At 33.1% G+C, this 57,671-nt stretch carries 54 protein-coding genes and 1 pseudogene (1 of these 55 cut by a window edge); 29 read left to right on the top strand and 26 right to left on the bottom strand.

The features are described 5' to 3' along the window. Window positions 1-411, bottom strand: the 5' portion of a protein-coding gene (locus tag ACWGOQ_RS11815) for a hypothetical protein (protein WP_452057994.1). It extends 165 nt beyond the left edge of the window; 411 of the gene's 576 nt are visible here — the first part of the coding sequence; the start codon lies at window positions 409-411; its stop codon lies off the left edge, out of view. 21 nt (window positions 412-432) lie between these two features. Continuing rightward, entirely contained in the window at window positions 433-2,298 is a 1,866-nt protein-coding gene (locus ACWGOQ_RS11810) for an ABC-F family ATP-binding cassette domain-containing protein (RefSeq protein ID WP_452057995.1), read from the bottom strand. Between the two features lie 140 nt (window positions 2,299-2,438). Here ACWGOQ_RS11810 and ACWGOQ_RS11805 point away from each other — a divergent pair, with 140 nt between their 5' ends. Together ACWGOQ_RS11805 and ACWGOQ_RS11800 are read left to right on the top strand one after the other, a co-directional pair. Continuing rightward, window positions 2,439-3,281: a hypothetical protein gene (locus ACWGOQ_RS11805; protein ID WP_452057996.1), complete on the top strand. Its 843-nt coding sequence runs from the start codon at window positions 2,439-2,441 to the stop codon at window positions 3,279-3,281. Then, window positions 3,272-3,889: a C-type lectin-like domain-containing protein gene (locus ACWGOQ_RS11800; RefSeq protein ID WP_452057997.1), complete on the top strand. Its 618-nt coding sequence runs from the start codon at window positions 3,272-3,274 to the stop codon at window positions 3,887-3,889. Before ACWGOQ_RS11805 ends, ACWGOQ_RS11800 begins: the two co-directional genes overlap by 10 nt. A 53-nt stretch (window positions 3,890-3,942) precedes the next feature. On the opposite strand, the gene lnt is transcribed toward ACWGOQ_RS11800, so the two are convergent. After that, entirely contained in the window at window positions 3,943-5,529 is a 1,587-nt protein-coding gene (lnt, locus tag ACWGOQ_RS11795; protein WP_452057998.1) for an apolipoprotein N-acyltransferase, read from the bottom strand. A gap of 90 nt (window positions 5,530-5,619) precedes the next feature. Then, window positions 5,620-6,708: a putative type IX sorting system protein PorV2 gene (locus tag ACWGOQ_RS11790; protein WP_452057999.1), complete on the bottom strand. Its 1,089-nt coding sequence runs from the start codon at window positions 6,706-6,708 to the stop codon at window positions 5,620-5,622. A 128-nt stretch (window positions 6,709-6,836) separates the two neighbouring features. Here ACWGOQ_RS11790 and ACWGOQ_RS11785 point away from each other — a divergent pair, with 128 nt between their 5' ends. Genes ACWGOQ_RS11785 through ACWGOQ_RS11770 form a run of 4 tightly spaced genes read left to right on the top strand, consistent with a single transcriptional unit; the run spans window position 6,837 to window position 11,586 of the window. Continuing rightward, entirely contained in the window at window positions 6,837-7,583 is a 747-nt protein-coding gene (locus ACWGOQ_RS11785) for a CDP-alcohol phosphatidyltransferase family protein (protein ID WP_452058000.1), read from the top strand. 8 nt (window positions 7,584-7,591) lie between these two features. Next, complete coding sequence (locus ACWGOQ_RS11780; protein WP_452058001.1) at window positions 7,592-8,140, top strand: hypothetical protein; 549 nt, start codon at window positions 7,592-7,594, stop codon at window positions 8,138-8,140. Between the two features lie 12 nt (window positions 8,141-8,152). Next, window positions 8,153-10,624: a DUF3160 domain-containing protein gene (locus tag ACWGOQ_RS11775; RefSeq protein WP_452058002.1), complete on the top strand. Its 2,472-nt coding sequence runs from the start codon at window positions 8,153-8,155 to the stop codon at window positions 10,622-10,624. Further along, window positions 10,618-11,586, top strand: coding sequence for a CapA family protein (locus ACWGOQ_RS11770; protein ID WP_452058003.1), 969 nt, complete (start codon window positions 10,618-10,620; stop codon window positions 11,584-11,586). Before ACWGOQ_RS11775 ends, ACWGOQ_RS11770 begins: the two co-directional genes overlap by 7 nt. A gap of 12 nt (window positions 11,587-11,598) precedes the next feature. On the opposite strand, the gene lptB is transcribed toward ACWGOQ_RS11770, so the two are convergent. The 4 genes from lptB to ACWGOQ_RS11750 are packed head-to-tail and all read right to left on the bottom strand — an operon-like array spanning window position 11,599 to window position 14,571. Beyond that, window positions 11,599-12,339, bottom strand: a complete 741-nt coding sequence (lptB, locus tag ACWGOQ_RS11765; RefSeq protein WP_452058004.1) for an LPS export ABC transporter ATP-binding protein — start codon at window positions 12,337-12,339, stop codon at window positions 11,599-11,601. 59 nt (window positions 12,340-12,398) lie between these two features. Beyond that, complete coding sequence (locus ACWGOQ_RS11760) at window positions 12,399-12,773, bottom strand: carboxymuconolactone decarboxylase family protein (protein WP_452058005.1); 375 nt, start codon at window positions 12,771-12,773, stop codon at window positions 12,399-12,401. After that, the gene (tatC, locus tag ACWGOQ_RS11755) at window positions 12,770-13,606 is read right to left on the bottom strand and encodes a twin-arginine translocase subunit TatC (protein WP_452058006.1); all 837 of its coding nucleotides are present in this window, start codon (window positions 13,604-13,606) and stop codon (window positions 12,770-12,772) included. Before tatC ends, ACWGOQ_RS11760 begins: the two co-directional genes overlap by 4 nt. Continuing rightward, window positions 13,606-14,571 (bottom strand): KpsF/GutQ family sugar-phosphate isomerase, encoded by a 966-nt coding sequence (locus ACWGOQ_RS11750; RefSeq protein WP_452058007.1) that lies wholly within the window; start codon window positions 14,569-14,571, stop codon window positions 13,606-13,608. Before ACWGOQ_RS11750 ends, tatC begins: the two co-directional genes overlap by 1 nt. Window positions 14,572-14,800: 229 nt before the next feature. Between ACWGOQ_RS11750 and ACWGOQ_RS11745 the strand changes: the two genes are divergently transcribed. Continuing rightward, window positions 14,801-17,008 carry a RecQ family ATP-dependent DNA helicase gene (locus tag ACWGOQ_RS11745; RefSeq protein WP_452058008.1) on the top strand — a complete coding sequence of 736 codons (2,208 nt, stop codon included), beginning with the start codon at window positions 14,801-14,803 and terminating at the stop codon, window positions 17,006-17,008. Window positions 17,009-17,088: 80 nt separating this feature from the next. Here ACWGOQ_RS11745 and ACWGOQ_RS11740 read toward each other — a convergent pair whose 3' ends face one another. The 3 genes from ACWGOQ_RS11740 to ACWGOQ_RS11730 form a co-directional block, all read right to left on the bottom strand. After that, window positions 17,089-18,294: a hypothetical protein gene (locus ACWGOQ_RS11740; protein ID WP_452058009.1), complete on the bottom strand. Its 1,206-nt coding sequence runs from the start codon at window positions 18,292-18,294 to the stop codon at window positions 17,089-17,091. 311 nt (window positions 18,295-18,605) lie between these two features. Next, window positions 18,606-18,791, bottom strand: a complete 186-nt coding sequence (locus ACWGOQ_RS11735; protein WP_452058010.1) for a hypothetical protein — start codon at window positions 18,789-18,791, stop codon at window positions 18,606-18,608. A gap of 277 nt (window positions 18,792-19,068) precedes the next feature. Further along, on the bottom strand, window positions 19,069-19,809 hold the full coding sequence (locus ACWGOQ_RS11730) for a LytR/AlgR family response regulator transcription factor (protein WP_452058011.1): 741 nt from the start codon (window positions 19,807-19,809) through the stop codon (window positions 19,069-19,071). Between the two features lie 95 nt (window positions 19,810-19,904). Here ACWGOQ_RS11730 and ACWGOQ_RS11725 point away from each other — a divergent pair, with 95 nt between their 5' ends. After that, a complete protein-coding gene (locus ACWGOQ_RS11725; RefSeq protein ID WP_452058012.1) occupies window positions 19,905-21,782 on the top strand; it encodes a histidine kinase in 1,878 nt (625 codons plus the stop codon). Here the strand turns inward: ACWGOQ_RS11725 and ACWGOQ_RS11720 are convergent. Further along, complete coding sequence (locus tag ACWGOQ_RS11720; RefSeq protein WP_452058013.1) at window positions 21,779-22,822, bottom strand: CHAT domain-containing protein; 1,044 nt, start codon at window positions 22,820-22,822, stop codon at window positions 21,779-21,781. The genes ACWGOQ_RS11725 and ACWGOQ_RS11720 overlap by 4 nt on opposite strands. Continuing rightward, window positions 22,809-24,464, bottom strand: coding sequence for a tetratricopeptide repeat protein (locus ACWGOQ_RS11715; RefSeq protein ID WP_452058014.1), 1,656 nt, complete (start codon window positions 24,462-24,464; stop codon window positions 22,809-22,811). Before ACWGOQ_RS11715 ends, ACWGOQ_RS11720 begins: the two co-directional genes overlap by 14 nt. 436 nt (window positions 24,465-24,900) lie before the next feature. On the opposite strand from ACWGOQ_RS11715, the gene ACWGOQ_RS11710 reads away from it, so the two are divergent. The 5 genes from ACWGOQ_RS11710 (at window position 24,901) to ACWGOQ_RS11690 (ending at window position 29,049) form a co-directional block, all read left to right on the top strand. Continuing rightward, entirely contained in the window at window positions 24,901-25,467 is a 567-nt protein-coding gene (locus ACWGOQ_RS11710) for an RNA polymerase sigma factor (protein ID WP_452058015.1), read from the top strand. Next, complete coding sequence (locus tag ACWGOQ_RS11705) at window positions 25,464-26,261, top strand: hypothetical protein (RefSeq protein WP_452058016.1); 798 nt, start codon at window positions 25,464-25,466, stop codon at window positions 26,259-26,261. Before ACWGOQ_RS11710 ends, ACWGOQ_RS11705 begins: the two co-directional genes overlap by 4 nt. 284 nt (window positions 26,262-26,545) lie before the next feature. Beyond that, entirely contained in the window at window positions 26,546-27,478 is a 933-nt protein-coding gene (locus ACWGOQ_RS11700) for a peptidylprolyl isomerase (protein WP_452058017.1), read from the top strand. 244 nt (window positions 27,479-27,722) lie between these two features. Continuing rightward, a complete protein-coding gene (locus ACWGOQ_RS11695; protein ID WP_452058018.1) occupies window positions 27,723-28,523 on the top strand; it encodes a hypothetical protein in 801 nt (266 codons plus the stop codon). A 10-nt stretch (window positions 28,524-28,533) separates the two neighbouring features. After that, entirely contained in the window at window positions 28,534-29,049 is a 516-nt protein-coding gene (locus ACWGOQ_RS11690) for a YfiT family bacillithiol transferase (RefSeq protein WP_452058019.1), read from the top strand. 26 nt (window positions 29,050-29,075) lie between these two features. On the opposite strand, the gene ACWGOQ_RS11685 is transcribed toward ACWGOQ_RS11690, so the two are convergent. Continuing rightward, complete coding sequence (locus ACWGOQ_RS11685) at window positions 29,076-29,633, bottom strand: thioredoxin family protein (RefSeq protein ID WP_452058020.1); 558 nt, start codon at window positions 29,631-29,633, stop codon at window positions 29,076-29,078. Window positions 29,634-29,725: 92 nt separating this feature from the next. On the opposite strand from ACWGOQ_RS11685, the gene ACWGOQ_RS11680 reads away from it, so the two are divergent. Beyond that, window positions 29,726-30,190, top strand: coding sequence for an Mpo1 family 2-hydroxy fatty acid dioxygenase (locus ACWGOQ_RS11680; protein WP_452058021.1), 465 nt, complete (start codon window positions 29,726-29,728; stop codon window positions 30,188-30,190). 174 nt (window positions 30,191-30,364) lie between these two features. Here the strand turns inward: ACWGOQ_RS11680 and ACWGOQ_RS11675 are convergent, their stop codons facing one another. The 3 genes from ACWGOQ_RS11675 to ACWGOQ_RS11665 form a co-directional block, all read right to left on the bottom strand. Next, a complete protein-coding gene (locus ACWGOQ_RS11675; protein ID WP_452058022.1) occupies window positions 30,365-32,878 on the bottom strand; it encodes a M14 family metallopeptidase in 2,514 nt (837 codons plus the stop codon). A gap of 104 nt (window positions 32,879-32,982) precedes the next feature. Continuing rightward, window positions 32,983-33,378, bottom strand: coding sequence for a PUR family DNA/RNA-binding protein (locus ACWGOQ_RS11670; protein ID WP_452058023.1), 396 nt, complete (start codon window positions 33,376-33,378; stop codon window positions 32,983-32,985). Window positions 33,379-33,456: 78 nt separating this feature from the next. Next, window positions 33,457-35,214 carry an ABC transporter ATP-binding protein gene (locus tag ACWGOQ_RS11665; protein ID WP_452058024.1) on the bottom strand — a complete coding sequence of 586 codons (1,758 nt, stop codon included), beginning with the start codon at window positions 35,212-35,214 and terminating at the stop codon, window positions 33,457-33,459. Between the two features lie 140 nt (window positions 35,215-35,354). On the opposite strand from ACWGOQ_RS11665, the gene ACWGOQ_RS11660 reads away from it, so the two are divergent. From ACWGOQ_RS11660 to yajC, 4 genes are all read left to right on the top strand, one after another. After that, the gene (locus ACWGOQ_RS11660) at window positions 35,355-36,449 is read left to right on the top strand and encodes a Glu/Leu/Phe/Val family dehydrogenase (RefSeq protein WP_452058025.1); all 1,095 of its coding nucleotides are present in this window, start codon (window positions 35,355-35,357) and stop codon (window positions 36,447-36,449) included. A gap of 166 nt (window positions 36,450-36,615) precedes the next feature. Further along, on the top strand, window positions 36,616-37,527 hold the full coding sequence (nusB, locus tag ACWGOQ_RS11655) for a transcription antitermination factor NusB (protein WP_452058026.1): 912 nt from the start codon (window positions 36,616-36,618) through the stop codon (window positions 37,525-37,527). 49 nt (window positions 37,528-37,576) lie between these two features. Continuing rightward, the gene (locus ACWGOQ_RS11650; protein ID WP_452058027.1) at window positions 37,577-38,056 is read left to right on the top strand and encodes a DUF1573 domain-containing protein; all 480 of its coding nucleotides are present in this window, start codon (window positions 37,577-37,579) and stop codon (window positions 38,054-38,056) included. A gap of 6 nt (window positions 38,057-38,062) precedes the next feature. Further along, on the top strand, window positions 38,063-38,365 hold the full coding sequence (yajC, locus tag ACWGOQ_RS11645) for a preprotein translocase subunit YajC (RefSeq protein ID WP_452058028.1): 303 nt from the start codon (window positions 38,063-38,065) through the stop codon (window positions 38,363-38,365). A gap of 168 nt (window positions 38,366-38,533) precedes the next feature. Here the strand turns inward: yajC and ACWGOQ_RS11640 are convergent, their stop codons facing one another. Together ACWGOQ_RS11640 and ACWGOQ_RS11635 are read right to left on the bottom strand one after the other, a co-directional pair. Continuing rightward, window positions 38,534-38,668: a hypothetical protein gene (locus ACWGOQ_RS11640; RefSeq protein WP_452058029.1), complete on the bottom strand. Its 135-nt coding sequence runs from the start codon at window positions 38,666-38,668 to the stop codon at window positions 38,534-38,536. A 15-nt stretch (window positions 38,669-38,683) separates the two neighbouring features. Further along, the gene (locus tag ACWGOQ_RS11635) at window positions 38,684-39,256 is read right to left on the bottom strand and encodes a mechanosensitive ion channel family protein (protein WP_452058030.1); all 573 of its coding nucleotides are present in this window, start codon (window positions 39,254-39,256) and stop codon (window positions 38,684-38,686) included. A 613-nt stretch (window positions 39,257-39,869) separates the two neighbouring features. On the opposite strand from ACWGOQ_RS11635, the gene ACWGOQ_RS11630 reads away from it, so the two are divergent. Then, window positions 39,870-40,988 carry a glycosyltransferase family 4 protein gene (locus ACWGOQ_RS11630; RefSeq protein ID WP_452058031.1) on the top strand — a complete coding sequence of 373 codons (1,119 nt, stop codon included), beginning with the start codon at window positions 39,870-39,872 and terminating at the stop codon, window positions 40,986-40,988. A 100-nt stretch (window positions 40,989-41,088) separates the two neighbouring features. Here ACWGOQ_RS11630 and ACWGOQ_RS11625 read toward each other — a convergent pair whose 3' ends face one another. The 3 genes from ACWGOQ_RS11625 to pepT all read right to left on the bottom strand — a co-directional run bounded on the left by ACWGOQ_RS11625 (window position 41,089) and on the right by pepT (window position 45,693). Then, window positions 41,089-42,354: a glycosyltransferase family 4 protein gene (locus tag ACWGOQ_RS11625; RefSeq protein ID WP_452058032.1), complete on the bottom strand. Its 1,266-nt coding sequence runs from the start codon at window positions 42,352-42,354 to the stop codon at window positions 41,089-41,091. An 11-nt stretch (window positions 42,355-42,365) separates the two neighbouring features. Beyond that, window positions 42,366-44,198 (bottom strand): ABC transporter ATP-binding protein, encoded by a 1,833-nt coding sequence (locus ACWGOQ_RS11620; RefSeq protein ID WP_452058033.1) that lies wholly within the window; start codon window positions 44,196-44,198, stop codon window positions 42,366-42,368. A 259-nt stretch (window positions 44,199-44,457) separates the two neighbouring features. After that, window positions 44,458-45,693, bottom strand: coding sequence for a peptidase T (gene pepT, locus ACWGOQ_RS11615; protein WP_452058034.1), 1,236 nt, complete (start codon window positions 45,691-45,693; stop codon window positions 44,458-44,460). 105 nt (window positions 45,694-45,798) lie between these two features. Between pepT and ACWGOQ_RS11610 the strand changes: the two genes are divergently transcribed. From ACWGOQ_RS11610 to ACWGOQ_RS11565, 10 genes are all read left to right on the top strand, one after another. Next, window positions 45,799-46,836, top strand: a complete 1,038-nt coding sequence (locus tag ACWGOQ_RS11610) for a quinone-dependent dihydroorotate dehydrogenase (RefSeq protein ID WP_452058035.1) — start codon at window positions 45,799-45,801, stop codon at window positions 46,834-46,836. A 15-nt stretch (window positions 46,837-46,851) separates the two neighbouring features. Then, window positions 46,852-47,478: a LysE family translocator gene (locus tag ACWGOQ_RS11605; RefSeq protein ID WP_452058036.1), complete on the top strand. Its 627-nt coding sequence runs from the start codon at window positions 46,852-46,854 to the stop codon at window positions 47,476-47,478. 49 nt (window positions 47,479-47,527) lie between these two features. Continuing rightward, complete coding sequence (locus tag ACWGOQ_RS11600; RefSeq protein ID WP_452058037.1) at window positions 47,528-48,394, top strand: hydroxymethylglutaryl-CoA lyase; 867 nt, start codon at window positions 47,528-47,530, stop codon at window positions 48,392-48,394. Window positions 48,395-48,412: 18 nt separating this feature from the next. Then, window positions 48,413-48,871, top strand: a complete 459-nt coding sequence (locus tag ACWGOQ_RS11595) for a heme-binding domain-containing protein (RefSeq protein WP_452058038.1) — start codon at window positions 48,413-48,415, stop codon at window positions 48,869-48,871. Between the two features lie 222 nt (window positions 48,872-49,093). Continuing rightward, window positions 49,094-50,320, top strand: a complete 1,227-nt coding sequence (locus tag ACWGOQ_RS11590; protein ID WP_452058380.1) for a DUF4856 domain-containing protein — start codon at window positions 49,094-49,096, stop codon at window positions 50,318-50,320. A 106-nt stretch (window positions 50,321-50,426) separates the two neighbouring features. Beyond that, window positions 50,427-51,539, top strand: a complete 1,113-nt coding sequence (locus ACWGOQ_RS11585) for an imelysin family protein (RefSeq protein ID WP_452058039.1) — start codon at window positions 50,427-50,429, stop codon at window positions 51,537-51,539. A gap of 18 nt (window positions 51,540-51,557) precedes the next feature. Then, window positions 51,558-52,919, top strand: a complete 1,362-nt coding sequence (locus tag ACWGOQ_RS11580; RefSeq protein ID WP_452058040.1) for an HTTM domain-containing protein — start codon at window positions 51,558-51,560, stop codon at window positions 52,917-52,919. After that, on the top strand, window positions 52,900-55,371 hold the full coding sequence (locus ACWGOQ_RS11575; protein ID WP_452058041.1) for a TonB-dependent receptor domain-containing protein: 2,472 nt from the start codon (window positions 52,900-52,902) through the stop codon (window positions 55,369-55,371). Before ACWGOQ_RS11580 ends, ACWGOQ_RS11575 begins: the two co-directional genes overlap by 20 nt. Window positions 55,372-55,465: 94 nt before the next feature. Beyond that, a complete protein-coding gene (locus ACWGOQ_RS11570; RefSeq protein ID WP_452058042.1) occupies window positions 55,466-55,978 on the top strand; it encodes a PAS domain-containing protein in 513 nt (170 codons plus the stop codon). 192 nt (window positions 55,979-56,170) lie between these two features. Further along, complete coding sequence (locus ACWGOQ_RS11565; protein WP_452058043.1) at window positions 56,171-56,503, top strand: hypothetical protein; 333 nt, start codon at window positions 56,171-56,173, stop codon at window positions 56,501-56,503. A gap of 117 nt (window positions 56,504-56,620) precedes the next feature. Here ACWGOQ_RS11565 and ACWGOQ_RS11560 read toward each other — a convergent pair whose 3' ends face one another. The 4 genes and pseudogenes from ACWGOQ_RS11560 to ACWGOQ_RS11545 all read right to left on the bottom strand — a co-directional run bounded on the left by ACWGOQ_RS11560 (window position 56,621) and on the right by ACWGOQ_RS11545 (window position 57,654). Continuing rightward, window positions 56,621-56,869 carry an AprA-related methyltransferase gene (locus tag ACWGOQ_RS11560; protein ID WP_452058044.1) on the bottom strand — a complete coding sequence of 83 codons (249 nt, stop codon included), beginning with the start codon at window positions 56,867-56,869 and terminating at the stop codon, window positions 56,621-56,623. A gap of 110 nt (window positions 56,870-56,979) precedes the next feature. Beyond that, complete coding sequence (locus tag ACWGOQ_RS11555; protein WP_452058381.1) at window positions 56,980-57,153, bottom strand: AprA-related methyltransferase; 174 nt, start codon at window positions 57,151-57,153, stop codon at window positions 56,980-56,982. Continuing rightward, window positions 57,142-57,267 (bottom strand): annotated as a pseudogene (locus tag ACWGOQ_RS11550) (hypothetical protein); the annotation flags it as partial. The pseudogene ACWGOQ_RS11550 and the gene ACWGOQ_RS11555, both read right to left, overlap by 12 nt. A 123-nt stretch (window positions 57,268-57,390) precedes the next feature. Beyond that, entirely contained in the window at window positions 57,391-57,654 is a 264-nt protein-coding gene (locus ACWGOQ_RS11545; protein ID WP_452058045.1) for a DUF1456 family protein, read from the bottom strand. Between the last annotated feature and the right edge of the window lie 17 nt (window positions 57,655-57,671).

Here is a 57,671-nt window from a genome sequence, read left to right as displayed (position 1 = left end):
ATCATTCTGAACTAGAGAAAATATAGTTTCTAGTAGTTTATCATCATTCTTGAATTTGATAATATTAATATAAAAGAAATCGAACGGATTTTGATTTTCGATTGTATAATACACTGAAATCATTGGGTTGTCAACTGATAAAATTCGTTTTATGAAATCAGAAGAATTGTGCATGATCAATAGCTGCGTATGATCAAGATACGGTAGCAATCTGTTTAGAAGTTTTGCGTTTTTTAAACTAATTACAGTTTTGTTTTTGGTATAAATGGATGTAATTAAATGGTAAGAAGCTCGCTGTTTTCGATTGTAAAAACAAGTAGTCACCAGATTATAAACAAAAGGAGAATGTACTCCATGCTGATTGGTGGATTTTAATAAAAAGCGTAAATATGATATGATTTTAAATAGCATTTTCTGATAAACAGATATTCGTTATTCCATTTTCTCAGATAGTTCTAGCCAGCGCATTTCTTTTTCTTCGATATCGTCAATGATCTTTTTTAGTTTAGCAGATTCTTCGTTGATTTTGTCTCCTTCTAATGCGCCACTGTTAAAAAGTGCTTCAACTTCTTTTTTCTGAATTTCTAATTTTTTCAGATCACGTTCAATACGATTATACTCTTTTTGTTCATTATAAGATAGCGTAGCGTTGGGATCTTTTTTCCAGGAATTTTTTGTCTTTGATTCTGTGTCTTGAACCTTTGCTTTCTCTGGTTCGCGACTGTTTTCGTAAGAACGATAATCAGAATAATTACCCGGAAAATCTTCAATCAAACCATTTCCTTTAAATACGAATAAATGATCCACTATTTTATCCATAAAATAACGGTCGTGCGATACAACAAGTAAACAACCCGGGAAGTCTAGTAAAAAGTTTTCCAAAACATTTAAGGTAACAATATCCAGATCGTTTGTAGGTTCATCGAGTATCAAAAAATTAGGGTTTTGAATCAAAACAGTACATAAGTATAAACGTTTTCTTTCGCCACCACTTAGTTTTTCAACAAAATCATATTGTTTTTTTCGGTCAAAAAGAAAGCGTTCTAGTAATTGCTGTGCAGAAATTTGTCTTCCCTTTTTTAAAGGAATGTAATCACCAAACTCCCTGATAACTTCAATAACTTTTTGTCCTTCTTTAATTGTGATTCCCCGCTGTGTATAATATCCAAATTTTACGGTATCACCAACTACTATTTTTCCTTGATCCGGTTGGATAGCTCCGGTAATCATGTTTAGAAATGTAGATTTTCCGGTTCCATTTTTACCAATAATGCCTATACGTTCTCCTTTTTTGAATACATATTCATATTTGTCAAATAGTGCAAGGTTTTCAAAGCTTTTTGAAACTTTATGGATTTCCAGAATTTTACTTCCTAGACGTTCCATATTGATTTCTAATTGTATTTCGTGATCATTTCTTCGTTGGTGTGCACGTTCTTTTATTTCAAAGAAATCATCGATTCGCGATTTTGATTTTGTGGTACGTGCTTTGGGCTGTCTTCGCATCCAATCCAATTCCTTTTTATAGAGTTGTTTGGCCTTCCCTGTTTCAATTTCTTCATTAGCAATTCTAGCTTCCTTATTCTGAAGATAATAAGCGTAGTTACCCTTGTAGTTATATAGTTTACCGTTTTCTAACTCTACAATTTCATTACATACATTTTCCAGAAAATAACGATCGTGGGTTACCATGAATAAAGTGAAGTTCTCTTTTGCAAAGTATTCTTCAAGCCATTCGATCATTTCAAGATCCAGATGATTGGTAGGTTCATCGAGATAAAGAAGTTCTGGTCTGCTTAATAAAATATTGGCTAATGCCAGTCTTTTTTTCTGTCCTCCTGAAAGTTGACTTACTTTTTTATCTAGCTTTTCAAGCTTCAGTTTAAAAAGAATTTGTTTGTATTGTGTCTCAAAATCCCAGGCATTTAAAATGTCCATTTGCTCAAAAGCCTTTTGATATGCCTCGGTATCGTCAGGGTTTTGTAATGCTTTTTCGTAGGTATTGATTACGCGAAGCGTTTCATTGTCTGCCGCAAAAATAGTTTGTTCTATCGTTAGGTTAGGATCCAGATTAGGTTCTTGAGGTAAGAAAGCGACTTTAAGGTTTTTTCTATAAACTACCTGTCCTTCATCAGGATCTTCATCTCCCGCAATGATATTGAGCAAAGATGTTTTGCCGGTTCCATTTTTTGCGACAAAACCTATTTTCTGACCTTCGTTAATGCCGAAAGAAATGTTTTTGAACAGGATGCGTTCTCCAAAGGATTTGGCTATGTTTTCTACTGATACGTAATTCACTTATTAATTTTAAAATTGACGCAAAGATAAATAGAAATAGATTCTATTAAAGGTTTTACCAATGCTATAATCTTTCTTTTCAAAAGAATTAAACATTTTTTGTATATTTCATTTTCCTAAGTTCAACTGTAATTATATCAATGATTAAATTTTTACTTACGATTAGTATTTTTTTATATACACATTTTCTAATAGCTCAAGAGACTTATCGTGATGAATTTGGTGTGGTTTCATATACCAATAATGATGGAACTTCTAACTGGGCTGGAAATTGGGTAGAGGTTGAGCCTTTTGATGTTAATGATAATCCGGCTGGAGGGTTTATTGCTATTTTAGGAAATCAATTAGACTTTAATTGGATTTGGACAGAAACTATTACAAGAAGTGTTAACATTGCTGGAGCCACATTAGCAACCTTGTCCTTTGATTGGGAGACTATATCTTTAGATGCAAATGAAGAGTTATCAATTCAGGTATCTGATGATGGAACTACATTTACCACATTAGCAAGTTTTGGAGGTACACAAACAGGATCTTTTAGTCAAAATATATCTCTTTACATTTCAGCTAATACTACGATAAGATTTGTTAATACCAATGCTAATTGGACAGATTCTGGTGACATTGTGATTATAGATAATGTACAAATTGAAGCTACTTTTCCAGATGATCCTCCGGTGGTAGCAGTTACGGGAGATAGATATTTTTGCGCTAATGCTTCAAATTCTGTCCCAATAGTAGAAACAATTTCCATTACAGATCCAGACGATGCAAATTTAGAACAACTTACAATTCAAATTTCTACAGGATATCAAAATGGATCAGATTTATTGACATTAACGGGTATCCATCCTAATATTACGGATAGTTGGGATGTTACAGAAGGAAGATTGATATTAACCGGTCCAGCTACATTAGCCGAGTTTGAAGCTGCAGTTTTAGCTACGTTTTTTCGTCTACACCTCCGGTTGTTATGGGTGTAAGAGAGTTTTCTATAGTTTTAGGATCTCCTTTGTTCTTACCAGAAACTGGACATTATTATGAGTTTGTTCCTTCTTTAGGAATCCAATGGGATGATGCACGAGATGAAGCGCAGTTAAGAACATTTTTCGGACTTCAGGGTTATATGGCTACACTAACCAGCACTATTGAGGCAACTTTCGCTGGAGATCAAATTACAGGGACAGGTTGGATAGGAGCTAGTGATAATTTTGGTACGGGAGAAGGTGAGTGGAGGTGGGAAACAGGTCCAGAAGCTGGAACTGTATTCTGGAACGGAGATGAAAATGGAACCGTAGCGCCCGGTGAATTTGCGTTTTGGAACAATAATGAACCTAATGACAACCCGGATGATGCAATACCAGGTCAAGAGAATTATGCACATATAACGGACGATAGTATTGGTATTCAGAATTCTTGGAATGATTTGCCTATCGGAGGTGGAACAGGTGCATATGTTGCACAAGGATATATTGTGGAGTATGGAGGATTACCTGGTGATCCAGTGCTGCAAATATCAGGGGTAACAAGATTGAGAATTAGTTGTACCGTTATTACCAATCGTAATAAAACGTATAGAGTAAATCATTAAAAGTTAAGAATAGTACTTTTCTTCTTTGGTGTTTAGAAAATCAAATTTACTTTTTAAGAAGTAAATTTCTTTCTTCTCCTAGTTACTGAAAACAGGAAAATAAAAATCATAAGAAAAATTGCAACTCTAGCCAGATAATCTCCGGCTTTTACATAAAAAGTAATTTTATCATTCGTTTTTAGTATTCCTTTTAAAGCTCCTTGTTCTTCGTAATCAATAGATGAAACTATATTTCCGGTCTGATCGATGATAGCAGAAATTCCTGTATTAGCACTTCTGGCAATACTTCGGCGAGTTTCTATCGCTCTAAGTTTTGCATATGCAAGATGCTGTTTATGACCTTGGGTAACTCCCCACCAGGCGTCATTCGTGATGATTGCAAGAAAATCTGCATCATTTCTTACATAACCTGTTACAAATTCACCATATACACTTTCGTAGCATATAATAGGTCCTGCACCAATATTATCTTTTGTAAAAAAAACCTCACGATCTGGTTGTGTTGTCTTTTTGGCGACTGTACCACCTAAATCGATCATAGCATCACCAACGATGGGTTTAAAAACACTCTGATAAGGAAAATTCTCAACACCAACCACTAATTTACTTTTATGATAAAGTTCATCGGTACCATCTGGTCTTACTAAAAATGCCGAGTTATAGTCATTGTAAAAAACACCACTCTTATGTTCATTAGTTTGCGAATGTACTTTTGAGGGATCTTTAAAAACATCTAGTAACGAAATGCCTGATAAGAAATTAGCGTTGGGATACCCATTCAAAATATTACTAGCTGTTTTTTTAGCAATAGAACTCTGAAAATTTTTCAACCTATTGTTATCTGCAAAAACGGTTTCTGGCGCTATGATAAAGTCTGTTTTGTCCGTAATCTCTGTTGCTGTCAGTGAACTTAATAAAGCGCCAACTCGGTCATCAGTAGTATTGTATTTCTCTGTGTACGGGTTTATATTTGGTTGCAGAATTACGACCTCTATATCTTGACCTTCCTCTTTATAAGTTTTCAGGATAACTAATGAAATTAAAATCGGAATACTAATAATCAGCCCATTTCTAATCGCTGACCGATATAGGATTGATTTGTCTTTGTGTTTATTAAAAAGTAATATACTTCTGAATATTCCGATATTTACAACCCATATCCATAGGGTTCCTCCAAAGGTTCCAGTATATTCATACCACTGCACCCAGGAAGTGAAGTTGGCAAATCCATTGCCTAAATTAAGCCAGGGCCAGGAAAACTGCCATTGTAAGTGTAGGTATTCAAAACTCATCCATATACAGACTAAAAAAACGGCACTGATGGTAAAGGATACTCTTTTGGCAATTGTATGATATATAAGAAATACCAATGCCATTAATAAACTGTTTACTATCTCGGCAAACCACATGCCAAATGGAGTAGAGTTGTATATCCACCAGGTAGTAATCATATTCCAGACAAAAAATGTAAGGAATGATAATCCGAATACCAGGCTTTTATGGTATTGGTAATGGCGTATTTTATGTTCCGTGACTAATAGCGGAATGAAACCAAAAAAAAGAAATAAAGGGAAGCCATATGTAGGCCAGCCGATTGCAAGTAATAAACCCGATACTATGACAAGTAAAATATTCTTCATAAAGAGTGATCTGTCTTAATAACGAAAATAGTTCTATTTCGTTACAAAACTTAAAACCAAAGCTAAAAAAATGTTACGATTGTTTGATGATTACCTGAAAATACTCCAATCCACTTTTATGGAAAAAACATTAGAGTAGATAGCAGCACTCTGGTCACCTATATCCGTTAGCGCATAATCTACCTGTATGCCTTTGTATTGAAACCCTACGCCAAAGTTTGGTTGAAACCCTACATTATCAGATCCATCAAACTGCTCGATATTCTGAAAATTACCAACACCACCTCGTACATATACAATCTTGGCATAATCCAATTCAAAACCAAAAGCAGGAGTGATGCTTATAGCAGATGACGAAATGATATCATTAGTCTCTGCAAAACGTACATTCATATCTAACTCGGTATTTAGACTGAATTTTTTGCCTAGGTTAAATTTCCTAGCAGCTCCGAATTGTAATTTGGGAATAGTAATTTCTGTGGTTTCGGGTAATTCCTGATCTCTAATTTGTGGTATTTGATCTTCATCAGGGATTCCATCACCGTTTAGATCACCGATAGCAAAATCTTCTACATTCCAAGCATTAAAGGTTGTAGTGATGTCTCGAGCCATAATTCCGAATTGCCAGTTATTTTTTTGGTATTGTAACGCTGCGTCAAAACCAAATCCCCAAGAAGAGGCAAAATCACCAATGACTCTGCGTATTACCTTTGCATTAGCACCATAGCTCAACCCTTCTATTGGCAATTTTCTAGAATAAGAAAATGTAAAAGCATAATCTGCGGCAGAGAATAAATTGATCCTAGTATAATCAATATTACCATCAGCATCTACAAGACTGGTTGTGTCTAAAATATCATCTACTCCAAAACGAATTAAGGAAAGAGCAATAGCGCTTTTTTCATCTAAAGGCATCGCAAAAGCTAAGTAATCATAATTCGCAATATTCGCAAAATAAGCAGCGTGCATAAAAGAAGCCTGATTATCTTCTAAATGAATCAAACCTGCTGGATTCCAGTATCCCGAATTGACATCACCAGATGAAGCAACTACAGCATTAGCCATGCCCAAAGCACCAGCATCAACACCAATGTTTAGAAATTCATTAGAATATTTTCTAGTCTGCGCCGAAGAAAGAGATACAGCTAGAAAGAATAAAACAATTACAATTCTTTTCAATCCAAGCAATTTTTGACAAATATCTTACTATTTTTCAACATGATAAACTTTATTTATGATTTCATATTGTGCAGCCCTAGTTAATAGACGGAAATAGTTTGTTACTTTTACAAAAAAAATCGAATCGTATGCGACTTAAAAGGCAAATTCCTAATATTATTACACTTCTCAATCTATTTAGTGGATGTATTGCAGTAATCTTTGCAGTTGGTGATCAATTAGAATTGGCAGCACTTTTTGTTGCAGTTGGTATTGGTTTTGATTTTTTTGATGGTTTTGCAGCGAGAATATTGAATGTGCAAAGTGAATTAGGGCTACAATTAGATTCTCTGGCGGATATGGTGACCAGTGGATTAGTGCCAGGCATAGTAATGTGTCAATTGTTGGCAAAAGCCTGCGATACTTCTTTAGATAACGTTTTTAAATATCAGGCATATGATAATGAGTATATTCCTGCAATGGGTTTGCTAATAACATTGGCCTCTGCATATCGATTGGCTAAATTTAATATTGATACACGTCAGACTACTTCATTTATAGGTTTACCGACTCCTGCAAATGCGCTGTTGATTTTAAGTTTACCATTAATTATTAGATATCAGACGTATTCTTGGATGTCGGATATTATTTTAAATCAATGGTTTTTGATTGGCTTAACTTTGGTAAGTTGTTATATACTAAATGCCGAAATTCGACTGTTTGCTCTTAAATTTAAAACTTGGGGGTTTGCTGAAAATAAAGTCAGATATATTTTCTTATTGCTTACAATTGTTTTGTTTGTATTACTTCAGTTTACCGCAATACCTTGTGTTATCTTGTTGTATGTTTTGATGTCTTTAATTTTTAAAGAGAGAGATGTTGCGCAGAACAATTAATTAAGTAAATGAAAAATATTTACAGATTACTGTTTTTTACAGTTGGAATATCTTTTATGTTTTGCTGTTCTAGTAAAGCTAGAAATAAAACCGCAGAACACAATAGCAGTGTTACTTTAGTCAAAAAACATGATTCATTGTTTTATATACAAATCAAATCAGATTCTTTAATTGATACTTGGGAGCTAAAATATCCTGTGTATCAATATATGATAGGAGATGTAGATGAAAATGGATCTAATGACATATTGGTTGGAGTTATTAAAACAACTCGATTTGATTCCATAAAAAGAAAAAGGCTTTTTATTTTTAAAAATTATGATGGTTATGTCCGTCCACTATGGTTAGGTTCCAGATTGGGTAAACCTTTGGTAGACTTTAATTTTATAAAAAATAAAGAAGGTAGTTTCATTAGAAGCGTAGAAAAAGAAAAGAGTGGAAAGGTATTAATAGCGGAATATAAATGGCGTAGATTTGGCTTAGAGTTTAAAAGATATATCCATCGAGAAATTGATAGTGTAACCGCAATACGCATACTTAAAAACGAAAACATATAAATTAAAAGAATTATGAACAGACTAATACTATTTGCTAGTTTCTTTTTGTTTCTGATAGCTTGCGGAGCTGATAAAAAATCCGAAGATAAAAAACAATCTGATGTTTCTCCAGATATCGTAGAAGTAACTAATAATGAGGATGAGGTTGTTGAGAATGTAGAGAATCCTGTGCTGATAAATGGAAAATTGGATATAGAACAGTTGGGAGATGATGTTAATTTAGAAATGGATATTTCTTCGTTTAGTCTTTATGAAATCAGAATTTTACGAAATAGTTTTGCTGCTAGACAAGGGTATTGCTTTATGAAAGGGGATCTGAGGTATACTTTTGGTGCTACGAGTTGGTATAATGAAAGAATGGAAAACCGATATTGGGCGGAAGAAGGAGGAAAGGATATAACACCTATTTCGTATTCTAACAAAGAAACAATCTTTATTGACAAATTAAAGAAGAGAGAAGAAGCGTTGAAATCAAAGAATTTAGTAAAAAAAGGGAATAGACAATTGGCGAACATTAACAATGTTGTAAACCTTTTTCAATTAAATGACCCTGCACCTGAGTTAATGAGTATGTTAAGTCAGAATGGGTTTGCTATAGTTCCTAATAGTAATATTCAATTATTTCATTTGTATGAACAAAATGATTATGCTGAGTTCCCAAATTTTGTAACTACCGATATGTATATGCAATTGTTTCATATGTATTTTGGTTATATACTTAGGCAAATAGAAGAAGAACAATTTATTCCTATACTATCACAGATTTGTGAGTCTATGGTAGAGGATATGCAAGAGATTGCAAACACTACATCTAATGAGTCAATAAAGGAAATTGCAAAATTTAATCATACCTATTATGCTATAGCCTATACTATTTTGACTAACAAAAAAATTGAAGTGCCTTTGGGGTATGAGGAGCATTATGAAAATGAATTGATTTCAATTAAAGGAGCAGAGGATAGTACTTCTAAGTTTTTAGAATTTGAAGAGGTTAATTTTCCTTATAGCCTATTTAAACCTAGAGGACATTATACTCGTACAGAAACGTTAAAACGATATTTTAGTGCTATGATGTGGTTGCAATCTGCACCTTTTTGCCTCAATAATGATTTGCAATTTAAAAGAGCTTTGGTTAATGCTTCTGTTTTAGGGGATAGTCCGAATTTTAAGAAAGAAACATTACAGAAGTACAAAGCAATAATGGAGCCTATTAATTTTATAATAGGTCAGCCAGACAATGTGTCTTTTTTGGATTTAGTAGATTTAATTGAAAAGGAAGAGCTGTCTATAGAAGAAATTTCACAAAATACTACTGTTATTGAAAGCATGAAGGATGAAGTGAAAAAAATGGCAGAAATCAAAGATAAAATAAGATCAGGTGGCGGAAGTTGTGAAATTAAAATCAACTTTATTCCACAAAGATATTTATCAGATAATGATGTTCTTCAGAATTTGGTAGATTTAAAAAGTAAAGTGTCTAAACGTCCTTATCCTCAAGGTCTAGATGTCATGGCTGCTTTTGGGAGTGCATCAGCAGAAAACTTATTATTAAATGAACTTAAAGAAGGGGAGAAATGGAGCAAGTATCCGGAGTTACTTTCTGATATGCAGCAAGAAATGAAGGGCTTAGACTGGAATGAAACTCTATATACCAAATGGATACAAAGTTTATTAGAGTTGCAAAAGCCTAATGATAGTTATCCGTATTTTATGCAGACCACCGAATGGGATAAGAAAAACTTAAATGCTTCACTAGCATCTTGGGCAGAACTCAAACATGATTCTATTCTTTATGCAGAACAACCTATGGCAGCTGAGTGCGGATCTGGAGAAGAGGTACCTAGCCCATATACGGTTGGGTATGTAGAACCTAATGTTGGGTATTGGAATACGGTAATCGAATTAATAGATCTTACCAAATCTGTTTTAGAAAGAAATAAACTATTTAATTCGAATATTTCTAGAATTACAACAGGTTTAAGAGAAAATGCAGAGTTTTTGTTATCCGCCAGTACAAAAGAACTTGCTGGTAAAAAGTTATCTGTTCAAGAATATGGTCAGATAGAAATAATTGGGAGTACATTCGAATGGTTAACGTTGGATTTAGTTAAGCAAAAAGATCAATATCTCGATGGTTGGCATAATGTAAAAGGTGCGGATAAATCTGTTGCGGTTGTGGCGGATATCTATACAGCTAATGGCGATAACAATCCAGATAAAGGAATCTTACATGTCGCAACAGGTAATGTAAATGATATATATGCAGTAGTAGAAATTGAAGGATATTTATATATAACTAAAGGGGCGGTGTTTGGATATCATGAATTTTATTTACCAATGGGCAATCGTTTAACAGACGAAGAATGGCAGGAAATGCTAGAAAATAATGAAGCAACTGGAATACCGACTTGGATGAAAGATATTATTATACCAATACCAGTTCCTAAAACAAATGAAAAAATATTCTATAGTTCAGGATGTTAACAGAAATAAGATATTTTTTGATGTATCAATATCGATTAGGTACGTTTATTTTTTGTTTGATAATCTTTTTAATAGTAGCTTCCTCTTGCAATATCGGTGGAGGAAAAACTGATGAAATCAGTGTTGTTTTTGTTGGTGATTTATTGTTGGATAGGGGTGTGCGGAATCGTATTGAGCATTTGGGAATGAATAGTCTGTTTCATTCATCAATAGATTCAGTTTTTCAAAAAAATGATATTGTTATAGCAAATTTAGAATGCCCGGCTACTGAAATAAAGGAGCCGATTAATAAAAAATTTATTTTTAGAGCAGAACCATCCTGGTTAAAGTCATTAAAAGATCATGGAATAACACATCTTAATATGGCTAATAATCATGCAATGGATCAGGGTAGAAACGGTCTCGTGGATACAAATAAAAATATAATAAACAATGGTTTGATTGCCTTAGGATATGGAGAGAATACGCAAAAAGCTTGTCAACCCAAATTAGTTGCTACCACTCCAAGGAATGTTTATGTGTTTTCTTCTCTTCAGATTCCCTCGGAAAATTGGACTTTTTTAGAAAACAAACCCTGTGTTTGCGAAGATTCTTTTGATACTATTTCTGATAAGATTATGGAGTTAAAAAGTAAAGAACCCAATTCGGTAGTCATAGTTCAGCTGCATTGGGGAGCAGAACATACTGTGGTTCCACTAACGTATCAAAAGCAACAAGCATATTTGTTAATTGATGCTGGTGCTGATGGTATTATTGGACACCATCCTCATACAATTCAGACAGTAGAGTTGTATAAACTAAAACCAATTTATTACAGTATAGGAAATTTTATTTTCGACCAAAATAAACCTATAAATTCAAAAGGATTATTAGTACAGTTACAAGTGCGTAAAACCGATGTTATTTTTAATCATTCAGAATTTAGCATAGAAAAATGTACACCAAAAATTTTAAATGATTAAGAGAAACTAGATCTAAAAATCTAATTTCTTTTTCCTAAGCTCAAAATTTTGACCCAGATATACTTTTCGTACCATTTCATCTTCTGCTAATTCTTCTGGAATTCCCGCTTTAAGAATGCTGCCTTCAAACATAAGATAGGTTCTATCTGTAATAGCAAGGGTTTCTTGTACATTATGATCTGTAATCAAGATACCGATATTTTTGTTTTTTAACTGAGCTACAATTCGCTGGATATCTTCTACAGCTACGGGGTCAACTCCGGCAAAAGGCTCATCAAGAAGAATAAAATTAGGATCAGTAGCTAATGCTCTCGCAATTTCTGTACGTCGTCTTTCTCCACCACTTAGAAGGTCTCCACGGTTTTTTCTGATATGTCCTAAACCAAATTCCTCTATCAGAGATTCCATTTTATGTAGTTGTTCTTTTTTGGAAAGTTTAGTCAACTGCAAAACACTTAATATATTATCTTCAATGCTTAATTTTCTAAAAACAGAAGCCTCTTGCGCTAAATAGCCAATACCATTCTGAGCCCTTTTGTACATCGGAAATTTAGTGATATCTGTAGTGTCAAGTGAGATTTTTCCACCGTTAGGTTTCACTAGCCCCACAATCATATAAAAAGAAGTCGTCTTACCGGCACCATTCGGTCCTAATAAACCAACAATTTCTCCCTGATTTACTTCCAAGGAAATCCCTTTTACTACTTTTCGACCTTTATAGGACTTTATTAAGTTTTCTGCTTTTAACTTCATGATCAGAATGACTTCTTTAGATGGTAAATGTTGCTAAAAAATGAGCTGGTAAATGTACATTATTCTTTTGAACCTAAAATTTCTGATGTGTTTTCGGTTTCTAAGGCATCCCAAAACTCATAGGCTCTGCGAAGATGAGGGATTACAATTGTTCCTCCGATTAAAGTAGCAATACTCAAGGTTTCTACCACTTCTTCTTTGGTCAATCCTTCTTTATAGCAAGTTTCTAAATGATATCGAACACAATCATCACACCTTAGCACTGCAGAAGCTACCAATCCTAATAACTCTTTAGTCTTCACATCCAAAGCCCCTTTCATAAAAGCATTGGTGTCTAAATTAAAGATTCTTTTGATAATTTTGTTATTATCCTCTAATATACGAGAGTTCATTTTTTCTCGATATTCATTAAATTCGTTTACGATGGTACTCATTTAGTTTGTGGGATTAATTTTTTATTTTGTCTTTTGACTACTACTTTGGAAATAAAAATACTTACTTCATATAACACAAGTATCGGAATCGCAACAATCACCTGACTTGCAATATCTGGTGGTGTAATGACTGCCGATAAGATTAAAACAATGACTAAGGCAAATTTGCGATATTTCTTTAAAAACTCTGGAGTAACTAATCCTACTTTGGTAAGGAAAAACATAATAACCGGTAGTTCAAAAATCAATCCACAGGCAATCACCGAAGCTCTCAAAAGTCCGATGTAACTGTCAATATCAAACTCATTAAGAACTTGATCACTTACTTGATATCCACCCAAAAAGTTGATTGATAAGGGCGTGATTACATAGTATCCAAAAAGTACCCCTAAAAAGAATAGACAAGAGCAAATAATAATAAAGCCTTTGGAGTACTTACGTTCCTTATCATACATGGCTGGAGCGATAAACTTCCAGAACTCATATAAAACATATGGAAAAGCAGCTATAAAACCTGCTGTAATTGATGTCCAAATATGTACCGAGAACTGCCCGGCTACTTTTCTACTTTGAACGCTAAAGGGTAATTCTTTAAAACATAAACTTTCATCTAAGCCTAACAGTTTTGATAGATTACATAGACCTTTATAAGTAGGGAAGTCCGCTTTTTTAGGGCCGAAAATCAACACATCAAAAATAAATTCTTTAGCAATAAAAGCTGCAACAGCAGTAATTAAAACTGCAACAGTAGCTCTGATTAGATGCCAACGTAACTCTTCGAGGTGATCCAGAAACGACATCGATTGTGGATCCTTTGTTTGTTTGTTTCCCATTATAAGATACCTTCTCTCATTAGATCATGAATATGCAAAAGCCCTGCATATTTTCCTTTATTTTCTGCTAACAAATGTGAAATACCATATTCTTCTAGTCGATCCAATGCATCTACAGCCATAGCGTCTACATCGATACGTTTTGGATTGGGAGACATTATATCTTTTGCGGTTAATCCATTAAAAGAAGTGTTGGTGGTCAGCATTCTTCGTAAATCTCCATCCGTGATGATCCCGATAATGTTGTTATTTTCAGTTACTGCGGTAGCACCCAATCTTTTCTCCGTCATTTCTACGATTACTGCATTGATATTAGAATCAGGACTTACTGCAGGCTTTTCGTTTTTTGATACAATATCGTCTACTCGAAGATATAACTTCTTGCCTAATGCGCCTCCGGGATGATATTTAGCAAAATCTTTACTAGAAAAACCTTTAAGGTGTAATAAACATACGGCCACTGCATCACCGATTACTAATTGTGCGGTGGTGCTGGTAGTAGGAGCTAGGTTATTTGGACAAGCTTCCTTTTCTACAAAAGCATTTAAAATAAAATCAGCTTCTTTTCCGAGAAAAGATTCTTTGTTAGAGGTAATACCGATTAAGGTATTGTTAAAGTTTTTAATGAAAGGAACTAAAACTTTGATTTCTGGAGTATTTCCGCTTTTAGAGATACAAATAACCACATCATCTTTGAGAATGTTTCCCAGATCTCCGTGAATTGCATCGGCTGCGTGCATAAATACCGCAGGAGTACCTGTAGAATTCATAGTAGCCACTATTTTTGAAGCAATAATAGCACTTTTGCCAACCCCGGTTATAATAACGCGACCATTGGAATTATGAATCGTATGAACGGCTTCGGCAAATTCGCGGTCGATAAGTTCTTCCAGGTGTGCAATAGCTTTGGCTTCTTCATGAATAGTTTGTTGGGCAAAAGAAATAATCGTATCGAGCGTGTTCAAAATTTATAAAATTTGCGTGTTATCAATAAAGATTTTATTATCTTTAATTATGCAAAGGTATGTAATACCTTATGAATTTTAAATAGCACTGAAGAAAAGCTTACTATTTTTAGTTTACTTATCTTTGGTGACTTTTTAAAAAAGAACAATTCACCAAATCTTTATTGGGGAAAAAGGTTTGAGTCATAGTAATATTAATTTAATTGGTATATAAAAGTTAAACGATTTAATGAGTTTGAACGAAACTGACTTACAAGGAGCTCTAAAAAAGTACTTTGGTTTTAGTCAATTTAGAGGATTGCAGGAGAAGGTAATAGAAAGTATTCTGAACAAAAAAAATACTTTTGTTATTATGCCTACAGGTGGTGGAAAATCCCTTTGCTACCAACTTCCTGCCTTGATGTGTGAAGGAACTGCTATTGTAGTTTCCCCATTGATCGCACTAATGAAAAATCAAGTAGACGCTATTAGAAGTATTTCTTCTGAAGAGGGAATAGCACATGTGCTAAACTCTTCCCTCAATAAGTCCGAGGTAAAGAGAGTTAAAGACGACATCCTAAATGGTGTAACTAAATTGTTATATGTAGCACCAGAGTCTCTTACCAAAGAAGAGTATGTAGATTTTCTAAAAGAACAAAAAATTTCTTTTTTGGCAGTTGATGAAGCCCATTGCATTAGTGAATGGGGACATGATTTTAGACCAGAATACAGAAACCTAAAGAACATTATTAAAAGAATAGGTGAGAATATACCCATAATTGGACTTACGGCAACAGCTACGCCAAAGGTTCAAGAGGATATTCTTAAAAATCTAGCTATGAGCAGTGCCAAAACATTCAAGGCCTCGTTTAATAGACCTAATTTATTCTACGAAATACGACCAAAAACAAAAAATGTTGATGCTGATATCATTCGTTTTGTAAAACAAAACAGTGGGAAAAGTGGTATTGTATATTGTTTAAGTAGAAAACGTGTAGAAGAGCTGGCTCAGACTCTAGAGGTAAATGGTGTAAAAGCGGTACCATATCATGCTGGTTTGGACGCAAAAACCAGAGCAAAGCATCAGGATATGTTTCTTATGGAAGATGCAGATGTGGTGGTTGCAACTATTGCATTTGGGATGGGGATTGATAAGCCAGATGTTCGTTTTGTAATTCATCATGATATACCAAAGAGTATAGAGAGTTATTATCAGGAAACGGGTCGAGCAGGTCGAGATGGAGGAGAAGGTCATTGTTTGGCATATTATGCATATAAGGATATAGAGAAACTTGAAAAATTTATGAGTGGTAAGCCTGTGGCAGAACAAGAAATTGGTCATGCGCTTCTACAGGAGGTAGTTGCTTTTGCAGAAACCTCAATTTCTAGGCGTAAATTTATACTGCATTATTTCGGAGAAGAGTTTGATGAGGTAACCGGAGAAGGAGCAGATATGGATGATAACGTACGTAATCCTAAGAAAAAACACGAAGCTAAAGAAGAAGTACAACTTTTATTGAAAGTCGTTCATAAAACGGGTGAAATATATAAATCAAAAGATTTAGTAAATACACTCATAGGAAAGAGTAACGCATTAATCATTTCACATAAAACAAACGAACAGCCTTTTTTTGGGACTGGTAAATTTAGAGAAGATAAATATTGGATGGCGCTAATACGACAAGTACTAGTGGCAGGATACCTTAAAAAAGATATTGAGACGTATGGGGTTATTAGAATTACTCCTGAAGGTAAAAATTTTATTGATACTCCAGAGAGTTTTATGATGACTGAAGATCACGTATATGATCAGAAGAATGATGATGCTATCATTACCGCTACTAAGTCAGGTGGAAAAGCAGGAGGAACAGATAATCGATTGGTAGGAATGCTAAAAGACCTAAGAAAAAGTGTTGCAAAGAAACTGGGAGTTCCACCGTTTGTGGTATTTCAGGATCCTTCATTAGAAGATATGGCGCTTAAATACCCAGTTAGTATTGAAGAGTTAGGTAATGTTCACGGTGTAGGAGAAGGGAAGGCCAAAAAATACGGAAAAGAATTCGTTGATCTTATAGCCAGATATGTAGAAGAAAATGATATCATGCGCCCTGATGATTTTGTGGTAAAAAGTACCGGAGCAAATAGTGGGCTTAAATTGTATATCATTCAAAATGTAGACAGGAAACTACCGTTAGATGATATTGCTGCAGCAAAAGGGATGGATATGCCTGAATTTATTAAGGAAATGGAAGCTATTGTATATAGTGGTACAAAACTAAACATAACGTATTGGATCGACGAAATACTTGATGAGGATCAGCAAGAAGAAATCCACGAATATTTTATAGAAGCCGAAAGTGATAAAATAGATACAGCGATCGAAGAATTTGATGGTGATTATGATGATGAAGAGTTACGATTGTATCGAATCAAATTTATTAGTGACGTAGCGAATTAAATAATAAAAATTATATAAATAGTAAAAGGCTTCAGAATTTTCCGAAGCTTTTTTTGTGAACATCAATTACCTTTTCTTAATTAAAATATATTCATCGAAAGATACAAACTAGAGGTTGTTAATTCTGAGTTTGGTATAGCAGTACTTTTAGATATGTTTGTACTGGTGTATTGTCTGAACCCAATTTTAAAACGACCGGATCCAAGTCCTCCACCATAGAAATATTCTGTCGTCGTATTTTCTATTTCATTTTCTTCAAATACATTAGATTCTGTGCCAATATTAAAGTCTACTGTTAGCCCTCCTTCTAAGAATAACTCAAATTTAGAACTCAAATAAATATGAAATCTGGGGCCTACAGCTACGTTTATACTTTTATAATCCAATTCGAATTCGCTGTTAGCAATAGCAAAATCCCTGCCATCCATGGTAAAAGCTTTATAAGTAGATTCTAAAAAGAAGCTTAAATCAACTTTAGAAAAAGGAATAAATGTTTCGACAAATATTCCGTATCTAGGTACAAAAACATCATCATAACTTACATTTCCTGCATTTCCTGCCCTAGAGTCATGTGTAAAACCTGTGAGATCCATGGCAGCTACAAGACCTATTCTTGTTTGATTAATTTTTTTACGTATGATATATTCTATTTTGTTTCCTTTACATTCATTATACTTTTTAAAATAACGTTTTAAATCTCGCTGGGTATAGGTCAGTTTTGATGGATCTTGATTCCCACAAATTATGTTTTCTTGTAATTGTTGTTGGTAGGTATTGTTTTGCTGAGGAATAATCTTTTTTCCAGGTTTTTTACTTTCATCGGGTGTATAAAAAACTTTGTAAACTAATAATTCGGGGTATACCGTGTATGGATCGGTATAGAAAAAACGATGCACATTATTTCTTGAATATTGATATAATGTGGTTTTACTTTTGATAATCGTTCTCAAGAATATTTTTTTGTAGGTGAGATCCGGATCTTTTGATTTTGTAGATTTTCCTACGGTATCTCCATTGAGATCAAATTGTAAGATATATCTTTTAAACCTATAATCTTCACCTACTGCAAATTCTTTAATGTTTTCAATAGTTTCTGTTTTGGGGTTGGAAGATATGGTTCGTTTCCATTCAAATTCTGTAGGATTACTTTTCCAAGAAAGTTTTTTGATGAGGCATTCTTTTCGGTTTCCGTTGTTATCAATAAAATAACCAGCCTCATAGATGCTCTGTGCGCTAATAGCAGAAATACAACATATACCTACTACAAAACAAAATAATGATTTCATGAATTAGACGATCTGAGTTTGTGAAGCAACAAATATAGTTTTTTTGTTAAAGATCAGGTGGTTTGGTGGAGAAATATCATGCTTTATAGAGAGAATCATTAACACAGTTCAATATAAAAAAAGAGATTACCAAATCTGATAATCTCTTTTTAGTTCATCCTTTAAAACTAAAATTTCAACGAATTAAATCTTACTGCATTTCAAAGTATTAGAATACGATCTGAAATTATTAGGAAAAATGTTCCAAAAGAAAGATCTTATTTGGATTCAATTTTACTGAAATTATCCTAACTATAGTTAAGTTTAAAAACTTACTGGTTAGGTGTTCCCGCGCAACAATTTAACACTACACCTCCTCCAGCAAAAGACAAATAACCTCCATATCTACAACCTTGTATGTCATCACAGTTGGAGCCAGGACCACCACCATTAATTGATTTTTGTTGACCCTTGTTCATTTCTTGAACTCCATTTACTTTTAAAATGTTTTTTAACATAGTATATTATTTAAAGATTTGTTTCCTTGAACATTTAAAGACACTCAAGGTATATGTCTTCCTAGTTCCAGAATAACTCAAAAACAAAACTTCAATCTGATAAAAATAAATTGTTTTTCAGTTATTTTTATAATCATTGAATCAATCCGGTGATTTTCTTCTGTTGTAGAATAAATACTGAGAACTAATCTTAGTAAATTTAATAAATCAATATTAGCAGTTCTATAGTAAATTGATAAGTGTAGAAAAATATTTGATAAGCGTATGGATAATTTATTTAAGATACAAACCGTATTAAATCGGATAATTTAGATTTATTCCTAACAGAAACTATCACTTTTTCCTTGTTGCTGAGTATAATAGCTTCTTTCTTATAAATAGAGACAATATGTTTAATGTTTATTAAAGTAGATCTATTCGCTCTAAAGAAACCTTTACTTAGTAATAAACTTTCGTAATGTTTTAATGACTTTGAAGCTAAATACTTTAATTTTTCCATAGTTAAAAAATGTGTATAATTACCATCAGCTTCACATTTAATTATTTCATCAACATCAACTGCAATATGTTTATTTCCGGTATGTATTAATAAGCGAGATTCAGTTAAGAATTCTTTGAGTAGATTATACTTTTGTTTTGCAAATAGACGATCTTTTAATTTTACATATCGATGGACAACATTTTTTAATTTATCGACATCTATAGGTTTTGATAAAAAATTGAAAGCATAATATTCCATTGCTTTTTCAATGTAATTATTATGACCTGTAGTAAATATTATTTCAAACTCATAGTATGAAATTTTATCCAGAATTTGGAAAGCATTTCCATCAATAAGTTCAATATCCATAAATACTAACTCAGGCTTTTTTAGCTGTAAAACTCTTATTGATTCTTCTATACCGCCAGAGCTACTAACTATTTCTATTTCCTTAAAATTTTCAACTAATATTTTGGATAGGAACTCTAAGGATTCTTTTTCATCTTCAATGATGACTACGGAAATATTCTTATTCATTAGGGTTCTTGCGTTTTGTCTCTTTTTTATTAAGCAGTAGCTAAATTAATTATTTATACTTGTATCGACTTATGTAATTTATTAAAAAAAGGGAGATGAGAATAATCTTATTACTAGTTTTAATCATATTTGGATTCCAAGGGCATGCTCAAAAGAGTAGTTATACTCAAAAAGAAATTGATACATTCAAAATTTATCCAACAAATAGAGAAAATATATCTGAATATCGTAGAATGTTGGAAACGGATGAAAACTTGCTGGGTTGGACCTATTATTTTTCTAAAATGAGTGTATTTTATCTAGGGGAAAATAAATTAGATTCGTGTTATTTTTTTGCAAATAAAGCAATCGAATCTTATGAGCGATCGGATCAGAAACGTAAAGAGGATGAAGAGCAACTAGCGAGGTCATATTACAATGGGGGTAGAGCATTAAGAGTGTATTATAAAAATCATAATAAAGCATTGAGTTATATGATGAATGCTTTAAGGGTAATTAAGAAGTATCCAAAGTTTTCAAAATATCTTAAAGGCTATATTCTCAAAGATATTTCCAGTAATCACTTAGAGATGGGGGATAATAGTTTGGCTTTGAAATATTTATTATTAGCATCAAAGGATACGAATTATTTAAAAAACCCAATCAACTATGGTCCGTTATATAATGGTATTGGTAGTATGTATTTTAGTTTGAAAAAAGTAGATTCTGCAAAGTTTTTTTACAATAAAGCATTGTTGGATACCATTATTAGAATAAAAGTAACTTCTCATAATCATCTGGGAAATTTATTTCATGCTATTAATAAAGAAGATTCAGCGTTCTATCATTATCGTAAATCTAAAGATTTGATAGACTTATTTTCCAAGAAAGTTTCAGACTATTCTAGATATACATCCAACGTGAATTATGCTTATATGCTTTTAACCCAAGGAAAATATGATACTTGTATACTTATACTTAATAAGACTTTGGATAGCATCAATGCTTTAGATAAATTAGATAAAAGAGATAGAGATTTGAAAGTAAGAAATATGGATTACCTCATTAAATCTTATCAAAAAACTCATAAACTGGAAGATGCTCTTTTTATTTCAGAAAAGAAAAGTGATTTTCTGCAAAAATTTAATCAACAAGTATTAGATGAAAAACTAAGAGAGTTGAACATAGCTTATGAAGTAAAAGAAAAGGAGGAATCAATAGAGCAATTAGAAGCCAAAACGGAAGAACAACAAACTATTATTAATCAGAGAAATATTATTGCTATTGCATTGCTTGGATTGTTAGGATTGATTGTAGGAATAACAATTCTTATCCTTAGACAAAGAAAACTTAACAACAAATATGAAACTGCCAACCTGAAACAGCGATTATTAAGATCACAATTAAATCCACATTTTGTGTTTAATGCCTTAAATACTGTAAACAACTTGGCTAGTAAAGGTTCAAAGAATACGACACCTTATATCGCCAAATTAAGTAGTTTAATTAGATTGATTCTTAAAAACTCTAGAGAAGAATTTGTTTCCTTGGAAGATAAACTACAATCAATTAAAGATTATCTAGAATTACAGTCTAATTTTTCGCAAAAATTCAACTATGAAATAGAGGTTAAAGATCCGATTGATAAAGAAGGAGTGTGTATTCCTCCAATGTTTATACAGCCGTTTATAGAAAACGCTATTGAGCACGGATTGAGTGGTGTTATCAACGGAGCAATAAAAGTCGAAATAAAAATAGATAAAAAAAGTAAGTTGCTAGTATGTGAGATCACGGATAATGGAATTGGATTATCACGAGCATTAAAATTGAAGGATGAAAATAAACAAGAATCATTTTCGGGAAAAATAATACAAGAGAGATTAAAAATATACTCTAAATCATTAAATAAAAAAGCTAAGTTTATTACCGAAGAGCTTAAACAGGGGACTGGTACAAAAGTAGCAGTGCGATTGCCTTATATTATTGATAATTAATTTCTCTTTCGAATCCTAATTATGGTGTAACTAAATAATACGAGTAATACAATTCCTAAACAAATCCACAACACTATGAGATGATTGGACTTGGGTAACAATGTCCCACTATCACCAATAAGGATTAATGATGACCAATAATGTGGTGATGCTTCTGCATCGGAGTTATTGTGAAGATAATTAAGTTTTGAGGCTCTCAAAGCTGCTGATTTGGTTTGGCCATTGCTTAAGTTTTTATAAAAATCAGAGGTGATGGTGGCGGTCGCTTTATCGTTGGTACTCCAAAGTGATGGGATAACTGATTTGGCTCCAGATTTAAAAAATCCTCGGGCAAGACTTAGAACGCCTTCTCCACGACGGACTTCTCCCAAAGATGAGTTACAAGCACTTAAGATCACCAACTCCGCCTGACTTCTTAATGTATTCAATTCTAAGTGGCTCATTTTTTCATGATGAAAAGCAATCCAGGGAGCAATTTTGTCTGAAGCGTCTGCGTGGGTAGCTAAATGTAAAATTTTGTAATTATCTACATGTTGTTTAAAATTATCCTTAGTAGCATTTTCTCGCACAAAAAGATCTCCATCATAATAACGCATTGCAGTTGTAATCTCATCTTCACTTTTCTTTAAGGTTGTAAGTCCATTAGAAAACACTATAGGAGCCACACCAAGAAAGTCATTAGTAGCTTTTCTTAACACCTTAGAATTTTCTTTCTCAAAAGAAAGGGATAGTGCATAATTGATCTCTGATTCTTCTATCAGATACGTATTCTTATCAATATCAGTTATCAGCGCTTCAAAAGGTATAAAACTAATCATATGATCCGCAATGATAGTCACCTTCTTATTTTTTAATTCTGATTGTAAAGAGTTTGGAATTAATTGATTATAAAGGTCAAAAGCAAGTGTTTTATAAGATGCTATATCTTTATCATTTTGAAACGGAGTGTCTAGTTTTTCTCTTAAAAGGGTTGTTTTTTCTAGCAATGCAGCTACATTTTTTAGTTCAAAAATCTTTTTTTTAGTTTTACTTATAATCATACCATATGCATACAGCTCCAGCGATTTTTTCTGCCATGGTATATTGCAATACAAGCTCGTTGTCATTTAGTACAATTTCAGAGAAAGGAAGTATTCGTGGAATTGTTGTTTTGGAAAAATATTCTGGAAATAAGGTAGATAAGGAATCTTTGAATTGATAAAGTTGCTCTTTTGTATTTACTAGTAGTAAGGAAACAGAATCTTTCACTTTTTCTGAAGTTTCTACTAGTTCTGTTTGTAGCGTAATGATGTTGTTTTTTAGCTCAAGTTCTTTTTCGAGAATGTTTTCAGGTAGTTTAATCTTGTTTCTAGAAACATCTTGCATTAATAATAAGGCTTTATTTTTTTCCATAAAATAAAAAGCATCTTCTAATTCCTGAGTTTGATAACAGGCTTCAAGTGCTAACACGTATATTTCTGAAGCTAAGTCTCTCCAAAATAATTTAGATTTATGTGATATATCTTCTGCAAGCATTATATCTATCAATAGATCACTTGCTTTGGAAACTTCGACAGCATAATCATAAAAGCTATTGTCATTCTTAACCATACCTTGGTCGATGGCGGTTAGAAGTTTTCTTTTAAAAAGTTCCAACAGTAAATCTTTATTTATGATACTCTTTAATTGGTTTTTATTAGGGAGCCAGTCATTTTTTATTTTTTCTTTAGTAAAGAAATGCGATAGAGATTGTGAATAATATTCCTGAGCTTTGGTATATTCTCTATTTTTATACGCCGCAAGACCAAATCCTAAATAGATAGAGGGTTTTAGATAATCATTATTTTCAGGGTATTTTAAAGATTTGGAAAAGTACGCTTTAGCCATAGAGACATCTTTTTCTATATAAGCAATACCAAGATTGTAATAAAGTCGACCGATATAATCGTTTCGACTCATTTGTTTTGCTATCTTAAGTGCTTTTTTAAAATAAAAAATAGCTTTATCAATGTCTTGGTCAAAATAACCTTCATAATATTCTGCTCCTATGTTTTTATACACAGATTGTAAAAGATCTGGTATGGGTGTTTTAAGTGAATTGGTCAACGAATCTGCAATGATTAAGTGTTTTATAGCTTTTTTTCCACTACTAGGTTTACGAATTGCTTTATAGGCATAAGCTATGTTTATATGATTGTTTATTATTCGTAAAGAATCTTTTACAGGATCAAAAAACAAAAATGCATTTAAATGATTTTCTACGGCTAGAAATGGATCTCCAAGAATGTCATAGCTATCAGCGATGCTGGTATATGATCTAGCATTAAAAAGGCTAGGTTCTTTAATGGATAGCATCTTTTTTAATGCTGAAATCGACTTAGAGTACTCTTTGTTTTTTTTATAAAAGAATCCCAAATTATAATAGCTGATTTTTAAATCACTTGAATTAAAAGGGATTGCCTTTTTTCTAGCTTCAATAGCTAGTTGAGTGTAGGTAATGGGTTCTTGCTTTTTGCCTTGTCGATAATACCATTTAGCAAGTTCATGTGCATCCGATCCTAATTGGGTATTGTTTCCCTCATCTATATAGTTGTTAAATAGCTCATTATATAGCTTTTTTTTTGTGCTATCATTTTCTGTACTTACTAGAATAGAGTCCAGAGTAGGGGATAATTTTTGACCAAATAGATTAAAATTTGCCAAAAAAAATATAATAACTAATAAGAAAGGAAACATCATTTCCCTTCTTATTAGTTGAATTACTTTATATCGATATTTACAACATGTCATTAAATACTAGAATCATAAGGAGGGACTTGGTCACAACGATCTGTAGCAGTTGCATCAGAAGGAAATCTAACAAAAATTAAACATTGCTCACCTGGATTATCTCCAGTAGTGTTTAATCCTCTTTTGTTTAATTGATCGGTAGAAACGTATTCAACTTTCTCTTCAATAACTTCTTCTTCTGTTGAGCAGCTTTGTATTCCAATTATAAAGACTGCAGTTACTAATAGGATCTTGGATTTTTTTCATTTTTAAAACGTTTTTTGTTTTCATTATTTATTAGTATGTTTCCCTAACCTAACAAATGTTACCACTCGAAAGTAAAAAAAATTAAATAGTTAAAGATATCTTAATGCAGATAACTGAAAAAGACCGACTTACACAACTTGTTACAGGGGATAAAGAGGTGATCCATAATTTGTATCAAAAAGAGTTTCCCAAAGTAAGAAGTTTTGTGCTGAGTAATAAAGGAGATATCGCGGATGCAGAAGATATTTTTCAAAAAGCCTTGATGCAATTAATTGCCAGATATAAGGTGAAACCTCTTGCAATAGAAGGATCTTTTGAGGGATACTTTTTTGTGGTTTGTAGAAATTTATGGCGTAGAGAACTAAATAAACAAAAACGTATAGTAACAAATAATGAGGTTGTAGAACTTTCTAAAGAAGCAGAAGACCTGACCATGGCAATTTTAGAACAAGAAAAATGGGAACTGTTCCAAGAGAAACTAGCACAACTCTCGGATAATTGTAAGCAGCTGTTACAATTGTTTTTTCAAAAAGTACCTTACAAAGAAATCGTAGAAAAATTAGGATATAGTACGGATAATGTAGTGCGGCAAAGGATATTTAATTGTAAGTCACAATTGACAAAATTAATTAAAAGTGATGCCAGGTATAATCAAATTAAAGAATTATGAAGGACTATCCAATAGAAATTGATTATTATCTGAGTGGTGCGATGTCTACATCAGAAAAGCAGGCGTTCGAAGAAAGACTTCGTGCAGATACTTCATTGGCAGAAGAATTAAAATTGCAAAAAGACATGCGCTCCATTTATGAAGATCAAAAATGGGAGGAAGGTGATAAAAAGGCACTACAAACTCAAGAAGCTAAACAGTTGCAATCTTTTTTTGAAAGCGACGAAGCGGTTCATCTAAAGAGAACCATTAAAGAGGTTGTTTCAGAAAACAGTTCTCGGTCACCTCAAAAAGCTTTCTGGTTTGTTGGTATTGCTGCATCCATTGCTGTTTTACTAACAGTCTCCCTATTCGTGTTTAAGGATGCTAATTATGACGAGCTTTACGCTTCTTATATTAATTTGGATGAAATACCATCACTGGTAACCAGAGGAGAAAATACTAATGTGCTGTTAGAAGAGGCTCAGTTGCTATTTGAAGATAAAAAATATCAGGAAACAATCTCATCTTTTGCATCATATCATAGCGTAGCCGCATCTATTGATCCATTAAGTTATATATATAATGGTATCGCTTATCTAGAACTGAACGAATATAATAATGCATTAGCGCAGTTTGAGCTTTTGGCCAATTCCAAAACCTTACAAGCTAAAAAAGCTAATTGGTATGTAGCGCTAGTATACCTAAAACAAAAAAAGAAGCGTAAACTTAAAGACGTTTTGCAAATTATTATCGCAGACAGAAGCAACTATAAATATCAAGAAGCACAAGAACTGCTGGAAAAAATTGATTAAAGCTATTCGCTTTTTATATTTTTTAACCGAAATCGGTTTATTAGATTTTTAATGGTTAGATATTCTTTCAAAATTAGGTATATAAAAATTTCACCTTTAGCAATAGCTGGGTGGCAATTAGGATTATGAGTATCCCCTCAAGAAGAGATATAAAAAGATGTATCTTTTCAAACTAGGATATGTAATCACTATAATCAGTAAAGAAACTGAGGTTTTATGTGCTAAACATTAAGCAATTACCTATCTTTGCGGCTTAAAATTTAATAAGCTTAAAACACGCAGTTATGCAAGACGGATTATACGCAAAATTCAATACATCAAAAGGAAGTATTTTAGTAAACTTAGAGTATACGAAAACTCCCGGAACTGTAGGGAACTTTGTAGGGTTAGCAGAAGGGAATATAGAAAACAAAGCAATTCCTCAGGGAAAACCTTATTATAACGGATTGAAATTTCATAGGGTTATTCCTGATTTTATGATTCAGGGAGGAGATCCTCAAGGTACCGGAGCTGGTGGTCCTGGATATCAATTTGACGATGAAATACATCCGGATTTAAAACATGATGAACCAGGAGTTTTGTCGATGGCAAATGCGGGACCAGGAACTAACGGAAGCCAGTTTTTTATTACACACGTAGAAACAGCTTGGTTGGATGGTAAGCATACCGTTTTTGGAAAAGTAGTAGAAGGACAAGATGTGGTAAATGCAATTGCACAAGGAGATGCGATAGATACTATAGAAATTATACGAGTGGGGGAAGAAGCAGAGCGTTTTAATGCAGTAGAAACCTTCAGACAATTTAATGGAGCCAAAGCAGAAAGAGAAGCAGCAGCAAAGAAAGAAGCAGAGCAGTTGTTAGAAGAATTAGCAGCGGGATTTGATAAAACGGATAGTGGCTTACGCTATAAAATTATTCAAAAAGGAGATGGAGCTCAGGCAGAAAAAGGAAAAACAGTTTCTGTACATTATAAAGGAAGTTTGACAGATGGTACTGTTTTTGATTCTTCATTTAAGCGTAATCAACCTATTGATTTTTCATTAGGAATGGGACAAGTTATTGCAGGATGGGATCAAGGTATCGCACTTTTGCAAGTTGGAGATAAAGCACGTTTTGTGATTCCACCATCTTTGGGATATGGAGAACACGGTGCTGGAGGTGTAATTCCTCCTAATGCTACGTTAATTTTTGATGTAGAATTGGTTGCCGTAAAATAGACGATTTTTAATACATATTGAATAAGACCCTGAAATTTTTTTCAGGGTTTTTTTTGTCTAAATTTTGGCATTCATATTGTTTTTTAACTTTACGTTAACACTTTTGTGGTATCATTAAAAAAGTTAGTTATTTTTATAGTTTGAATGTTTTGACGAAAAGAAGCTGTATTTTCATCTATATTTTAGATATTTACACTCTCTTTTTGGAGTCAACGCTCTAAAATGAACCCCATTCTTGTTAATTATGAAGTGGATATTAATAGTTTATTTAACATTTTTTTGTATAAATTTTTCTTTTTCTCAGAAAGATGAAGCAACAATGTTGGCTATCAAAGATCAAATAGAGATTATTGATAGTTATATAGAATCAGATGTATTTTCATTAGATCCCGAAGAATTTCTTGATCAAATTGCAGATCACGGAGCTGAACTTAATGGATATTATGAACATGAACGATTAAAGAAAATTATCAGGAAAATAGGTATGCCTAATGCGATGGTAATCACCGTTTTTTATTTCTGGAATGACCAATTGATCCATGTGAACTATAAACAACGTCAGTACATGGAGACAAAAAATGATGATGGATTTGTAGTGATGGACTATTCGAATGCTTTTACAAAATATGAGTCAAAACATTATTTTAATAAAGGAGCAGAAATTTATAAAACAGTTTCTGGTAACGCAGTGAATAACATTGAGCCAGAAGATACTTTTGTAGCTTATAGCACACGTATGAAATCCTTGTTAGACAATAAGTTTGAAAACAGGACAACTTATCAAGCACTTCAAGGAAAATGGGTAAATGTTCAATTTCCTGATGAGCATATGATTTTTGAAGAAACCATACGTTTTAATTTTCGTGATGGTAAATTTTTGAAGCGGTTGAAGGTCAAAATAAAAGATAGTATAATGTATTGTTCATCTCCAAAAGATCAATATATCTATAAGTACAAAATAGAATCATTAAATGATTATGAACTAGTGGTAAAGGACCTGCAAGATGCTTCCTCAAATTTAGTGTTGTATAAAAAAGTAGATTAGAGTATATATCATGAATCTCCAATATCCTATAGGTCAATTTGAATGCCCCGATACGATTACCAGAGAGCATATCTCTGAATGGATTAAGGATATTGAGGAACTGCCTGCAAAAATAGTTGCAGTCGTTTCTGATTTTACTGAGGATCAGCTGGAAACTCCCTATAGAAATGGTGGATGGACAGCACGCCAGGTGATTCATCATATTCATGATAGCCATCATAATGGATATATTCGATTTAAATGGGCACTAACGGAGAACTCTCCGGTTATCAAAGCATATTATGAGGATCGATGGGCGGAATTATTTGATACAAAATCAGCGCCCATTTATTTATCGTTGGATTTGATCAAAGCATTACATGCTAAATGGGTGTTCTTTTTAAAAGGTTTGTCTGATAAAGATTTGGAACAAATATTTATCCATCCCGAAGCTAATGTGGCGATTTCTTTGGCAGAAGATATTGGTATTTATGCTTGGCACGGAAACCATCATTTGGCACACCTTCGGATTGTTGCAGACAGCTAGAAACTAAGTTAGCTATTTCTATATCATTATTTTTTCCATTTAATATTGCAACCAATACTCGGTTTTTGAGGTTCGAGAACTTTAGAGTTTTTTAAAACAGCGTCCAATGCTTGACGTAGGTCACGCCCATTAACAGGAATTCCATTTCCTGGCCTGGAATCATCTAATTGGCCACGATAAATTAATTTTAATTCTCCATCAAAAAGATAAAAATCTGGTGTGCAAGCTGCATCATAAGCTTTAGCAACTTCTTGAGTATCATCAAACAAATATGGAAATGTATACTTGTTTTTTCTGGCTATTTTCCACATGTGTGCTGGAGCATCTTGTGGATAATTTTCAATATCATTACTACTGATGGCTACAAAACCAAATCCTTGCACCCGGTAGTCGTTTGCTATCCTTACGATTTCTTCATTCACATGTATCACAAAAGGACAATGATTACAAATAAACATAACCACCGTGCCTTTTTCGCCTTTAATATCGTGCAACGAAACTTTGTCATTAGTAACAGCATCAACCAGAGAAAAATCTGGAGCAACCGTACCTAATGATAACATATTGGATGGAGTACGAGCCATATTTTTAATTTTTAAGGTTTTCGAAATTACAATTTTATACTTTATAAGTCTAAAAATTATTATCTTAGTTACAATACCTATAAAATAAAATTATGAGAACTTTAGAAACATGGTTTGCTGAGTATGCCGTAAGTCATCAAAACAAAACAAATATTATAATACATTTTATTTGCGTTCCTGCTATATACTTTTCTTTCGTGGGACTATTGATGAGTATCCCCAGTGGTTTTTTGGCTTCCGCAATTCCAGGAAATAATCAGTTTATAGAAAATTGGGCTTTTGTTGCACTATTATTTGTTTTATTTTTTTATGTAAGATTATCCGTTAAAATGGCATTACAGATTCTGATATTTTCTACTTTTTGTATCATAGCAAATTACTACATAGGACGGCATGCACCATTGTGGGCGGTTTCACTAGGGATTTTTGTGGTAGCTTGGTTAGGACAGTTTTATGGGCATAAATTAGAGGGGAAAAAGCCTTCTTTTTTAAAAGATCTTCAATTCTTATTAATTGGACCGGGATGGGTGATTCAGAAAATGTTTGGAAAAAAATAATAGGACAACAGTCTTAATTTAACGATAAATTAATACCCTAGAACTAATCAAAAATGAATTTCGTTTCACCTATTATTTTGTTGATAACGTTGACAGCTAATAGATAATTAAGAAATAGACGAAACTACAGGAAAAGAAAAGTTCAGCGTCTTGTTTTTTTAATTCCCTCAAACCTTACATTTCCTCACTAAAGAAAATGGCATTCATCAATAATTTATTGGTTCCGTACCAAAAAGCTCTAAAATTAGTATTATCTGTAAATAGGATAGTATTCCCTCTTCCAAAATTATGATGTCTAAAAGGGACAGTGCCTGATAAAGAATCTAAATTCTTTTTACTAATATATCCGCTTAGCAATGGGTTTTTAGTGTATTGAATTGGGTTATTATAACTCTGGTCATCGGCTTTTATAAAAAATGTTGTGTTTCTGAATAAAGAGATTTTGTCGTTTTTGTACCCAAAATTGATAGGATGTGATCTGTCTGTTTTTGCCTGAAAAATAGCTCCACCAATAACTTGTGCCCCAAAGAAATCCCGCCTTTGCTCAAAAGATATATTTTTAGCGTCATTTTCTGGTTTGGAAAATTCGAGTTTCATTAGTTCATTGTTTTTAAAGAATTGAGCAGCATTTCTATATCCTATTAAAGTGCCACCACTACGTATCCAGCCTTTTAACATATCAATTACATTTTTGCTCATCGTTTGATTCCAACTATTCGGCAAAATAATATGGGTGTATCTTGATAAGTCTCTCCTTTCAAGATAACCTGTATTTAGTTTTGTAATAGGGATATCATAACGTTGATCCATAAGATGCCAAATCTCTCCAGCATCATAAGGCGTAATTCCGTCACCAGTTAGTAGTGCAATTTTTGGTAAGGTCAGCGCTCTAAATTGATTACTTCCTAAATCAATTCCTTTAGTAAGTCCTGTAGATACACCTGTTATGGTGACATGATGTTCTGCTGAAAGCTTTTGCAAAAAGGAATGGATTTCTTCAGGGTTTAGTTTTTGATTTTGGATAGGTACCATAATAGTTCCATAATCATAATTTTTATTTTCAACAGAAAATGGTTTCATCCCTACTTTGGCTCTTAATCCTTTGGCTAAGATCTTATAGAGCACGGCGGGAGTATAATATTCGTGCCACTCCATCAGATACGCATAACCACTTTTGCTAAGAATAGTTGGTTTTCTTAATGCCAATTCCTCAATTTCCTTCCCTTTATCAGAGGCAGTAGTTTTTTCGGTATAATCCAAGTTAAAAGCTAGCGGAAATGTCCAGGCAGAAATATCATAAAACAAGCTATCCTGAAATGAGGTTCTTTTTTCAAACATCGCTTTGAGCAAACGACTTTGTTTTTGATTTTTTGGAACTAGGTAACTGTATCCTTTTTTAAATTTTTTACCATCTGAACTAACATCGTTTTTTAATTCATACATTTTAACTTTATGACGCTTTAGAATTTCGGCAAGATGATATGCTGAAGCAGCGTCTTTTTCATTTCCAAAAATATACACGCCGTTCTGAACTTCTTTTCTGGCATTTGCATAAAAATTCTTTTGATATTGAAGCAGTTCTGTACGCATGGATTTTGCTGCTTCAAGAGTAGAAAGTGCGGCAGTAAATTGATTTCTAATGGTAAAAGGAAACGTCAGGATTCCATTATCACTCTCTTGGGCGTGTCCGCGAGAACTTCCTTGTTCAAAAAGAATACCTATTCCTCCATTAATATCCGGAAATGTAGAGCCTTTTCCATAATAAAAATCGTCAAAATTTTCTTCTGTAAAATATAGAGATCCTATTTTATTAAATGCTTCAGCGTGATATTCAGCCACTTTTCTAGTAAGTTCCTGGTTCAATTTTGGAGTTAGCGGATGGGTTCTTGATTGAATTCCAGGTTGAAAGAAAAATGTACTATTGGTTCCCATCTCATGATGATCTGTGAGGATATTTGGATACCATTTGTGAAATGTTTCAATTCTTGCTCTTGATTCAGGAAGCTGAACAGGTAACCAGTCACGGTTCATATCAAACCAATAATGATTTGTTCTCCCTCCAGGCCATACTTCACTATATTCACGGTCTTGAGGGTCCGTACTCATATTTTTACTTTTATTGGTATTTGCCCAATAAGAAAAACGTTGTAATCCATCGGGATTAAAGGAAGGGTCGAATAAAATCACAACATTGTCGAGCAGGTTATCGATCGCACTACCTTGTCCTGCTGCCAAATAATAAGCAGCAAGTAAACTGGCATTAGACCCACTAGGTTCATTACCATGAATGGAAAATCCTTGATAAACAATTGCAGGCATCGATTGAATAGCTACAGCATTTGCATTTTCTTGTGTGAGTTGAAGATGTTGGCTCCGTATTTTTTCGATGTTTTGATGGTTATTTTCTGAAGTAATTGTCAGTAGAAGAATAGGACGATCTTCAAAAGTTTTTCCGCGATCTTCTAACGTGATACGTGGAGAGGCTTTTGCCAAAGCTTTCATGTATTCTACTAGCTTATCATGTGTCACATGCCACTTTCCTGGTATGAACCCTAAAATACTTTGAGGGGTTGGAATTTCTGGATTATAAGAAACTTCTTCAGGTAAGTAATATTCTAAGGAAAGCTTTTCTTGTGCGTAAGAAGCGAAGAAGAATAGAGATAAGATAATGGTAAAAAACTGCTTCATATTAGTGAGTTTGAACAATTGATAAGTCAATAGGTCACCGAAAATAAAAAAAACCGCTTCAGGGATTGAAGCGGTTTGCATAAGTTTAACATTAGTTATGTATCTTATATATCGTCGAAGCTTACATCTGTAAAGCTTTCTGTAGAAGTAGTAACTTCCTCATTGGCTGTTGTTGATTCCTTGGTATTTTGTTCGTAAGATTTTTGATAATCTTTTTGATGTCTTTCGCTGATTACTTCCTCTCCCTTCTCATTAACAATGAAATCTGTCATTTCACTCAATATTTCACTAAATCCAGCAAAGTCTTCTTTATATAGGTAGATTTTGTGCTTTTTGTAGTGAAAAGATCCATCATCGTTAGTGAATTTTTTACTCTCTGTAATGGTAAGATAGTAATCTCCTGCTTTTGTCGATCTTACATCAAAGAAATATGTTCTTCTACCTGCTCTTAAAACTTTTGAGAAAATTTCCTCTTTCTCCAACATTTCATTATCACTCATAATCCGTATTTCTTAATTAATTAGTCTGTTACGTCGGAATCAAAAATCTAAAAAAAATGTTAATCGTACAACAAAATATTAAATTTCTTTTTCGCTCAGCTGTTTTAAATAGAGTTCTTTATAGTATCCATCTACGTCTAATAGTTGATTATGAGTGCCTTTTTGTATGATTCTCCCTTCTTCTAAAACAATTATTTTATCTGCGTTTCTAGCGGTAGAAACTCGATGACTTACAATAAAAGTGGTCTTGTTTTTAGATATTTTGTTAAGATTATGGAGTATTTCTTCTTCAGTTTCTGTGTCTACGGCAGATAAACAATCATCAAAAAGAAGGATAGATGGATCCTTAATAATTGCTCTTGCAATAGAAACCCGTTGCTTTTGCCCGCCAGATAAGGTGATACCTCTTTCTCCAAGAACCGTATCATAACCTTTACTGAAACCTTGAATATTATTATGCACTACTGCATTTTCAGCAGCCTTTAGTACTTCTTCCTCAGTCGCATTTACTTTTCCAAATTTTATATTATTTCTGATCGAGTCGCTAAATAAGAAAGCATCTTGTGGAACGTACCCTATAGATTCTCTGAGATCTATTAAATTTAGCTCTTTAACAGGTTTCTCATCAATTATAATTTCTCCACCGGATACATCATATAATCTTCCGATTAGATCGAGGATAGTAGATTTTCCAGACCCCGTTTTTCCAATGATAACAATGGTTTGACCTGAATTAATTTCGAAACTAATGTCTTTTATTGCCGTAATATTGGTATCGTCATAGGTAAAAGATACATTATCAAAAACGATATTACCAATTATCGGAGTCTTTTTGGTAATGGGATTGGTGATTTCTGGCTCCTGACTCAAAAATTCATTTATTCTAACTTGAGAAGCCTCTGCTTGTTGTATTATAGAGGTTACCCAACCTACAGTAGCTACTGGCCACGTAAGCATATTTACGAATATGATAAATTCTACGAGAACCCCAAGGTCTTCAATCGTTCCATTAATATATTGTTTGCCACCAATGTAAATCACCACAATATTACTTATCCCTATAAGTAATACCATTAACGGAAAAAATAATGCTTGTACTTTTACCAGATCAATGTTCTTCTCTTTACTTTGATTTGAAAGCGCAGTAAAGTTTTCAATGGTTTGTGATTCTATCCCATAAGCCTTGATAACCGAAATACCACTAAAAGATTCTTGTGTAAAGGTAGTAAGCTTGGATAAAAATTGCTGTACGATTGTACTTCTTTTGTGTATGGCCACACTTAATTTATAGATAGAAAGAGAAAGTATAGGTAGTGGTGCTACGGTATATAAAGTTAGTTCTGGTGCAATACTTATCATATATCCTATGACTACAACAAAAAGGGTAATTGTATTTACACTATACATAATAGCAGGACCTACATACATTCTTACTTTGGAAACATCCTCACTAATACGGTTCATCAAGTCCCCTGTTCGGTTCTTTTTGTAAAAATTAAGAGATAAAATCTGATAATGCTTAAACACTTCGTTTTTTAGATCAAACTCAATAAACCTTGATACTACAATAAAGGTTTGTCTCATTAGAAAAGTAAAAAAGGCTGCTATAAATACAGCCCCCAAAATAAAGAGAATATTAGTTATTAGTCCTGTTTTTACTTCATTAATGTCCGTAATGTTTTGATTAATATATTGTTCTACAACATCTACAGAATCTCCTACGAATTTGGGAACTGCAACGGCAAATATTCGAGCAATGATGGTGATGATCAAACCAACAATAAGGCGATATTTATATTTGAGAAAGTACTTGTTTAGATGGCGTAGTGCACGCATAAAGCATTACTTTTTAGAGGGTGGTTCATTAAGGAATTCATAAAGTTTAACATCAAAAAATTTTAAATTCGTAAAAATACATTATTTTAGCGCTTCAATTTTGATTATTATATAATTATAACAGTTTAAAATTTTTGAAAATGATTACTGAAGTGCTCACTGCAAATCAATTAAAAAAACAGGCTCCTGTATTTGGTCAATTGTCTTTTAATGATCACGAACAAGTTGTTTTTTGTCAAGACAAAGATACAGGATTAAAGGCAATAATTGGAGTGCATAACACAATTTTAGGACCTGCATTAGGAGGAACTAGAATGTATAATTATCAAACAGAATGGGATGCATTGAATGATGTTTTAAGGTTGTCTAGAGGTATGACTTATAAAGCTGCAATCACAGGGTTAAACCTGGGAGGTGGCAAAGCAGTTATCATGGGAGATCCAAAAACCTTAAAAACACCAGCACTTATGAGACGCTTTGGGGAGTTCGTTCATACGCTAGGCGGTAAGTACTATACTGCAGAAGATGTAGGAATGGAAACTTCGGATATGGACACCGTTAGAGAAGTGACTCCTTATGTAACTGGTATTTCTGAATCCAAAGGAGGAGCTGGAAATCCGTCACCTGTGACAGCTTATGGGGTTTATATGGGGATGAAAGCCTCAGCGAAGTTTGCATACGGTACAGATAATCTAGATGGTAAGAAGATTATAATACAGGGTATCGGACATGTAGGAGAAGAGCTTGTACGGCTCACTGCAAAAGAAGGCGCTAATGTTATTATTGTAGATATAAATCAGAAACGGCTTCAGGAAGTTAGTAATAAATATGGAGTAGAAATATATAAAGGTGACGATTTATATGCTGAAGCTGTAGATATTTACGCACCTTGTGCATTAGGAGCTACTATTAATAATGAAACTATCCATAAGTTAAAAGTTAAAGTTATTGCTGGTGCAGCGAATAATCAGCTGGCTTCAGAAGACGTACACGGTTTGTTATTACAGGAAAAAGGAATTGTATATGCTCCAGATTTTTTAATTAATGCAGGTGGAATTATAAACGTATATGCAGAAATAGAAGGATATGGTAGAGATCAAATTATAAATAAAACAGAAAATATTTACAATACGACATTAGATATCTTAAACAAAGCTAAGGCTACAGGAATGACTACAAATGCTGCTGCTGTAAGTATTGCAGATGAAAGAATAGCCGCCAAAAACAAACAATAAATATGGGAGTCTAAAATTTACGTTATAAAAAGTAAATTTTAGAATTGGTAGATTAAAAATAATAGTATTTTTGCAAGGCGAAAGTGATCATCACTTTCGCCTTTTTTAATATAATAGTTCTTTGTAATTTCTTATGTTGACCAGAAGACATATTCGAGTTAAGGTAATGCAGTCTCTCTATGCAATAGAGCAGACGCAAAGTGATAATCTAGATAAAGAAGAAAAGTTTTTGCTTTTTAGTATTGAACAGATGTATGATTTGTTTTTGATAAATCTTCAACTTTTGTTAGAAATAAGAAAGCACGCTGTTGATTTTCTGGAAAAAAGCCAAAAAAAATACTTGGCCACATCCGAAGAAAAAAACCCTAACCAAAAATTTATTAACAACGAAGTTCTTGTATTATTAGAAAAGAACATCGAACTTAAAGAGGCAATGGATCGTAAGAAGATGAATTGCTGGGATCTGGATGACGAATACGTGAAAATTCTTTGGAAAGAAATTAGTAGCAGCGCGCTTTATGCTGATCACATGGATACAAACATGAGTTCTTTCAAAGAAGATAAAGATTTTATTCTTGATGTTTTCAAAGAAATCATAGCTCCAAACGATAAGCTTTACGAATATATAGAGGATAAGAACCTTACCTGGATAGATGACCTACCTCTAGTAAACACAGGAATAATTAAAATGCTCAGAAAGGTAAAGCAAAGCCATGATGAGCATATGTCCTTACCTAGACTGTATAAGGACGCTGATGATAAAAAATTTGCAAAAGATATTTTTAGAAAGACAGCACTTAACGGGGTAGAATTTGCAAAAGAAATAGAAGGAAAAACGCCAAATTGGGATAAAGATCGTATTGCAGAACTGGATAAAGCGGTCATTAAGATGGCGATTTGTGAGTTCCAGAAGTTCCCTTCTATACCGGTTAAAGTAACAATTAACGAATATTTAGAGATTGCCAAGGAATATAGTACCCCAAAGAGTAGTATCTTTATAAACGGAATTTTAGATAAATTATCCAAGGAATATAAAGAAAGTGGTAAACTAAATAAAGTTGGCCGAGGACTTATGTAGTTCAAAAAAAATAGTATTTTTAACCCTCAATTAATTAAAAACCCAAGTAATGAAAAAAGGAATCTTGATTTTAGCTGGTGTTTTTGCTTTGACATTTATGTCTTGTAAAGATAATGCAGCAGAAAAAGTTAAAGAAGAAAATGTAGCAGATGCTGCGGATCGTGATGCAAAGAATACAGATTTTCCTGTAATGTCTTTTGCTGAGACAGAGCACGATTTTGGAACAATCAACGAAGGTGATGTAGTAGAGCATACATTTACATTTACCAACACAGGTAAAGCACCTCTTGTAATTGTAAATGCAAAAGGAAGCTGTGGTTGTACAGTGCCTGAGTGGACAAAAGAACCTGTTGCTCCTGGAGCTACCGGATCTATGTTAGTAAAATTTAACTCTAACGGTAAGCCAAACGCTCAAAACAAACAAGTTACTATAACTGCTAATACTGAAGCAGGAAAGGAAATCCTTAAGATTAAGGCAATGGTAACTCCAAAAGCTAAACCTGTAAGCGGAACTCCGGTAAGCGAGTAATAGTATATGGAAGGATTTGGAGGACAATTACCTTTTATACTTTTGATATTTGTAGTGATGTATTTTTTTATGATACGTCCGCAAATGCAAAAAGCAAAGAAGGAGAAGAAATTCGCTGCAGAACTTAAAAAAGGAGATCGTGTTGTTACAAAAAGTGGTCTTCACGGAAAAGTTTTTGACTTCAGTGAAAAAAATAACGCCGTTATTATCGAAACAGGATCAGGTAAATTAACATTTGATAAATCTGCAATTTCATTAGAAATGAGTCAGAAATTAAATGCACCGCCGCCTGCAGAAAAGAAAAAGTAATAATAGGCTTACAAAGTAAAAAGCGTCGTATATAAATACGACGCTTTTTTATGCAGTAAATTATGTTTTTTATGATTTCATAGTTGCAATTCGCTGTGGTAATGGGGCAGCATAATCCGCATTACCTAGTACTTCAACAATTTTTTGCCTTGGATCCCAATATACATCTCAATAATCTTCGCAAGTAGAATAAGGTAGTGCTAATAATTCTACGCCATTTGCTCCTAGGTTGTTTACAGCAACTCTTGGTGCAGTGTCTTTCATTACTTTTTGATCAGCTTTCATAACGTCCATAACGTCCATAACGATTTATTTTGCTTATTTGATATCTGTACCATACTGAATACCAAAAGGTATATCAACTCTCAGGTTGCCTACGGTTGTTAAATTAGTAATAGTGCCAGATGTGATTGCTCCATTAGGGATAATTTCTGTTTTATTCTGAAAAGTTTCTAGAATCGTAACAAAAACCGAGATCTCTTTTACAAAACCTGGTTTTCCTCCAGTTTCTATAAGGTCTCCAACTTTAAAAGGTCTAAAAATAAGTAACATTACTCCAGCGGCCATATGACCTAGAGAACCGTTAAAAGCGCCACCAATAGGTAACCCTACTGCAGCTAATAATGTAGTAAAAGTAGCTGTAGGAATTCCTATAATCCCTGCAATTGAAATGAATAGTAATATTTTTAGTAAGAAATTTACAAGAGTAACTAGAAATGGTTTTAAGGTTCCATCTACTTTACTTCTGTCAAAAGCTTTTTTACTAGCTTTCATGATTATTATTACGATCCATAAACCTATTAACAGTGCTACAACTCCTCCAACAATTTTAAGCCCATATTGACCAAACCCTGATTGCATAGAATTGAAAAAACCGCTAAGGGAGCTCATAATAGTTCCTCCTGTTTCTGTGGTGACCGATATCGTAGTATCTACTACTTTTTCTGTAGTTTACATATTGTATTTTTTAGTGATTAAATTTTATCACATAAATCTACTATTGTATAAACGACGATATATTTCTTGTTAAACGATAAACTGAAATAATTATCGATGGAATTGTAAATTATTATGTTTCTGTTTTAATTAGTTAAAATAGGGATTATATAATATGAGTAATTACGATGTTATAGATTGAACAGGGAGATTTTTACAATTTTTTTTACTCTTGCACGCAACCTTTTTTACTTTAAGCATCAATATAATATACGGATTTACTTGAGTTAAAATTTTAGTGGTTTGTAATAGAAGAGGTATATCTTGTTTTGCTTCTGTTTGTGTTTTTTAAGATAAATAGGTTTTTTAAGTGGCAGTTTCGCTTACTTTTAAATTATGTTGACACTATTCGATTGAGTTATATATTCAGATATGCTGAACTTGATAGGAGATTGATAATTAATGATTTCCTATGATATAGAAAAACTAAATATGTTTTTTTAAATGGAAAACAATCTAAAGAGTTGTTTTCTGTTATATACATCTAATAACCACATATAATGGAATAATGAAGAATTTTAATAACGATTTGGTGCGGAGTATTTTTTTAGAAACTCATAATATTAATAATTTATGCTCAGGTTTTGGTCAGTTTAATTTTAATTTGGCTAAGGCTTTAAGTAAAGAAAAGGATTTTCTTTTAGAACATGAAGTAATTCTTAATTGCACTAATAGAGTTGCTAAAAAAGAATTGGGGAGTATGCTATCGTATAATAAATACCGACCTTTTACTCGGTATTCTCCTTTTAGAATTAGGAAAAATTTTAATTTATGGCATTCGGTAAATCAAAATACAAAGATAGAACCGTTCTCCAATAAGATTCCTTATTTATTAACCATACACGATGTTAATTTTATCGACGAGTATGAAGGTGAGCAGTTAGATATTAGAATTAGTCAATTTAAAAATAAAATTGAACGGAGTCACGCTTTAGTGTATATTTCTGAGTTCGCAAAGAAAAGTACACGAGAATTTTTTGAAATTCCGGATATTCCTGAATATGTTATATATAATGGAAATACCTATGATAACACGATTAGTGATTTAAAAGAAAAAGAATATAAGATTGTAAACGATATCCCAAATAAACCTTTTATATTTTCAATAGGTAAAGTTGTAGAGAAAAAGAATTTTCTTTCACTAATTGAAATGCTACGATTTTTACCTGATATTAATTTAGTGATAGCCGGTGAGTCTAAAACTGAATATGGTCAAATTTTGAAGCAAAAAATAAAAGAGTATAAACTAAAAGAAAGGGTGTTTCTGACTGGAAAGATTACTGATTCTGATAAAATATATTATTATCAAAATTGCCTTGCATTTGTATTTCCATCGTTACGAGAAGGTTTTGGGTTACCAGTTATTGAAGCTATGACTTTTGGGAAACCTGTTTTTCTTTCTACTAAAACATCATTACCGGAAATAGGAGGCGATATATCTTTTTATTGGGAGAATTTTGACGCTAGTTATATGGCCCAGGTTTTTGAGGGTGGAATGTCTAGATTTGAAAGAAATAAGAATGCATATGTTACTGCCTACAAAAAACATTCTAAAGAATTTACTTGGGAAAATGCAGCTAAAAAATATATAGAAGTTTATAAAAGTATTCTAAGAAATTCAGGTTAATGTTGCTAGATTTTAAGATACAAGTTTTCTTCCGTTTTTAAAATATGCTCTTGTTATTCTTTTCTAGATGTTTAATTGAGGTTTAAATTAGTTTTATTGACTATTTTTTTCCTTTCATCTTTCTAATTTGATTCTTTAAAATCATAATAAAACGAATGATTAGATTTTTTTTCATCCGTTTCACTTCCTTTTGAAGTTTGCTAATTTCAATTTTTGTAAGCTGTAGTTCATTTAATAAATATGTATTTTGGTTTTCATTAATAGCTAAGCTTTCAAAATTTATATAAAGATGGTTTAATCTGTTTTTTATGATTGACCCGATTGCATAGAATGACAGCTTTTCTTGAACATAGTGTTGTGCATTTTTTGCTTTTTCTTTTCTGAGATCAGCATTTTCATATACTTCCTTTAGTTTCTTAATTGTATCTTCCATCATAGGGTTACCCCACAACGTTTTAGGTCCAAAATTAGCATCTGGATTTTCAATTAAACCAAGTTCATAATCTACTAAAAAACTATTATTCTCATTCATAAACTGGGTGTTGCCAGAATAATTGGTTGCTATTGTCGCTTTACTTAGACACATAGCTTCTGCCAAGGTTAATCCAAAACCTTCAGAATGATGCATAGAGACATAGCAATCACAGTTATTTATTAAATGGTTTATTTCATTTCTGTCGAGATCGAAATCAATAATTGTTATGTTCTTTTGATTTGCCCTAGCTTGGTATAATTTTCTTTCAGCATTCTTAAAATGTTTCGCCCCATTCGTTTTGATCACAAGTTCAACATCTTGATTGTTACCAAAAGCTTTTATGAATGCTTCAATAAGAAAAAAAGGGTTTTTTCTTTCAATAGAGCTATGATAACTAAATATAAAAAGATAGCTAAATTTATTTTCATTAAAAAAAATCGTTGGATTTTGGTTTTGTATAGACTTAAGATTTACCTCTATTGGATGCGGGACTACAATGATATCTCCATTAAAAATTTTTTTAAATAATTTTTGACAATATGAAGAAGCAGTCCATATTTCGTTAAATAGAGTAACATTTTTTTTTAATTTTTCTGGAAGGTATTCAGATTCCCACATTAAAAAAAGAATGGTATACTTATCTCGGAAAAATTCAGGATTAATAACTCTAAAAAAATCATCTAGATCATTAGAGGATATTTGAACTAAATTAACGGAGTATTTAAAACTATATTCATAATCAATATCTTGCTTAACCTTTTCAAAATTGATTATGTTTAGAGGTATGTTGGTTTTTCTTGCTGCGTGTATGTTTAGTCTTACTGCTTCTCCCAAGCCGAATAAACCTTCGGTATATCCTATAATATTAAGTCCTGGACTCTGGTGATTCATGTATGGTAGGTTTAATTAACTTCTAATGATTGTAGAGAAACTAAATCATTGTAGGTGCCATTCATTTTTAATAATTCTTCGTGCGTTCCTTGCTCCATAATTTGTCCTTTTTTCATGACTACTATAAGATCCGCATTCTGAATAGTTGAAAGTCTATGAGCTATTACTATCGAAGTTCTGTTTTCCATCATGTTTTCCAGACCGACTTGCACTTGTTTTTCTGATTCGGTATCTAATGAGGATGTTGCTTCATCGAGAATCATTATTGGTGGGTTTTTCATCACAGCACGCGAAATAGCAATACGTTGTCTTTGCCCGCCAGAAAGTAAAACACCTCCATCTCCTACATTGTTTTGATATTTGTTAGGGAATTCTGAAATGAAATTATGGGCATTTGCCACCTTTGCTGCAGCTTTTATTTCTTCTTCATTAGCATTGTCTACACCTAGCGATATATTGTTTGATATTGTATCATTGAAAAGGATAGAATCCTGTGCTACGATGCCCATTTGCTCTCTCAAGGATTTTGTAGTTACATCCTTAATATTTATACCATCAAAAGTAATACTCCCTTCATTGACATCATAAAAACGGGTTACTAAATTAGCAAGAGTAGATTTACCGCTACCAGATTCACCAACTAAGGCAACTGTTTTACCTTTAGGGACAGTAAGATTGAAATTTTTTAAGACATAATCATCTTTATATTTAAAAGAGATGTTATTAAATTTTATTTCACTTTGAAATTCAGTAATTACTGTAGCATTTGGTTTATCCTTTAAAGGATTTTCTGCATCAAGAATAAAAGCAACCCTTTCATACGCTGCATTCCCGCCTTGTAGTGCATGATTAGCTTTGGTAATGGCCTTTGCTGGGGTTAAAATTTGATAGGCAAGTCCCATATATGCAATAAAGGCTCCCCCACTTAAGGATTGTTCAACAAGTACTAAAGATCCTCCGTATATAAGTAGAACAGAAATTACTAAAATTCCAAGAAACTCACTTGCAGGAGCAGCCAAGCTCATTTTTTTTCCAATAGAGTTGTTTAAGGAATTTATATGTTCTGTAAAGTCTTTGAACTTTTTTGTAAAATGATTTTCTGAGGTAAAGTTTTTAATAATTCTGATACCTCCTAACGTTTCTTCTATATTAGATAATAGATGTCCTTCTAAAGCGAATATATCTCCAGATTGACTTTTGATGCTCTTACCTAATTTAGAAATTAAGAATCCGGAAATAGGAATGAAAAAGAAGACGAATAGGGTTAATTTCCAACTTATAGCAAGCATGGCGGCTAACGTAAAGACAATAGTCAGAGGTTCTCTAATCATCATTAAAATACTCATAAAAGATACTTTAATGGTGTTAATATCTGTAGTCATTCTGGCGATGAGGTCACCTTTTCGTTCATTAGAAAAGAAACCTACATTTAGACTGATAACTTTATGATATACATCTTGTCTTAAATCTTTTAGAATTCCATTATTTAGGTACGTCATATATACAATAGATAGATAACTAAATAAGTTTTTTAGTAAAAATGTACTTAAAACAAATCCAACAATAATTATTAAGGTGATTAGTGGACCATTAGTTTCTCTCGTAGTGGTTATGAAGTAATTAAGATAATTTTCTAGGTAGTCCAAGTCAAAGTCTTTAAAACCTTTGAAAACCGGCTTTTCCTTAAGTTTTTCTCCTTCTTGAAAAAGTACTTTGATCATCGGTAGTAAAGATAGCATCGAAATTGAAGAAAAAAGAGCATATAAAACGTTGAAAAAAATACTCAAACCCTGAAATTTTTTATAAGGGATAAGGTATTTTAGAAATCTTTTAAAATTTTTCATGTATTTAAAATATTGTTTTTACTTTTTTTTTCATTATCGTACTCTTTTGTTTTCATTCTAATCAGTTTGTTTTTTAAATTCCGACAACATATTTCTTTAATACGTTATATATTGTTTTTTTATTGTATTCGTTTTTAGGATACGATAAAAATAAAACACTTTCTAGTTATGAATTAAAAGGCTAAAAAGAGTTTCTTATTTTAGCGTATATTGTAAATGTCAAAAATTTGAAAGAGTTACTTCGTAAATAATTATTTGTTTAGTTTTTTGCAGTTAACTCAGCTATTTTTACAATTACAGCTACTGCCTTGATCATACTTTCTACGGGTACGTACTCATATCTTCCATGAAAATTATGTCCGCCAGCAAATATATTAGGACAGGGTAGTCCCATATAGCTTAATTGTGAGCCATCTGTACCACCACGAATTGGTTTAATAAGAGGAGTAATGCCTAACTCTTTCATGGCTTCTTCTGCAATATCTACAATATGCATAACAGGTGCTACCTTTTCTCTCATATTGTAGTACTGATCTTTGATATCAATAGAGACCGTATCTTTTCCGTATTGTTTGTTCAATTCATTGGTAAGCTTCGTCATCATCTCTTTACGAGCTTCAAAATGCTCTTGGTCGTGATCTCTGATGATGTACTCTAGTTTAGTTTTTTCTACATCTCCAGCCATAGTATGCAAATGAAAAAAACCTTCTCGATCACTGGTGTGCTCCGGAGTTTCTAATCTTGGCAAAGAATTAATAAAGTCCTGAGCGATATACATACTATTGATCATTTTTCCTTTGGCATATCCGGGATGTACAATTTTACCTGTAACGGTTACAACAGCACCTGCAGCATTAAAGTTTTCATACTCCAATTCTCCAACCTGGCTACCATCCATAGTATACGCCCAGGCAGCCCCAAACTTATCAACATCAAATTTGTGTGCTCCTCGACCAATTTCCTCATCAGGTGTAAATCCAACACGTATTTTTCCATGTTTGATTTCGGGATGTTGAATAAGGTACTCCATGGCAGAAACGATCTCAGCAATACCTGCTTTGTCATCAGCTCCCAGTAGCGTGGTTCCGTCTGTTGTGATTAATGTTTGCCCCTTATATTGCTTTAGGTCTTCAAAATAATCAGGAGATAAAATTATATTTTCTTTTTCATTTAGAATGATATCCTTGCCATTGTATGCTTCGATGACCTGAGGATTTACATTAGCTCCAGTAAAATCTGGGGTCGTGTCAAAATGCGAAATAAAACCAATGGTAGGGACTTCATTACTAACATTAGAAGGTAATGTCGCCATGATATAGGCGTTTTCATCAATAGTTACTTCATGCAGACCAATCGATTTTAACTCTTCTACTAGCTTGTTTGCTAAATCCCATTGTTTTTCAGAACTAGGAGTCGTATCACTGTTGGGGTCACTTTCGGTATCTATAGTTACGTAACCTATAAATCTATCAATAATGTGTTTTTTTGGAATCATAGCGATGTGTGTTTTTTTCAACCTGAAGATTTCAAAAATACACATTCATAGACTTTTATTAGAACCTCTTAAGACTTATTTTTGCCTCTCAAAAGAATCACTCCAATGTATAAAACATTAGTTCGACCCATTTTATTTAAGTTCGACCCGGAAAAAGTTCATCATTTTACATTTGGTTTTATAAAATTTATTTCTAAAATCCCTTTTGTTTCATCGTTAATTCGTACTGGATATCAGATAAATAGGATTGCTTTGGAGAGAGAGGTTTTTGGGCTCATTTTTAAAAACCCTGTGGGATTGGCTGCTGGATTTGATAAAAATGCAATTTTATATAATGAATTAGCAGATTTTGGTTTTGGTTTTATTGAAATCGGTACGGTTACTCCAAAAGCTCAGGAAGGTAATCCTAAAAAAAGATTATTCCGATTAAAAGAGGATTCTGGGATTATTAATAGAATGGGTTTTAATAATAAAGGTCTTGAGTCAGCAATAGCGCAATTAAAAAAGAACAGAGGTAAGCTTATAATCGGTGGTAACATAGGGAAAAATACGGATACAAAACCAGAGGACTATACAAAGGATTACCTTACTTGTTTTAATGCATTACACCCGTATGTGGATTATTTTGTGTTAAACGTTAGTTGTCCTAATGTGGGAAGTCACGCAAAACTTAATGATAAGGAGTATCTAGAAGAGCTAATTAGAACAGTGCAAAAAGCAAATAATACATTTGCAATACAAAGACCCATTGTGTTAAAAATAGCCCCAGATCTGAATACAATACAGTTAGATGAAATTGTAGAATTGGTAAGGATAACAAAATTAGATGGAGTGATTGCCAGTAATACTTCAACCAGCAGAGATAGTTTGAAAACTTCTGCAAAAAAGTTGACAGCCATTGGTAATGGAGGACTAAGTGGGGTGCCAATTAAGGATAAAAGTACAAAGGTTATAAAATATCTATCAAAAAAAAGTAAAAATGCTTTTCCTATCATTGGAGTAGGTGGTATTCATGCTGCTGCCGATGCTGTGGAGAAATTAGAAGCGGGCGCAAGTTTGGTTCAACTATATACTGGTTTTATTTATGAAGGACCTAAACTGATAAAGGATATTAATAAACTCGTAATTAAAAAAGGGTTGTAAACGATCTCAAAATCTATGAATTTTGAAATTTTATCCACTTTTATAATTGCTACATCAGCTTTAGCAATTTCTCCTGGCCCTGATAATATTTATGTACTTATGCAGAGTATTGTCAATGGAAAAAAGTATGGGCTTGTTACCGTAGCGGGTCTGATGTCAGGATGTATAGTGCATACTACATTGGTTGCCTTTGGAGTATCTACCATAATTAAACAAAGTGAATTACTTTTTTTTATAATTAAATTATTGGGTGCCATATATCTTTTCTTTTTAGCTTATAGGGTGTGGAAAAGTAACCCATCTATACAGCTCTCTAATAGTACACTAGGTAAGAAGAGTTTAGGGCAATTGTTCAAACAAGGCTTTATCATGAATGTTTTAAATCCCAAAGTTTCAATATTCTTTTTAGCTTTTTTTCCTGGATTTCTATTTAGTAATGAGTTAAGTACGATAACACAGTTTTATGTTTTAGGGTTTCTGTTTATTGTAGTGTCTTTTTTTATTTTTGGAGGCATAGCAATGATGGCTGGATATATTGCTGATCGTGTTAAAAGTAATGCCAAAGTGGGAGTGTTTTTAAAATGGTTGCAAATTATTGTCTTTGTCGGAATTGGTGTTTTTATCCTATTTTCTGAAAAATAATTATATTTTTATGCTCTTAATTGAATTTCTTTTAGATAACCGCTGGTAAATGGTAGAAAAAGTAAAAATCATTGAATGTCCTAGAGATGCCATGCAAGGTATTAAAGATTTTATCCCAACAGAAAAGAAAGTTCAGTATATTCAATCTTTACTACGTTGTGGCTTTGATACCATAGATTTTGGAAGCTTCGTGTCTCCCAAAGCGATTCCGCAAATGGTCGATACAGCGGCGGTCTTGTCCAAATTAGATTTATCAACAACAGAAAGTAAGTTATTGGCTATAATTGCAAATCTTCGAGGGGCAAATGATGCGGTTCAGCATAACCAAATTGATTATTTGGGATATCCTTTTTCAATTTCTGAGAATTTCCAAATGCGAAATACTCATAAAACCATCGCAGAATCCGTAGCAACCCTGCAGGAAATTCTTAATATAGCAGATAAATATAATAAAAAGGTAGTTGCATATCTCTCTATGGGATTTGGAAACCCTTATGGAGATCCGTGGAATGTTGAAATTGTTGGAGATTGGACAGAGAAGCTTAGTACGATGGGGGTGAAGATTTTATCACTATCCGATACCGTTGGTACATCAAATCCTGAAACGATAGCGTATTTGTATGCCAACCTCATTCCAAAATATCCTGAAATAGAATTTGGTGCTCACTTACATACCACACCTACTACCTGGTATGAAAAAGTAGATGCAGCTTATAAAGCTGGTTGTAGAAGGTTCGATGGAGCCATACAAGGATTTGGTGGATGCCCAATGGCAAAAGACGAATTAACCGGTAATATGCCAACCGAACGTATGCTGTCGTATTTTACAACGGCAAAAGTAGATACAAATATAAAGACAATGAGCTTTGAGGCTTCACATAATGAAGCTACCAAAATATTTACAAAGTACCATTAAATAGATAGATCAATAGAAATGAAAAACGTGTTAAAAAAAGTAGGATTATTATTGTTAGTAGTGCTGGTAGTTATGCAATTTGTAAGACCAGATAAAAATGAAGCAGGTTACGAATCCGTTGCTTATTTTGAAAATGAAGCAAAACCAACTCCGGAAATAAAGGAAATACTAAAAAGCAACTGTTACGACTGTCATAGCAATCAAACTGTATATCCCTGGTATGCTGAAATAGCACCTGTCTCTTATTGGTTAGCTGATCATGTAGAGGAAGGAAAAGAACATTTTAATATGTCTGATTGGGAACAGTACTCTGTCAAAAAGAAAGATCATAAGCTAGAGGAACTCATTGAAGAAGTAGAGGAAGGAGAAATGCCACTTTCATCCTATACATGGATTCACGGAAACCTGAACAAAGAAGAAATGGAAAAACTTATCAATTGGACAAAAGGGCTTAGAAAAAATTATTCTTCTAAGTAAATAGCACAAATAATCGTCTGGTTTAACGTGCAATATTCAGAACAATAAGTGGTTAGGGTTTTTATAAGTATCTAAGCCTTGTTTTCTTGTTGTTTACGTAATTGTTAAATCTTTAAGTTTATTTAGATTTAATATAAATAAAATTTGTGAAATATGTTTTGATACATATATTTGCACTCATAGAAACTAACTATTTATATTAAGTCTAAATAAAACATAATGATGATAAAAAATCTAACGAGAATTATATGTGTATCAGCAGCCATTGTTTTGGGTTCGTGTTCTTCCGATGATGATGCTACACCAATTGTTCAGATAGAAGCGCCAGCTACTTACGAATTTGAACGTGATGGAGAAAGTACAGTAAGTTTTAGTGGGCAAACTACCAGAATTGCAATGGCAGAAGTTATTGTTAGTGAACTTACTAATAATACAAACACCGAAACGACTATCGATGGTATGTTTGATCATCAGGAAAACAACAATGATTTTGACGATGCTGATTTGAACGCCTCCGATAAAAATGTACGTAGTAAAACCGCAGCCAGCACAGATTATTTTGCCGCAAATACTACAGACGCTGCAGCTATTAAAGCAGATTTTGATGGATGGATTAAGAATCAGGTAGATGAGGTCTTTCCTAATTGGGCTGTGATGGCCACTGCAGGTAATCCGGGAGTTTTGCAAGAAGGGGGAGCTGATGGGGCTAACAGATATGTAAATGCCAAAGGTTTAGAATACAATCAGGTATTCGCAAAAAGTTTAATAGGAGCTTTAATGACTGATCAGGCCTTAAATAATTATCTGGGAACTGCCGTTTTAGATGAAGCTGATAATATAGCTAATAATGATAGCGATATAGTAGCTGAAGGAAAACCATATACTACTATGGAACATAAATGGGATGAAGCCTATGGGTATTTATATGGTACTTCAGTAAACCCTGCAAACCCGAATACTTCTATTGGGCAAGATGATAATTTTCTAAATAAATACATAGGTAGAGTGGATGGAGATACAGATTTTGAAGGTATCGCAGCAGAAATCTACAATGCATTCAAATTAGGAAGAGCAGCAATTGTTGCAAAAAATTATACCGTTCGTGATCAGCAAGCTGTAATTATTAGAGAAAAAATATCTGAAATTATCGCCATAAGAGCGGTATATTATTTACAACAAGGCAAAACTAAGTTAGAGGCGAGCACAATTGATTATGCAAGTGCATTTCACGATCTCTCTGAAGGGTTTGGGTTTGTTTATAGTTTACAGTTTACCAGAAGATCGGATAGCAATGCTGCTTATTTTACAAGAACAGAGGTGCTGGATTTAATTAATACGCTAATGGAAGGTGCTAATGGCCTTTGGGATGTAACACCTGCTACTTTACAAACGATATCAGAAACTATTGCATCCAGATTTGATTTTACAGTAGAGCAGGCTGGTAGCTAAAAATTAAACAAAAGATAAAGTGACAAAAAAAAGAGGACGGAAGTTATATCATTCCCACCTCTTTTTTTACATTTGCAAAGATTTATTAAGAATAAATAAAAATAAGATGAAGAAGTATCGGTTTCTAATAGTTGTTTTGGTTCTTGTTATTGCTTCGTGTTCATCAAGCGATGATGGAACAGGAGCAACTGATAATTTTGATAGAAAAGCTATGTTGGAGAATATAGCAGATCATATTATTATTCCTGCATATCAAAATTTTTCTGCCGATATGGTGAACCTGAAAACAGCAACTTCTAATTTTGTAAACACTACAGAGGAGGCTAGTTTGGTTTCTTTAAGAGAAGCATGGTCTGCAGCATATATTTCTTGGCAGTCAGTAAGTATGTTTGAAATAGGAAAGGCAGAAGATTTGTTGTACAGAGATTTTTTAAATGTATATCCTGTGGATGTCAACAGTATTGAGAATAATATTTCTTCAGGAGGTTATGACCTTACTTTGGTGTCTCTACAAGATGAACAGGGATTTGGAGCTCTAGATTATTTACTTAATGGTCTATCTGATACTGACGCTTCGATTGTTGATTTTTATACCGATCCTTCCAATGGGAATGATTACAAAAAATACATAACGGATGTCGTGGATAGGATGAATGATCTGACCTCTCAGGTAGTAAATGATTGGACAGCAAGATATAGAGATACTTTTGTAAACAATAGTGGGTCGTCTGCAACCAGTTCATTGGATAAGTTGGTAAATGATTTTATATTCCATTACGAAAAGCATTTGCGTGCAGGTAAGATAGGTATTCCGGCGGGTGTTTTTTCTGGTACTCCTTTGGATGATAGAGTAGAGGCACGCTATAAGGGGGACTTGTCTAAAACACTATTTGATGCCAATCTCGATGCATTACAAGATTTTTTTAATGGGAAACATTTTGATGGTATTCGTACTGGAGAAAGTTTAAAAACCTATTTAGATTTTCTGAATACGATTAAGGGTGAAGAAGATCTAAGCACGTTAATAAATAGCCAGTTTAATGTGGCGAGAACTACGGCAAGTAACTTAAATGACGATTTTTCTGTACAAGTTAGAACAAATAATAATCTTATGTTGAATACGTATGACGAACTTCAAAAAAATGTGGTTTTTCTAAAAGTAGATATGCTTCAGGCTATATCAGTAAATGTTGATTTTGTTGATGCTGATGGGGATTAAATTTATTGTAAACATTGCATGAATGACCATCTAATTACATATTTTAAAAAGAATACAGAGGCTGCACCACTTGCAGTCTTTCGTATTTTTTTTGGTGTAATGATGTTGATTAGCATCATTCGTTTTTGGAGTTATGGTTGGATAGAAAAATTATATATCAAGCCTTCTTTTTTCTTTTCTTATTATGGTTTTGATTTTATCAAACCTATAGGTATCTATACTTATTTTATTTTTACCCTATGTGGTGTTTCTTCCATATTTATAGCTATTGGATTTAAATATAGAATCGCTATAATAACATTTTTTCTGAGTTTTACTTATATAGAATTAATGGATAAGACTACCTATCTCAATCATTATTATTTTATAAGTATCCTGAGTTTTTTACTTATTTTTTTACCAGCGAATGCGTATTATTCTTTAGATGCCAAAATAAAAAAACGGTCTTTCCAGAGAATTCCTGTCTGGACAATTGATACGATAAAATTATTATTAGCGATTGTCTATTTCTACGCGGGTTTAGCTAAGCTAAATTCTGATTGGTTACTAAAGGCAATGCCTCTTAAAATTTGGTTGCCGTCCAAATACGATATACCCTTAATTGGAAATTTAATGCAACAAGAATGGGTGCATTATGCATTTAGCTTTACGGGTGCGATTTATGATTTAATGATTCCATTTTTGTTGTTATACAAAAGAACCAGAATTTTTGCTTTTGTGATGGTAGTTGTGTTTCATGCTTTTACAAGAGTGCTTTTTCCTATAGGAATGTTTCCATATGTTATGATTATTGGGGCATTAATGTTTTTCGATCATACTATTCATCATAAGATATTACATTTTATCTCCAGAATATGTAGCATTGATAAAACATATTTTGATTCAAAAAATGTTTTAAAATTAAGCCGTACTAGAACCAAAATTGTAACTTCAGTATTAGGATTTTTTTTCGTAATTCAATTACTTTTGCCATTTCGATATGTGTTGTATCCGGGAGAATTGTTTTGGACTGAAGAAGGGTACCGTTTTTCTTGGAGAGTAATGTTAATGGAAAAAGCTGGGTATGCCAATTTTAAGATTGTAGATAAAGAAACAGGAACGAGGTTTTATGTAGATAATGATGATTTTCTTACGCCTTTTCAACAAAAACAGATGGCTACGCAGCCTGACTTCATTCTGGAATACGCTCACTATCTTAAAACACATTTTGAAAATCAAGGACATAAAAACATCCAAGTATTTGTAGAAAGTTATGTCGCGCTTAATGGAAGATTGAGCAGTCAATATATTGATCCTAATGTGGATCTAGGAAAACAAAAAGAGTCATTTAAACATAAAATGTGGATTATTCCATTTAAAGATGAGATTAAGGGATTGTAACGTAGTTATCTTTTTTTTATTGATAACTACAATCATTTCGGCGCAGTATACAATTAAAGGAGTTGTAAAAAATCAAAAAAACCAACCTGTCCAAGGCGCGGAGGTATACAACAGAACTACGGGAGAGCAAACCATCACAAGAGGTGATGGAGTTTTTGAGTTTGTAGATATACCGGCTGGTCAGTATTTTCTTGCTGTATTCAGTTTTGATTATGTGATTTTGGAAGAACAATTCACAGTAACTAATGATATCGATGTAAATCTGGTTCTAACTCCGTTAGGAGAACAATTGTCTGAAGTAGTTGTAACGCAACGACGAGAGAAAGTATTTGGGCTTAAGCAGCTAAAACCCGTAGAAGGTACTGCAATTTATGCAGGTAAGAAAAGTGAAGTAGTATTGCTAAGCAATGTTCAGGGAAATTTGGCTTCCAACAATGCCCGTCAAATTTACGCACAAGTAGCGGGATTAAATATTTACGAAAATAGTTCGGGAGGACTACAACTTAATATTGGAGGTAGAGGGCTAGACCCTAATCGTACGGCTAATTTCAATACACGACAAAATGGATATGATATAAGTGCGGATGTATTGGGATATCCAGAAAGTTACTACACGCCACCTGCAGAAGCGATTGAAGAAATACAAGTAGTTCGTGGAGCAGCTTCTTTACAGTATGGAACGCAGTTTGGAGGATTGCTAAACTTTAAAATGAAGAGGCCAAATCCAAATAAAAAGATAGAACTAATTTCTCGTCAGACCTTGGGTTCTTATAATCTTTTTACGAGTTTCAACAGTTTGGGAGGCACCATCGGGAAATATAGTTATTACACCTATTTTAATTATAAAAAAGGCGATGGCTTTAGAGCCAATTCTGAATTTGATTCTAAGAATGCTTATTTTCATTTAGGATACCAGTTGTCTGACCGAACAAAGTTGACAGGAGAATTTACATATTTAGATTATTTAGCAAAACAACCAGGAGGTTTAACGGATACCCAATTCAATTTAGATCCAACATTCACTAATAGAACTAGAAATTGGTTTGATGTAAACTGGAAGTTATTTGCCCTGAAGCTTACACATGAGTTTTCTGATAAAACTGATTTTAGCTTTAACTTATTTGGACTAGATGCTTCGAGATCTGCCGTTGGTTTTAGAGGAATTCCTGGTAGTCTTAATACAAACCCTATTACCGATGTAGATGAAGTAGATGGATCCGGTAATTTTGTAAACTCCAGAGACCTCATTGTCGATAATTTTAGGAATTGGGGTGCAGAAACGCGATTACTTACTAGATATGAATTATGGGATGAAGAGTCTGTGTTTCTTATCGGTTCAAAGTTTTATAAGGCTTCTAATGATTCAAGACAAGGGTCTGGAGGTCTTGGAACGGGGCCTGACTTTACTTTTCAAGATGAAGATTTTCCCGATTATCCCAATCAATCTTCTTTTGATTTTCCTAATCTTAATTTGGCTCTTTTTGGTGAAAATATATTCAAGTTATCTCATAAGTTTTCAGTAACTCCCGGATTTAGATTCGAATATATTAAAACTGAGAGCGAAGGAGCTTTTAATGACGTAGTTTTTGATAATGCTGGAAATCCTATCGCTAATAATAAAGAAACAGATAACAGAGAATTGGATCGGTCTTTTTTTCTTTTTGGAATAGGATCAAGCTATAAATTCAATAACTCTCTAGAGGGATATGCTAACATTTCACAGAACTACCGATCAATCACTTTTAGCGACATAAGAGTGGTAAGTCCAACATTTAGAGTTGATCCTAATATTGGAGACGAAGAAGGTTTTACTGCGGATATTGGAATACGTGGCAGAGTAAACAATGCGGTGTCCTATGATATAAGCTTTTTTGGATTAGTGTATAACGATCGAATTGGAATTGTGTTCAATGATAGAGCAGAGCGCGTAAGAGGAAATATAGGAGATGCATTTATATATGGTGTAGAGAGTTTTGTAGATTGGAATATTTGGAGCACATTCTCAGGAGATAATGAAAACTATAGGTTAAACTTGTTTGCTAACACTTCTTTTACTACTTCAGAATACACATCATCCGACCTTTCCGGAGTCGAAGGAAACAAAGTTGAATTTATACCAGAGGTTAACCTGAAAACGGGACTGAAATTTGGTTACAAAAACTTCCTTGCAAATATTCAATATACCTATCTTTCAGAGCAATTTACAGACGTTTCTAATGCAGCTGCTGCATTAGACGGCGATAGTAGAAATGGTATTATAGGAGAAATACCCTCCTATTCAATTGTGGACATATCATTATCCTATACCTATAAAATGTTTAAACTGGAAACAGGTATCAACAATTTATTAGATGAACGTTATTTTACACAAAGAGCTACAGGCTATCCAGGTCCAGGAATTATTCCTTCCGACCCGCTAACTTGGTATGCTACCTTACAATTTAAATGGTAGTTTATATAACTTTTAACTTTTGTTTACTTATATAATTAACTTTTGTTCAATGGATGGTTTTGGATTTAATTAATAGTTTTGAAAAAAACACGTTATGAAAGAGTTCGAGGGATATGATACCATGATGGCAGCATACTATAATACTACTCATGCTTTGGTTTTACCCCTTTCTTCTTGGGAATTTTATGGAGAGCATAATTGGTTTTTGAATAGTTTTAAAAATGATCTAGATTCATTACATAAGATTACCAAAAGGTGGGATTTTGATAATAATTATTATAATGAGTTGGTATATAAAAAGTCAGTAATTGTTATTACCAATGTCGATCTTAAAATTGTATACGCTAGTCACAACATTGAAAAAATGAGTGGATATACACCTGAAGAGGTGATAGGAAATTCTCCAAAAATGTTTCAAGGGGAGCAAACGGATCTAAGAGCATCTAACATTATCAGAAAAGCAGTTGATAACCAAGAATCTTTTGAGGTCTCTATTGTTAATTATAAGAAAGATAAATCAACATATTTATGTCATATTAAAGGATTCCCTGTTCGTGATAAACGAGGAAAACTAGTAAACTATATAGCTTTCGAACAGGCTGCATAATTGTAGGATTAGTATGCTATCGTTACCTTCACATTTTTGAGTAGTTTGGTTTTTAGAATCCACACCATTTTTTTTAACTCTGTAAACTATCGTTTGTTAGTTTGTTAATCTGTTGTTAAACATTATTATCAACTGTAACAAAGCTTGATCTCTATTCGTCATATAAATATAAATCAATAAAAAACGAATAGAATGAAAAAATTAAGTGTTATGCTGTTAGCAGCAGCATTTGCAATCAGTAGTTTGGCAAGTGCAAGTACAAAATCAACAGAACCGGAAACTAATTTTACCAAAGAAATTAAAGAGTTATTAAAAAAGCCTTCGTTCAAAGTTAACGATGAAATCGAAGCGAGTGTTACCTTTACCTTAAATGACGAAGGTGAGATTGTAGTGCTTTCTGTCGACTCTGATAGTGATGTAGTAAAGGGCTTTATTAAAAGTAGATTAAACTATCAGAAAATCAAAACAAAGTTTGATACTGGTATTAAATTTTATACAATGCCGGTTCGTTTAGTAGCGTCGTAACGTATAGTTTTATGAAAAGAACAATCCCGGATTCATCACCCGGGATTTTTTATGCAATTTGATCCTTTATTAACATAAAGTCTAATTATAAATTAACTGTATATTTTTTTTCTGTGATTAATGTATACTAACAGTAGCTAAATCAGAATCAGGAAATTTGGAAAAATACTCAGAATTACTTTGTACTCCTGCTTCTTCAAAAATCTTAAGAAAGGATGCTATTTCTAGAATGTATTGATCAGAAAATTCATGATTGGCATCATAAGCTATAGCTGCAGTACTACCAATATTTTTAGCAGCAATATCGGGAGGTCTCGTGTGTAGTTCTATAAGGATTAGACAAACTTGGCAATATACGCCACCCATTTATCAAAACGATGTTTTAAGTTACGTTCTACATTGTTAGTACCCAATAATTTCCCTCTAAACGCAAAAGCTCCTGTAGAGCAGCTTGGAGCATCAAGATTTGATATCTGTTATGATCCAGAAATGTGCGTGCAGATTGTAAGTTTTTTAGAGCTATATTGTAATTTTCTTTTAAAACCTTTTTCCAAAACATCAGGATCGCTAATGTCACTCCATATAACTTTTGTCCATATATCTGCTTGTATCAAACTAGCCCTGGTGACTTTAAGATACCCGTAATTTATCTTAAACTCTTCTGTAACTTCTGATATGTTAGCGTTTTTGTGGAGTACGAGATAGTCAGTAACTTTGTTTTTCAATAAAGCGTACGTCACGGGAACAATAGCAATTCCGTCTAAATGCTTAAATAATTATTCCCGAAATAGCTGTTTTTCCTTTTTTGTTAATACGTATACTTAATTGATGAGTTATTGAGTGATTCTACTCATCCAAATTAAGCATTTATTTTTTGAAGTCGATACCTAGATTTGTTTATTCCCAGATGGTTTGATTTTTTTCTCGGGCATAGGTCCTCTGAGGTGAATAATAAGACCATTCAGGAAATTACGTAGAATTTGATCCCCACACTCCATATACTTTGGGTGATTTTCATTTCTAAAAATGGCTCCAAGCTCACTTTTAGTAACTTTAAAATCAACCAGAGAACAGATTTTTACAATATCATCATCACGTAATTTGTGTGCTACTCGCAATTTCTTAAAAATATCATTGTTCGTTAATCCCATAAAGCAAAGGTACTTTT

It is taken from the genome of Aquimarina ulvae (genome assembly GCF_053613295.3).
This window is presented reverse-complemented; position numbering and strand designations above follow the sequence as displayed.

Bases quoted from the DNA above. Each gene is read 5' to 3' on its own strand.
- ACWGOQ_RS11760 (WP_452058005.1), bottom strand. From the start codon at position 12,773: ATGAGTACCATCGTAAACGAATTTAATGAATATCGAGAAAAAATGAAC.
- ACWGOQ_RS11710 (WP_452058015.1), top strand. From the start codon at position 24,901: ATGCAGATAACTGAAAAAGACCGACTTACACAACTTGTTACAGGGGAT.
- ACWGOQ_RS11565 (WP_452058043.1), top strand. From the start codon at position 56,171: ATGAAAAAATTAAGTGTTATGCTGTTAGCAGCAGCATTTGCAATCAGT.
- ACWGOQ_RS11735 (WP_452058010.1), bottom strand. From the start codon at position 18,791: ATGTTAAAAAACATTTTAAAAGTAAATGGAGTTCAAGAAATGAACAAG.
- ACWGOQ_RS11740 (WP_452058009.1), bottom strand. From the start codon at position 18,294: ATGAAATCATTATTTTGTTTTGTAGTAGGTATATGTTGTATTTCTGCT.
- lnt (WP_452057998.1), bottom strand. From the start codon at position 5,529: ATGAAGAATATTTTACTTGTCATAGTATCGGGTTTATTACTTGCAATC.
- ACWGOQ_RS11805 (WP_452057996.1), top strand. From the start codon at position 2,439: ATGATTAAATTTTTACTTACGATTAGTATTTTTTTATATACACATTTT.
- nusB (WP_452058026.1), top strand. From the start codon at position 36,616: ATGCAGTCTCTCTATGCAATAGAGCAGACGCAAAGTGATAATCTAGAT.
- tatC (WP_452058006.1), bottom strand. From the start codon at position 13,606: ATGGGAAACAAACAAACAAAGGATCCACAATCGATGTCGTTTCTGGAT.
- ACWGOQ_RS11585 (WP_452058039.1), top strand. From the start codon at position 50,427: ATGAAGAAGTATCGGTTTCTAATAGTTGTTTTGGTTCTTGTTATTGCT.
- ACWGOQ_RS11745 (WP_452058008.1), top strand. From the start codon at position 14,801: ATGAGTTTGAACGAAACTGACTTACAAGGAGCTCTAAAAAAGTACTTT.
- ACWGOQ_RS11770 (WP_452058003.1), top strand. From the start codon at position 10,618: ATGTTAACAGAAATAAGATATTTTTTGATGTATCAATATCGATTAGGT.
- ACWGOQ_RS11610 (WP_452058035.1), top strand. From the start codon at position 45,799: ATGTATAAAACATTAGTTCGACCCATTTTATTTAAGTTCGACCCGGAA.
- ACWGOQ_RS11620 (WP_452058033.1), bottom strand. From the start codon at position 44,198: ATGAAAAATTTTAAAAGATTTCTAAAATACCTTATCCCTTATAAAAAA.
- ACWGOQ_RS11700 (WP_452058017.1), top strand. From the start codon at position 26,546: ATGCAAGACGGATTATACGCAAAATTCAATACATCAAAAGGAAGTATT.
- ACWGOQ_RS11730 (WP_452058011.1), bottom strand. From the start codon at position 19,809: ATGAATAAGAATATTTCCGTAGTCATCATTGAAGATGAAAAAGAATCC.
- ACWGOQ_RS11680 (WP_452058021.1), top strand. From the start codon at position 29,726: ATGAGAACTTTAGAAACATGGTTTGCTGAGTATGCCGTAAGTCATCAA.
- ACWGOQ_RS11580 (WP_452058040.1), top strand. From the start codon at position 51,558: ATGAATGACCATCTAATTACATATTTTAAAAAGAATACAGAGGCTGCA.
- ACWGOQ_RS11685 (WP_452058020.1), bottom strand. From the start codon at position 29,633: ATGGCTCGTACTCCATCCAATATGTTATCATTAGGTACGGTTGCTCCA.
- ACWGOQ_RS11705 (WP_452058016.1), top strand. From the start codon at position 25,464: ATGAAGGACTATCCAATAGAAATTGATTATTATCTGAGTGGTGCGATG.
- ACWGOQ_RS11625 (WP_452058032.1), bottom strand. From the start codon at position 42,354: ATGAATCACCAGAGTCCAGGACTTAATATTATAGGATATACCGAAGGT.
- ACWGOQ_RS11660 (WP_452058025.1), top strand. From the start codon at position 35,355: ATGATTACTGAAGTGCTCACTGCAAATCAATTAAAAAAACAGGCTCCT.
- ACWGOQ_RS11595 (WP_452058038.1), top strand. From the start codon at position 48,413: ATGAAAAACGTGTTAAAAAAAGTAGGATTATTATTGTTAGTAGTGCTG.
- ACWGOQ_RS11690 (WP_452058019.1), top strand. From the start codon at position 28,534: ATGAATCTCCAATATCCTATAGGTCAATTTGAATGCCCCGATACGATT.
- ACWGOQ_RS11650 (WP_452058027.1), top strand. From the start codon at position 37,577: ATGAAAAAAGGAATCTTGATTTTAGCTGGTGTTTTTGCTTTGACATTT.
- ACWGOQ_RS11695 (WP_452058018.1), top strand. From the start codon at position 27,723: ATGAAGTGGATATTAATAGTTTATTTAACATTTTTTTGTATAAATTTT.
- ACWGOQ_RS11775 (WP_452058002.1), top strand. From the start codon at position 8,153: ATGAACAGACTAATACTATTTGCTAGTTTCTTTTTGTTTCTGATAGCT.
- ACWGOQ_RS11780 (WP_452058001.1), top strand. From the start codon at position 7,592: ATGAAAAATATTTACAGATTACTGTTTTTTACAGTTGGAATATCTTTT.
- ACWGOQ_RS11665 (WP_452058024.1), bottom strand. From the start codon at position 35,214: ATGCGTGCACTACGCCATCTAAACAAGTACTTTCTCAAATATAAATAT.
- ACWGOQ_RS11630 (WP_452058031.1), top strand. From the start codon at position 39,870: ATGAAGAATTTTAATAACGATTTGGTGCGGAGTATTTTTTTAGAAACT.
- ACWGOQ_RS11800 (WP_452057997.1), top strand. From the start codon at position 3,272: ATGGGTGTAAGAGAGTTTTCTATAGTTTTAGGATCTCCTTTGTTCTTA.
- ACWGOQ_RS11635 (WP_452058030.1), bottom strand. From the start codon at position 39,256: ATGAGCTCCCTTAGCGGTTTTTTCAATTCTATGCAATCAGGGTTTGGT.
- ACWGOQ_RS11675 (WP_452058022.1), bottom strand. From the start codon at position 32,878: ATGAAGCAGTTTTTTACCATTATCTTATCTCTATTCTTCTTCGCTTCT.
- ACWGOQ_RS11725 (WP_452058012.1), top strand. From the start codon at position 19,905: ATGAGAATAATCTTATTACTAGTTTTAATCATATTTGGATTCCAAGGG.
- ACWGOQ_RS11590 (WP_452058380.1), top strand. From the start codon at position 49,094: ATGATAAAAAATCTAACGAGAATTATATGTGTATCAGCAGCCATTGTT.
- ACWGOQ_RS11560 (WP_452058044.1), bottom strand. From the start codon at position 56,869: ATGGGTGGCGTATATTGCCAAGTTTGTCTAATCCTTATAGAACTACAC.
- ACWGOQ_RS11785 (WP_452058000.1), top strand. From the start codon at position 6,837: ATGCGACTTAAAAGGCAAATTCCTAATATTATTACACTTCTCAATCTA.
- ACWGOQ_RS11600 (WP_452058037.1), top strand. From the start codon at position 47,528: ATGGTAGAAAAAGTAAAAATCATTGAATGTCCTAGAGATGCCATGCAA.
- yajC (WP_452058028.1), top strand. From the start codon at position 38,063: ATGGAAGGATTTGGAGGACAATTACCTTTTATACTTTTGATATTTGTA.
- ACWGOQ_RS11670 (WP_452058023.1), bottom strand. From the start codon at position 33,378: ATGAGTGATAATGAAATGTTGGAGAAAGAGGAAATTTTCTCAAAAGTT.
- ACWGOQ_RS11605 (WP_452058036.1), top strand. From the start codon at position 46,852: ATGAATTTTGAAATTTTATCCACTTTTATAATTGCTACATCAGCTTTA.
- ACWGOQ_RS11570 (WP_452058042.1), top strand. From the start codon at position 55,466: ATGAAAGAGTTCGAGGGATATGATACCATGATGGCAGCATACTATAAT.
- ACWGOQ_RS11640 (WP_452058029.1), bottom strand. From the start codon at position 38,668: ATGGACGTTATGGACGTTATGAAAGCTGATCAAAAAGTAATGAAAGAC.
- ACWGOQ_RS11545 (WP_452058045.1), bottom strand. From the start codon at position 57,654: ATGGGATTAACGAACAATGATATTTTTAAGAAATTGCGAGTAGCACAC.
- pepT (WP_452058034.1), bottom strand. From the start codon at position 45,693: ATGATTCCAAAAAAACACATTATTGATAGATTTATAGGTTACGTAACT.
- lptB (WP_452058004.1), bottom strand. From the start codon at position 12,339: ATGAAGTTAAAAGCAGAAAACTTAATAAAGTCCTATAAAGGTCGAAAA.
- ACWGOQ_RS11575 (WP_452058041.1), top strand. From the start codon at position 52,900: ATGAGATTAAGGGATTGTAACGTAGTTATCTTTTTTTTATTGATAACT.
- ACWGOQ_RS11720 (WP_452058013.1), bottom strand. From the start codon at position 22,822: ATGATTATAAGTAAAACTAAAAAAAAGATTTTTGAACTAAAAAATGTA.